At 73.4% G+C, this 54393-nt stretch carries 57 protein-coding genes (2 of these 57 only partly in view); 27 read left to right on the forward strand and 30 right to left on the reverse strand.

From position 1 onward, the window contains the following. Positions 1 to 1018: the 3' portion of an MFS transporter gene (locus tag ACFQRI_RS15990; RefSeq protein ID WP_380669247.1), read on the forward strand. Its footprint begins 227 nt before the window's first position; 1018 of the gene's 1245 nt are visible here — the last part of the coding sequence; the start codon falls outside the window, past its left edge; its stop codon occupies positions 1016 to 1018. Between the two features lie 39 nt (positions 1019 to 1057). Here the strand turns inward: ACFQRI_RS15990 and ACFQRI_RS15995 are convergent, their stop codons facing one another. Genes ACFQRI_RS15995 through ACFQRI_RS16005 form a run of 3 tightly spaced genes read right to left on the reverse strand, consistent with a single transcriptional unit; the run spans position 1058 to position 4082 of the window. Then, on the reverse strand, positions 1058 to 1858 hold the full coding sequence (locus ACFQRI_RS15995; protein ID WP_380669249.1) for a DeoR/GlpR family DNA-binding transcription regulator: 801 nt from the start codon (positions 1856 to 1858) through the stop codon (positions 1058 to 1060). Positions 1859 to 1872: 14 nt separating this feature from the next. Beyond that, on the reverse strand, positions 1873 to 2877 hold the full coding sequence (gene pdxA, locus ACFQRI_RS16000) for a 4-hydroxythreonine-4-phosphate dehydrogenase PdxA (protein ID WP_380669251.1): 1005 nt from the start codon (positions 2875 to 2877) through the stop codon (positions 1873 to 1875). Next, complete coding sequence (locus tag ACFQRI_RS16005; RefSeq protein ID WP_380669253.1) at positions 2874 to 4082, reverse strand: four-carbon acid sugar kinase family protein; 1209 nt, start codon at positions 4080 to 4082, stop codon at positions 2874 to 2876. Before ACFQRI_RS16005 ends, pdxA begins: the two co-directional genes overlap by 4 nt. 188 nt (positions 4083 to 4270) lie before the next feature. On the opposite strand from ACFQRI_RS16005, the gene ACFQRI_RS16010 reads away from it, so the two are divergent. Genes ACFQRI_RS16010 through ACFQRI_RS16025 form a run of 4 tightly spaced genes read left to right on the forward strand, consistent with a single transcriptional unit; the run spans position 4271 to position 8647 of the window. Beyond that, a complete protein-coding gene (locus ACFQRI_RS16010; RefSeq protein ID WP_380669254.1) occupies positions 4271 to 5254 on the forward strand; it encodes an aldo/keto reductase in 984 nt (327 codons plus the stop codon). Positions 5255 to 5280: 26 nt separating this feature from the next. Further along, positions 5281 to 6042 (forward strand): HpcH/HpaI aldolase family protein, encoded by a 762-nt coding sequence (locus ACFQRI_RS16015; RefSeq protein WP_380669256.1) that lies wholly within the window; start codon positions 5281 to 5283, stop codon positions 6040 to 6042. Further along, positions 6039 to 7214, forward strand: a complete 1176-nt coding sequence (locus ACFQRI_RS16020) for a sialidase family protein (RefSeq protein ID WP_380669258.1) — start codon at positions 6039 to 6041, stop codon at positions 7212 to 7214. Before ACFQRI_RS16015 ends, ACFQRI_RS16020 begins: the two co-directional genes overlap by 4 nt. 44 nt (positions 7215 to 7258) lie before the next feature. Then, a complete protein-coding gene (locus ACFQRI_RS16025) occupies positions 7259 to 8647 on the forward strand; it encodes an Nramp family divalent metal transporter (protein ID WP_380669260.1) in 1389 nt (462 codons plus the stop codon). Between the two features lie 23 nt (positions 8648 to 8670). Here ACFQRI_RS16025 and ACFQRI_RS16030 read toward each other — a convergent pair whose 3' ends face one another. Both ACFQRI_RS16030 and ACFQRI_RS16035 read right to left on the reverse strand, forming a co-directional pair. Beyond that, positions 8671 to 9324: a hypothetical protein gene (locus ACFQRI_RS16030; protein WP_380669262.1), complete on the reverse strand. Its 654-nt coding sequence runs from the start codon at positions 9322 to 9324 to the stop codon at positions 8671 to 8673. Between the two features lie 155 nt (positions 9325 to 9479). Then, the gene (locus tag ACFQRI_RS16035; protein WP_380669264.1) at positions 9480 to 10469 is read right to left on the reverse strand and encodes a mechanosensitive ion channel family protein; all 990 of its coding nucleotides are present in this window, start codon (positions 10467 to 10469) and stop codon (positions 9480 to 9482) included. Positions 10470 to 10846: 377 nt separating this feature from the next. Between ACFQRI_RS16035 and ACFQRI_RS16040 the strand changes: the two genes are divergently transcribed. From ACFQRI_RS16040 to ACFQRI_RS16055, 4 genes are all read left to right on the forward strand, one after another. Continuing rightward, positions 10847 to 11224, forward strand: a complete 378-nt coding sequence (locus ACFQRI_RS16040) for a PH domain-containing protein (RefSeq protein WP_380669266.1) — start codon at positions 10847 to 10849, stop codon at positions 11222 to 11224. Positions 11225 to 11405: 181 nt separating this feature from the next. Further along, positions 11406 to 12044, forward strand: a complete 639-nt coding sequence (locus tag ACFQRI_RS16045) for a hypothetical protein (protein ID WP_380669268.1) — start codon at positions 11406 to 11408, stop codon at positions 12042 to 12044. A gap of 144 nt (positions 12045 to 12188) precedes the next feature. Next, entirely contained in the window at positions 12189 to 12623 is a 435-nt protein-coding gene (locus ACFQRI_RS16050; protein WP_380669270.1) for a hypothetical protein, read from the forward strand. Between the two features lie 49 nt (positions 12624 to 12672). Then, the gene (locus ACFQRI_RS16055; RefSeq protein ID WP_380669272.1) at positions 12673 to 13338 is read left to right on the forward strand and encodes a trimeric intracellular cation channel family protein; all 666 of its coding nucleotides are present in this window, start codon (positions 12673 to 12675) and stop codon (positions 13336 to 13338) included. Positions 13339 to 13368: 30 nt separating this feature from the next. On the opposite strand, the gene ACFQRI_RS16060 is transcribed toward ACFQRI_RS16055, so the two are convergent. Next, positions 13369 to 14100: a CDP-alcohol phosphatidyltransferase family protein gene (locus ACFQRI_RS16060; protein WP_380669274.1), complete on the reverse strand. Its 732-nt coding sequence runs from the start codon at positions 14098 to 14100 to the stop codon at positions 13369 to 13371. Between the two features lie 54 nt (positions 14101 to 14154). Here ACFQRI_RS16060 and ACFQRI_RS16065 point away from each other — a divergent pair, with 54 nt between their 5' ends. The 6 genes from ACFQRI_RS16065 to ACFQRI_RS16090 are packed head-to-tail and all read left to right on the forward strand — an operon-like array spanning position 14155 to position 19049. Then, positions 14155 to 15105, forward strand: coding sequence for a zinc-dependent alcohol dehydrogenase (locus ACFQRI_RS16065; RefSeq protein ID WP_380669395.1), 951 nt, complete (start codon positions 14155 to 14157; stop codon positions 15103 to 15105). Positions 15106 to 15115: 10 nt separating this feature from the next. Continuing rightward, complete coding sequence (locus ACFQRI_RS16070) at positions 15116 to 15514, forward strand: 6-pyruvoyl trahydropterin synthase family protein (RefSeq protein ID WP_380669276.1); 399 nt, start codon at positions 15116 to 15118, stop codon at positions 15512 to 15514. Further along, on the forward strand, positions 15514 to 16611 hold the full coding sequence (locus tag ACFQRI_RS16075) for a glycosyltransferase family 4 protein (protein WP_380669278.1): 1098 nt from the start codon (positions 15514 to 15516) through the stop codon (positions 16609 to 16611). The genes ACFQRI_RS16070 and ACFQRI_RS16075 overlap by 1 nt, the downstream gene beginning before the upstream one ends. Beyond that, a complete protein-coding gene (locus tag ACFQRI_RS16080; protein WP_380669280.1) occupies positions 16608 to 17405 on the forward strand; it encodes a methyltransferase domain-containing protein in 798 nt (265 codons plus the stop codon). The genes ACFQRI_RS16075 and ACFQRI_RS16080 overlap by 4 nt, the downstream gene beginning before the upstream one ends. Beyond that, positions 17402 to 18340 (forward strand): lysylphosphatidylglycerol synthase transmembrane domain-containing protein, encoded by a 939-nt coding sequence (locus tag ACFQRI_RS16085; RefSeq protein ID WP_380669282.1) that lies wholly within the window; start codon positions 17402 to 17404, stop codon positions 18338 to 18340. Before ACFQRI_RS16080 ends, ACFQRI_RS16085 begins: the two co-directional genes overlap by 4 nt. After that, positions 18312 to 19049, forward strand: coding sequence for a RibD family protein (locus tag ACFQRI_RS16090; RefSeq protein WP_380669284.1), 738 nt, complete (start codon positions 18312 to 18314; stop codon positions 19047 to 19049). Before ACFQRI_RS16085 ends, ACFQRI_RS16090 begins: the two co-directional genes overlap by 29 nt. Before the next feature lie 20 nt (positions 19050 to 19069). On the opposite strand, the gene ACFQRI_RS16095 is transcribed toward ACFQRI_RS16090, so the two are convergent. The 10 genes from ACFQRI_RS16095 to ACFQRI_RS16140 all read right to left on the reverse strand — a co-directional run bounded on the left by ACFQRI_RS16095 (position 19070) and on the right by ACFQRI_RS16140 (position 29013). Then, a complete protein-coding gene (locus ACFQRI_RS16095) occupies positions 19070 to 21466 on the reverse strand; it encodes a phosphoketolase family protein (RefSeq protein ID WP_380669286.1) in 2397 nt (798 codons plus the stop codon). Positions 21467 to 21473: 7 nt separating this feature from the next. Beyond that, positions 21474 to 22358, reverse strand: coding sequence for a universal stress protein (locus ACFQRI_RS16100; protein ID WP_380669288.1), 885 nt, complete (start codon positions 22356 to 22358; stop codon positions 21474 to 21476). A gap of 98 nt (positions 22359 to 22456) precedes the next feature. Beyond that, positions 22457 to 23539 (reverse strand): acetate/propionate family kinase, encoded by a 1083-nt coding sequence (locus tag ACFQRI_RS16105; RefSeq protein ID WP_380669289.1) that lies wholly within the window; start codon positions 23537 to 23539, stop codon positions 22457 to 22459. A gap of 87 nt (positions 23540 to 23626) precedes the next feature. After that, positions 23627 to 23791 (reverse strand): hypothetical protein, encoded by a 165-nt coding sequence (locus ACFQRI_RS16110; protein WP_380669291.1) that lies wholly within the window; start codon positions 23789 to 23791, stop codon positions 23627 to 23629. 133 nt (positions 23792 to 23924) lie between these two features. Then, positions 23925 to 24938: an ABC transporter substrate-binding protein gene (locus tag ACFQRI_RS16115; RefSeq protein ID WP_380669293.1), complete on the reverse strand. Its 1014-nt coding sequence runs from the start codon at positions 24936 to 24938 to the stop codon at positions 23925 to 23927. After that, the gene (locus ACFQRI_RS16120; RefSeq protein ID WP_380669295.1) at positions 24928 to 25623 is read right to left on the reverse strand and encodes an ABC transporter ATP-binding protein; all 696 of its coding nucleotides are present in this window, start codon (positions 25621 to 25623) and stop codon (positions 24928 to 24930) included. Before ACFQRI_RS16120 ends, ACFQRI_RS16115 begins: the two co-directional genes overlap by 11 nt. Beyond that, positions 25599 to 26441, reverse strand: coding sequence for an ABC transporter permease (locus ACFQRI_RS16125; protein ID WP_380669297.1), 843 nt, complete (start codon positions 26439 to 26441; stop codon positions 25599 to 25601). Before ACFQRI_RS16125 ends, ACFQRI_RS16120 begins: the two co-directional genes overlap by 25 nt. 355 nt (positions 26442 to 26796) lie before the next feature. Continuing rightward, the gene (locus ACFQRI_RS16130) at positions 26797 to 26931 is read right to left on the reverse strand and encodes a hypothetical protein (RefSeq protein ID WP_380669299.1); all 135 of its coding nucleotides are present in this window, start codon (positions 26929 to 26931) and stop codon (positions 26797 to 26799) included. Positions 26932 to 27198: 267 nt separating this feature from the next. After that, entirely contained in the window at positions 27199 to 28176 is a 978-nt protein-coding gene (locus ACFQRI_RS16135; RefSeq protein WP_380669301.1) for a TIGR03557 family F420-dependent LLM class oxidoreductase, read from the reverse strand. A 78-nt stretch (positions 28177 to 28254) separates the two neighbouring features. Beyond that, the gene (locus tag ACFQRI_RS16140; RefSeq protein ID WP_380669303.1) at positions 28255 to 29013 is read right to left on the reverse strand and encodes a GAF and ANTAR domain-containing protein; all 759 of its coding nucleotides are present in this window, start codon (positions 29011 to 29013) and stop codon (positions 28255 to 28257) included. Positions 29014 to 29329: 316 nt separating this feature from the next. On the opposite strand from ACFQRI_RS16140, the gene ACFQRI_RS16145 reads away from it, so the two are divergent. Beyond that, complete coding sequence (locus tag ACFQRI_RS16145) at positions 29330 to 29779, forward strand: STAS domain-containing protein (RefSeq protein ID WP_380669305.1); 450 nt, start codon at positions 29330 to 29332, stop codon at positions 29777 to 29779. Between the two features lie 44 nt (positions 29780 to 29823). Then, positions 29824 to 30102: a hypothetical protein gene (locus ACFQRI_RS16150; RefSeq protein ID WP_380669307.1), complete on the forward strand. Its 279-nt coding sequence runs from the start codon at positions 29824 to 29826 to the stop codon at positions 30100 to 30102. Positions 30103 to 30292: 190 nt separating this feature from the next. Here the strand turns inward: ACFQRI_RS16150 and ACFQRI_RS16155 are convergent, their stop codons facing one another. Further along, positions 30293 to 30895 (reverse strand): hypothetical protein, encoded by a 603-nt coding sequence (locus tag ACFQRI_RS16155; protein ID WP_380669309.1) that lies wholly within the window; start codon positions 30893 to 30895, stop codon positions 30293 to 30295. A gap of 316 nt (positions 30896 to 31211) precedes the next feature. Here ACFQRI_RS16155 and ACFQRI_RS16160 point away from each other — a divergent pair, with 316 nt between their 5' ends. Together ACFQRI_RS16160 and ACFQRI_RS16165 are read left to right on the forward strand one after the other, a co-directional pair. Continuing rightward, positions 31212 to 31550, forward strand: coding sequence for a hypothetical protein (locus tag ACFQRI_RS16160; protein WP_380669311.1), 339 nt, complete (start codon positions 31212 to 31214; stop codon positions 31548 to 31550). 84 nt (positions 31551 to 31634) lie between these two features. Beyond that, positions 31635 to 32894 (forward strand): nucleotide sugar dehydrogenase, encoded by a 1260-nt coding sequence (locus ACFQRI_RS16165; RefSeq protein WP_380669313.1) that lies wholly within the window; start codon positions 31635 to 31637, stop codon positions 32892 to 32894. On the opposite strand, the gene ACFQRI_RS16170 is transcribed toward ACFQRI_RS16165, so the two are convergent. From ACFQRI_RS16170 to ACFQRI_RS16195, 6 genes are read right to left on the reverse strand one after another with little or no spacing between them, the layout of a single operon-like run. Continuing rightward, a complete protein-coding gene (locus ACFQRI_RS16170; RefSeq protein ID WP_380669315.1) occupies positions 32832 to 33302 on the reverse strand; it encodes a DUF6917 domain-containing protein in 471 nt (156 codons plus the stop codon). The two genes, ACFQRI_RS16165 and ACFQRI_RS16170, sit on opposite strands and share 63 nt — an antisense overlap. Beyond that, a complete protein-coding gene (locus ACFQRI_RS16175) occupies positions 33299 to 34213 on the reverse strand; it encodes a Gfo/Idh/MocA family protein (protein WP_380669317.1) in 915 nt (304 codons plus the stop codon). The genes ACFQRI_RS16170 and ACFQRI_RS16175 overlap by 4 nt, the downstream gene beginning before the upstream one ends. After that, a complete protein-coding gene (locus ACFQRI_RS16180; protein ID WP_380669319.1) occupies positions 34213 to 35301 on the reverse strand; it encodes an Ldh family oxidoreductase in 1089 nt (362 codons plus the stop codon). Before ACFQRI_RS16180 ends, ACFQRI_RS16175 begins: the two co-directional genes overlap by 1 nt. Beyond that, positions 35285 to 36574, reverse strand: a complete 1290-nt coding sequence (locus tag ACFQRI_RS16185; protein ID WP_380669321.1) for a M20/M25/M40 family metallo-hydrolase — start codon at positions 36572 to 36574, stop codon at positions 35285 to 35287. Before ACFQRI_RS16185 ends, ACFQRI_RS16180 begins: the two co-directional genes overlap by 17 nt. Continuing rightward, positions 36574 to 37422, reverse strand: coding sequence for a sugar phosphate isomerase/epimerase family protein (locus ACFQRI_RS16190; RefSeq protein WP_380669323.1), 849 nt, complete (start codon positions 37420 to 37422; stop codon positions 36574 to 36576). Before ACFQRI_RS16190 ends, ACFQRI_RS16185 begins: the two co-directional genes overlap by 1 nt. Then, complete coding sequence (locus tag ACFQRI_RS16195; protein ID WP_380669325.1) at positions 37412 to 38374, reverse strand: Gfo/Idh/MocA family oxidoreductase; 963 nt, start codon at positions 38372 to 38374, stop codon at positions 37412 to 37414. Before ACFQRI_RS16195 ends, ACFQRI_RS16190 begins: the two co-directional genes overlap by 11 nt. Positions 38375 to 38610: 236 nt before the next feature. Between ACFQRI_RS16195 and ACFQRI_RS16200 the strand changes: the two genes are divergently transcribed. The 8 genes from ACFQRI_RS16200 to ACFQRI_RS16235 are packed head-to-tail and all read left to right on the forward strand — an operon-like array spanning position 38611 to position 48669. Beyond that, positions 38611 to 39780, forward strand: coding sequence for a DegT/DnrJ/EryC1/StrS family aminotransferase (locus ACFQRI_RS16200; RefSeq protein ID WP_380669327.1), 1170 nt, complete (start codon positions 38611 to 38613; stop codon positions 39778 to 39780). Further along, positions 39780 to 40901 carry a DegT/DnrJ/EryC1/StrS family aminotransferase gene (locus tag ACFQRI_RS16205; RefSeq protein WP_380669329.1) on the forward strand — a complete coding sequence of 374 codons (1122 nt, stop codon included), beginning with the start codon at positions 39780 to 39782 and terminating at the stop codon, positions 40899 to 40901. The genes ACFQRI_RS16200 and ACFQRI_RS16205 overlap by 1 nt, the downstream gene beginning before the upstream one ends. After that, entirely contained in the window at positions 40891 to 41814 is a 924-nt protein-coding gene (locus tag ACFQRI_RS16210; RefSeq protein ID WP_380669331.1) for a UbiA family prenyltransferase, read from the forward strand. Before ACFQRI_RS16205 ends, ACFQRI_RS16210 begins: the two co-directional genes overlap by 11 nt. Continuing rightward, positions 41811 to 43109, forward strand: coding sequence for a protoporphyrinogen/coproporphyrinogen oxidase (locus ACFQRI_RS16215; protein WP_380669333.1), 1299 nt, complete (start codon positions 41811 to 41813; stop codon positions 43107 to 43109). Before ACFQRI_RS16210 ends, ACFQRI_RS16215 begins: the two co-directional genes overlap by 4 nt. A gap of 13 nt (positions 43110 to 43122) precedes the next feature. Further along, positions 43123 to 44709, forward strand: coding sequence for an AMP-binding protein (locus ACFQRI_RS16220; RefSeq protein ID WP_380669335.1), 1587 nt, complete (start codon positions 43123 to 43125; stop codon positions 44707 to 44709). After that, positions 44706 to 45488 (forward strand): class I SAM-dependent methyltransferase, encoded by a 783-nt coding sequence (locus ACFQRI_RS16225; RefSeq protein ID WP_380669337.1) that lies wholly within the window; start codon positions 44706 to 44708, stop codon positions 45486 to 45488. Before ACFQRI_RS16220 ends, ACFQRI_RS16225 begins: the two co-directional genes overlap by 4 nt. After that, the gene (locus ACFQRI_RS16230; protein ID WP_380669339.1) at positions 45485 to 47080 is read left to right on the forward strand and encodes a CoA transferase; all 1596 of its coding nucleotides are present in this window, start codon (positions 45485 to 45487) and stop codon (positions 47078 to 47080) included. Before ACFQRI_RS16225 ends, ACFQRI_RS16230 begins: the two co-directional genes overlap by 4 nt. Next, entirely contained in the window at positions 47077 to 48669 is a 1593-nt protein-coding gene (locus tag ACFQRI_RS16235) for a class I adenylate-forming enzyme family protein (RefSeq protein WP_380669341.1), read from the forward strand. Before ACFQRI_RS16230 ends, ACFQRI_RS16235 begins: the two co-directional genes overlap by 4 nt. Before the next feature lie 97 nt (positions 48670 to 48766). Here ACFQRI_RS16235 and ACFQRI_RS16240 read toward each other — a convergent pair whose 3' ends face one another. The 7 genes from ACFQRI_RS16240 to ACFQRI_RS16270 all read right to left on the reverse strand — a co-directional run. Further along, positions 48767 to 49303: an EF-hand domain-containing protein gene (locus ACFQRI_RS16240; RefSeq protein WP_380669343.1), complete on the reverse strand. Its 537-nt coding sequence runs from the start codon at positions 49301 to 49303 to the stop codon at positions 48767 to 48769. Between the two features lie 89 nt (positions 49304 to 49392). After that, positions 49393 to 49971, reverse strand: a complete 579-nt coding sequence (locus ACFQRI_RS16245) for a hypothetical protein (RefSeq protein WP_380669344.1) — start codon at positions 49969 to 49971, stop codon at positions 49393 to 49395. 116 nt (positions 49972 to 50087) lie between these two features. Beyond that, a complete protein-coding gene (locus tag ACFQRI_RS16250; RefSeq protein ID WP_380669347.1) occupies positions 50088 to 50942 on the reverse strand; it encodes a methylenetetrahydrofolate reductase in 855 nt (284 codons plus the stop codon). Between the two features lie 81 nt (positions 50943 to 51023). Next, on the reverse strand, positions 51024 to 51653 hold the full coding sequence (locus tag ACFQRI_RS16255) for an MBL fold metallo-hydrolase (protein ID WP_380669349.1): 630 nt from the start codon (positions 51651 to 51653) through the stop codon (positions 51024 to 51026). After that, positions 51653 to 52708 carry an S-(hydroxymethyl)mycothiol dehydrogenase gene (locus tag ACFQRI_RS16260; RefSeq protein WP_380669397.1) on the reverse strand — a complete coding sequence of 352 codons (1056 nt, stop codon included), beginning with the start codon at positions 52706 to 52708 and terminating at the stop codon, positions 51653 to 51655. Before ACFQRI_RS16260 ends, ACFQRI_RS16255 begins: the two co-directional genes overlap by 1 nt. Positions 52709 to 52807: 99 nt before the next feature. After that, positions 52808 to 53395 (reverse strand): sarcosine oxidase subunit gamma, encoded by a 588-nt coding sequence (locus ACFQRI_RS16265; protein ID WP_380669351.1) that lies wholly within the window; start codon positions 53393 to 53395, stop codon positions 52808 to 52810. Continuing rightward, on the reverse strand, positions 53388 to 54393 hold the 3' portion of the coding sequence (locus ACFQRI_RS16270) for a sarcosine oxidase subunit alpha family protein (protein WP_380669353.1). The gene runs 1835 nt beyond the window's last position; 1006 of the gene's 2841 nt are visible here — the last part of the coding sequence; its start codon lies beyond the right edge, outside the window; it ends in the stop codon at positions 53388 to 53390. Before ACFQRI_RS16270 ends, ACFQRI_RS16265 begins: the two co-directional genes overlap by 8 nt.

Here is a 54393-nt window from a genome sequence, read left to right on the forward strand (position 1 = left end):
GCTCGCGGTGTTCGCGATGTCGTTCGGGATGCTGCTGATCGCGTTCGTGCTCACCGGCATCGCGGTCGGCGCCGGTGTGACGGCCTCGTGGACCTACATCGCCGAGGAGGCCCCGCCCGGCCGCCGAGCCGCGCACGTCGGCACCGCCCAGCTGGCCTGGTCGATCGGGCCGATGGTCGGGTACCTGCTGGCGGTCGTGGTCGCGCCGATGGGGCTGACCGGCAGCAGGCTGATCTTCGCGCACCTCTTCGTGGTCGCCGCCATCGCGTGGTGGATGCGGCGCGGGTTGCCGGAGTCGCAGATCTGGCGCGATCGCGAATCCGCTCAGTCCGGGCGGATCTCGTTCCTCCGGAGCCTGCGCGAGCTGTTCACCATGCGCGCCAACCTGACCGCGCTGGCCCTGCTCTTCGCCGTGTACGCGCTGTGGAACGCCGTCGCCGGCCAGGCCGGGATCTTCCAGCCGCGCGTGTACGAGGCGGCGGGCTTCACCTCGGAGACCGAGCAGTACCTGGTTCAGGTCCTGCTGTGGGGTTGCACCAGCGCGGCCACCTACCTCGGCTTCATGCTGCTGGCCGACCGGGTCAGCCGCAGGTGGCTGTACTTCTCGGGTGCCGCGCTGGGCATCGTGGCCTGGGCGGCCCTGATCTACGGGCCGGCGAGCACGGCCACGCTGCTGTTCTTCGCCGTCGGCTGGGGCGTGTCCTCGGGCATCGGCGCGCAGGCCTTCTACGGCCTGTGGACCAGCGAGCTGTTCGCCACGCGCTACCGCGCCAGCGCGCAGGGCGTGCTGTTCCTGGCCGCGCGCGTGGTCGTGGGGCTGCTCAGCGTCGTGTTCCCGGTGCTGCTGACCCAGCTCGGCCTGCAGGGGCTGGGCGTGCTGATCCTCGGCCTGCTGGCCGCCTCGCTGCTGGCCGGGACCTTGTTCGCCCCGCGCACGCAGGGCAAGAGCCTGCAGCTGATCGAGCAGGAGCGCTACGGCGCGGCCGCGCCCGCGGAGCGCGCCGCGACCGGCTCCTGAGCCCGCGCGGGCCGGGTGAGCTCTCCGGAACCGAGGAGCTCACCCGGCCCGCGAAGCAGGTGCCCGGTGCGCGCGGTCGACGACGACGAGATCGATGCCGCGGGCGTGGAACGGCGCCGTGGCAGCGGTTTCCGCACCGGGGTCGGTGACCAGCGTCCACTCCGGACCGATCGGCGCGTGCGCCCGGAACGGACGGTGCCCGAGCTTGGCCGCGTGCACCAGGAGGTAGACCCGGTCGGCGCGCTGCGCCATGAGCTCCTTGAGCCGGGTCTGCTCCAGATCGGCCTCGCAGATGCCGTGCTCGGCGGTGACCCCGTCGGCGCCGAGGAACGCCCGGTCGAAGCTCATCCGGTCCAGCGCCGCCTCGGCGAGCGGACCGACGAAGCCCTGGCTGAGCTGGCGCAGCGAACCGCCGAGGCATTCGACCCGCAGATCCGCGGCGTGGGCGAGCTCCTGCAGCACCGTGATCGCGGTGGTCACGATCGTCAGATCCCGCCGGTGCGCGAGCTCGCGGGCCAGCGCGGTGGTGGTGCTGCCCGAGTCCAGCAGGATCGTCTCGCCGGGCCGCACCTGATCGGCGGCCCACCTGGCGATGGCCTCCTTGGCCCCGGCGGCCTCCCCGTTGCGCTGGCGCACCGAGGCCTCTAGCTGGCCGTCCAGCGCCATCGCGCCGCCGTAGGTGCGCGCGAGCTGGCCGGCCGACTGCAGCTGCGCGAGGTCGCGGCGGATGGTCGAGGCGGTCACCCCGAAGGCCGCCGAGAGCTCCTCGACGCTGGTCAGGCCGGAGGTGCTGGCCAGCTCCAGGATGGCGGCACGCCGCTCGCGGGCTCCCCGGGGCATCGCGTTCCTCTCGTTCACCTCGCGGCGCACAGGTTGGCCGCCTGGCGGATGGCCTCGATCATGCTATCGGCGCTGGCCTTGCCTGTTCCCGCGATGTCGAAGGCGGTGCCGTGGTCGACCGAGGTGCGGATGACGGGCAGGCCCACGGTGATGTTCACGCCGGTCTCGATGCCCAGCACCTTCACCGGACCGTGCCCCTGGTCGTGGTACATCGCCACGATCAGGTCGTACTCGCCGCGGGTGGCCAGGAAGAACGCGGTGTCGGCGGGCAGCGGCCCCTGGGCGTCGACGCCCTCGGCGCGCAGCCGCTCCAGCGCGGGGACGACCTTCCGCTCCTCCTCGCCGTGGCCGAACAGGCCGTTCTCCCCGGCGTGCGGGTTGATCCCGCACACGCCGATGCGCGGTTCGCGCACCCCGGAATCGCGCAGGGTCCGGTCGCCGCGGCGCACGGTGCGCTCGACGATTCCGGGTTCGATGGCGGCCACCGCGTCGATCAGTCCGATGTGGGTGGTCACGTGGATGACCTTCATCGCCGGGGTGGCCAGCATCATCGACACCTCCTCGGTGCCGGTCAGGTGGGCCAGGAGCTCGGTGTGCCCGGGGAAGACGTGCCCGGCGGCGTGCAGCGCTTCCTTGTTCAGCGGTGCGGTGCAGATGCCCTGCACCGCACCGCTCATCGCCAGCTCGCTGGCCACCCGGATGTAGTGGTACGCGGCGTCTCCCGCCACCGGGCTGACCGCTCCCCAGGGCAGATCGGCGGGCAGCAGGCCGAGGTCGACGACGTTGATCCGCCCCGGGGCGAAGACCGCGTCGTCGACCGAGTCGACCGCGACCACCTCGGCGTCGGCCCCGAGGACGCTCGCGGCGCGGCGCAACCGGGCCGCGTCGCCGATGACCACGGGGCGGCAGCGGGTGGCGGTGGTCTCGTCGAGCAGCGCCCCGACCGTGACCTCGGGGCCGATGCCCGCTCCGTCGCCCATGGTCACGGCGATCGCGGGGGTGGTGGAGTCACTGTTCACTTCGTCAACCTTTCGATTCCTGCGGGGCGGAGGTGTTCGACGATCCGGACGAGGCCGTCGCGCTCGCCGAAGCTGCCGGGGCGGGTCACCACGGAGGTGCCCGCGGGAGTGCTGCTGCGCACCGCGCCGTGGTGGACCTGATCGATCGGCGTCAGCGTCCGCACGTCGAGCGCGTCCAGCACCAGCCGCGCGGTCTCGCCTCCGGTGAGCACCAGATCGACCGGCCGGGGGCAGCGCTCGACCACGCGGGCTGCGGTGCTCGCCAGGCCGCGCACCAGGTCTCGCGCCTGGTCGGGGTCGACCGGTTCGGCCGCGTCGATGCTCAGCGCGGTCGGACCGCGCTCGAGCGCGACGAGCGCGCGGGACAGGGCTGATTCGCTGGTTCCCCGCCCGATCAGATCGGCGGTGCGGCAGGCGACGGTGCGCGTTCCGCGCGCTTCGGCCAGGCGCAGCTGCTCGGCGGCCTCGGGGGAGGCGGTGCCGACGACCAGCAGCAGCGGGTTCCCGCTCGCGGGTGGGGGCACCTCTACCGCCGGACGCCGCGCGGCGCGACCGATCGCGGCCGCCAGGCCGCCGGAACCGGCCAGCCGGGCCCGCTCGGGCACCGCGGCGACCACGGCGTCCAGGTCGGCGTCGGATTCCCCGTCGCAGATCGGAACCCGGCCCGCTGCGAGGCATTCGGCCAGCGCCGCGCCGAGGTCGTGCGAGCGCACCACGTCGATCGGGATGCTGCGGCAGGGCAGCGGTGCGAGCGCTTCGGCGACGTCCTGCGGCGGGCGATCGGCCTCCGCGCGCCAGGCCGTCGAGCGGTGCAGCGGGACGCCGCGCAGGTGCGCGACACCGCCGCGCACCGTCCGGTGCAGCGCGGGCAGCGCGGGTGCGACCACCAGCGGCCGGTCGGCCGCGGCGCCCAGCACGGCCGAGACGTTGCCGCGCAGCTGGGAGTCGATCTTGATGAAGACCGGGCGGGTGGCCCGGTCCAGCGCAGCGCGGGTGGTACGGCCGGCCTCGGTCGCCGCGAGCGCTCGGTTGTCGAGGTCGATCACGGTCACCTCCTGCGCGTTGTGCGCAATTGGAGGGGTATCGAGGCGGGCGAGTTCGACCGCGGTGGGCCACCCGAGCGGGCGCAGGCACGCGGCGGCCTCGACGGCCCCGGACAGGTCGTCGGCCAGGGCGAGGAGCCCTGATGAAGCTGTGTCCAGCACGTGGTGCTCCTCGTGGCTAGCTCGTCCCGATGCGCGCCGCCGATCTGCGACCAGCCTCGCGGTGCGGGGGCCACGCTAGCGCGTCTGCGCGTTTCGCGCCACAGGCATTGCGCGAAACGCGCAATCCTGCGAAGGTGATCCGCACAACGAGGCCGGGTGGCCACCGCCGTTCCCCGAGGAGTTCCCGCATGACCGTTTCGCGCTTGGAGGCGCCCGGCGTCGAGGTCCCCATGTCGTCCCTCGTGCTCGGGACGATGACGTTCGGCGACACCGTCGATGCCGCCGGAGCGGCGAGGATGCTCGACGCAGCGCTCGACGCGGGCATCACCGCGGTGGACACCGCCAACGGGTACGCCGGGGGCGAGACCGAGCGCATCCTCGGCGAGCTGCTGCCCGCCCGCCGCGACCGCGTGTCGCTCGCGACCAAGGCGGGCATGCCGCACCCGGACGCCGGGGAGCACTCGCCGCTGTCCCCGGAGGGCCTGCGCGCCAGCGTCGACGGGAGCCTGGCGCGCCTCGGCGTGGAGCGCATCGACCTGTTCTACCTGCACCAGCCCGACCGCGCCGCCCCGCTGGCCGACACGCTCGGCGAGATCGCGAGGCTGATCGAGGCGGGCAAGATCGGTGCGCTGGGCGTGTCCAACTTCGCGGCCTGGCAGATCGCCGAGCTCGACCACGTCGCCGACCAGGTCGGCGCGCCGCGCCCGGTGATCGCCCAGCAGCTGTACAACCTGCTCGCGCGCCGCGTCGAGGAGGAGTACGCCGAGTTCGCCGACACCGCGGGCCTGCTGACCGTGGTCTACAACCCGCTCGCGGGCGGGCTGCTCACCGGCAGGCACAGCTTCGAGCGCGACCCGTCCTCGGGTCGGTTCGCCGATTCCCGGCTCGCCGAGATGTACCGGAAGCGCTACTGGGACGAGCGGCTCTTCGAGGCGATCGAACGGCTCACCGCAGTGGCCGACGACGCAGGCATCTCGCTGGTCGAGCTGTCGCTTCGCTGGGTGCTCGGCAGGCCGGTCAGCTCGGCCGTGCTGCTGGGCGGGTCCAAGGTCGACCAGCTCGAGGCCAACATCGCCGCCCTGGGAGCCGGACCGCTCCCGCCGGAGGTGCAGGAAGCCTGCGACGCCGTCGGAGCGTTCCTGCGCGGCCCGATGCCCGCCTACAACCGCTGAATTCGCCACGACGAGAGGAAACTTCCGTGTCCGCAGCGGAATTCGCGCGCAAGCTGCGCGCCCGCGAGAGGGTGGTCGGGTACTGGGTGGTGCTCGACAACCCGATCGGCACCGAACGCATCGCCCGGCTCGGCTACGACTACGTCGCCGTGGACGCCCAGCACGGCCTGCTCGGCTACTCGGGGCTGCTCAACGCGATGATGGCCATCGACGCGGGCGGCCGGTCGGTCGGCCTGACCAGGGTCGAGGCGAACGATCCGGCCGCCATCGGCCACGCGCTCGACGCCGGCGCCGGTGGCGTCATCGTCCCGCTGGTCGACACCGCCGAGGACGCCCGCGCGGCGGTCAGCGCCACGCGCTACCCGCCGCGCGGACGCCGTTCCTACGGCCCGATGCGCTCGGGCCTGCGGATCGGACCGCGTCCGGCCGACGCCGACGACAGCACCGTGGTGCTCGCGATGATCGAAACCCCGCAGGGCCTGGCCAACGTGCGCGAGATCTGCGCGACCGAGGGCATCGACGGCGTCTACGTCGGCCCCTCCGACCTGTGCCTGGCCGTCGGCGGCGCCTTCCCCGGCGATCCGGCCGTGGCCGAGGAGTTCGAGCGCGCGGTCGACGAGGTTCACCGCGCCGCGGCCGAAGCGGGCATCGCGGCGGGCATCCACACGCCCGATGGCGCGACCGCTGCTCGCAGGCTGGAGCAGGGCTACACCTTCGCCAGCGTGGCCTGCGACCTGGTGCACCTGGAGCGCGCGGCGGGCGAGCACCTGGAGGCGGCGCAGTCGTGACCGAGCTGATCACGGACGGCGTGCTGCGCGCCGTCGCCGACGACCCGGTCCGCCACGAGACCTTCCTCAGCGCGGGCACCGCCCAGTCGCACGCCGCGAACCTGATGCCGCTTCCCGGCGGGGAGCTCGGCTGCGCCTGGTTCGCCGGGACGCAGGAGGGGCTCTCCGACATCAACGTCTGGTTCGCCCGGCTCGACGACGAGGGGCGCTGGAGCGAACCGGTGCAGGTCTCCGCCGATCCCGAGCGCTCCGAGCAGAACCCGGTGCTGTTCCCGACGCCCGGTGGCGAGCTGTGGCTGCTCTACACCGCGCAGCGCTCCGGCGACCAGGACACCGCCGAGGTCCGGCAGGTGGTCTCCTGCGACGGGGGCCGCAGCTGGAGCGCTCCGCGGACGCTCATCCCCGCTTCGGACACCGCGGGCGTGTTCGTCCGCCAGCCGGTCGTCGTGCTGGACTCGGGCCGCTGGCTGCTGCCGGTGTTCCACTGCGTGCGCCCGGAAACCGGTCGGTGGCGCGGGGACGAGGACACCAGCGCGGTGTTCGTCTCCGACGACCGGGGCTCCACCTGGACGCACCACGAGGTCCCGAACAGCACCGGCTGCGTGCACATGAACGTGGTGCCGCTGGCCGAGGGCGGGCTGCTGGCGCTGTTCCGGCGCCGGCAAGCCGACGCGATCTTCGCCAGCCGCTCGGTCGACGGCGTGACCTGGAGCGAACCGGAGCCCACCGAACTGCCGAACAACAACTCGTCGATCCAGGTGACCGCGCTGCACGACGGGCGCCTCGCGCTGGCGTGCAACGCCAGCAGCGCCGCCGACGCCACCGAGCGGCGGGCCTCGCTCTACGACGAGATCGACGGCGATTCGATCGCCGAACCGGGCGCGGCGGAGCCGGAGCAACCGGCAGGCACCGCGTTCTGGGGTGCCCCGCGCGCCCCGCTGACCGTGGCGCTGTCCGCCGACGGCGGCAGGACCTGGCCGGTGCGGCGCGACGTGGAGGTGGGCGACGGCTACTGCCTGACCAACAACTCCCGCGACGGGCTCAACCGGGAGCTCTCCTACCCGTCGATCACCCAGACCGCGGACGGCGATCTGCACATCGCCTTCACCTACTTCCGCCGGGCCGTCAAGCACGTGCGCGTGCCGCCGGCCTGGGTGGCGGACGGTTCCTGAGGAACCGCCGCTCCGCTGACCTTCGGCACTGCAATGGAGCAGCCATGGCACGTGAAATCAACGCAAGCGTCAAGACCGGGGCGGTGAGCCCCGCGGCCGGTCCGCCCGACACCTGGTGGGGCTTCGTCAAGGGGATGGGCCCGGGCATCGTGGTGGTGATGTCCTGGCTGGGCACCGGAGACTTCATCAGCGCCTCGGTGTCCGGTTCCACCTTCGGCTACGCGCTGATCTGGACGCTGGTGATCGCGACGGTCTCGCGGTACTTCATCGTCTCGTCGATGTCGAAGTACCAGCTGTGCAACGCGGTGGGCGACGAGACGATCCTGGACGGCTACGGCCGGATCTGGAAGGGGTTCCCGATGTTCATCGGGATCACCACCTGCGTGCTCGGCTTCGTCTACGTCTCGTTCCTGACCCTGGCCGCGGCCACCTCGATCGACGCGCTGGTCGGCGGGGTGCTCCCGCTGGGCGCCTGGGGCATCCCGCTGTGGGCGGTGGTCACCGCGGCCATGGCCTTCGCGCTGGCGTCGCGCCGCGCGGGGCACTTCCGCGGGCTGGAGATCGTCGCGCAGATCACCATGGCCGTGCTGGTGCTGTGCTTCCTGCTGGCGCTGTTCGGCACCGGGCTGGACCTGCCGAAGCTGTTCGGCGGTCTGGCCTTCAGCCTGCCGCCCGGCGAGGCCGGTTACATCACGGCCGCGAGCACCGCGGTCGGGCTCATCGGGGCCGTCGGCGGTTCCGCGGCCAACCTGCTCTACCCGTACCTGATGCACGAGAAGGGCTGGCGCGGCACCGAGTACCGCAAGCTGCAGCGCCTGGACCTGCGGTTCGGCAGCTTCGTGATGTTCGGGTTGGTGCTGGCCGTGTGGGTGGTGGCCGCCGAGACGCTGCACGGCACCGGCGAGAGCGTGTCCTCGGCCGACGGCTTGGCCAGCATGATGGAGAAAGCGATCGGCCCGGCCGGTCCGCCGATCATGTGGCTGGCGGTGTTCTTCACGGTGTTCAACAACATCGTGACCCAGCCCCGCGTGTTCGTCCGGATGTTCGTGGAGTCGCTGCACAAGAAGCGCCCGGAGCGGGTGGAGCGGATCCGCGCCAAGCGGGACCTGTCCGGGGTCCCGGACAAGGAGACCTTCTCCTACGACCCGCTGTTCTGGACCGTCCTGACGGTGATCATGACGGTGCCGATCGTGTTCTCGCTTCCCGGGATGCCGGGAATGGTGATCATCACGCTGCTCGGCAACTCGGTCAACGTGCTGACCGTTCCGGCGATCATCGTGGGGCTGATCGCCATGACCTCGAGGCGCAGCCTGATGGCCGAGGGCTACGTCAACAGGTGGTGGGAGACCGCGGTGCTGGTGCTGATCGGCGCGGTCGGCCTCTGGGCAACCTACGAGCTCTGCGCCAGCATCGTCACCTCGCTCGCGGGCTGAGCCGGGGGACGCCCCGCGCGGGGTCAGTGGCCGTGGTGCTCGTGCTCGGCGTGGCCGTCGCCGGGCGGTGGCGGCGGCACCGATGCGGGGTCCGGGGGTGCGGCCGGCGCGTGGTGGCCGGGTTCGCGGTGACCGCTGTGGTCGGCGTGCTCCTCGTGACCGGCGTGCTCGCCGTGGCTGCCGTGATCGTGCCCGAAGGCTGCGACGACGCCGGGCGCGGTGACCGCTGCGACGGCCGCGAAGGTCGCGCCGACCGCGAGGTGGTGGGCGCCCCGGGAAATCGCAGCGGGCGCGCGGGGCAGCAGCAACCACACCACGGCGAGCACGGCCACCGCCTCCAGCGCGACCGTCAGCGCGTCCGGCACGCCGACGGACTCCGGTGCCCAGGCTTCCGGGCCCAGCGGCGGCCCCCACAGCCGGGTCGTGCCCCACAGGGCGATGGTCGCGGCGTTGGCCGCGAGGCCCAGGGCGAGCAGGGGCGGGCGGGGAGCCCATATCGCGGCGGTCGCCCAGATCGCCTGGAACAGCGCGATGCTGAGGAAGAAGACGCCGTAGCCGGTCCACGCCTGCCAGTGGTCGGGGGTGACCGCCAGGTGGATCAGGCCGGCGCCGAGCGAGGCGAAGGCGGCCAGGAACCGCACCGGTCCCAGATCGGTCCTGCTGTCGGTCTGGTGCATCCGCGCTCCAAGGAGCCTGTCGGGGAAATGCGCGAAACGGGTGGGGAATGCTAAACAGGCCCGTCCTGGGGTGTCGAACCGGAAGCGCGGCCTCTGCTCGGAAAAGCGCGATGCCCGCGCCGGCGAACCGGCGCGGGCATCGGTCGCTCGCGATGTCAGCCCTGCTTGGTGGCCCCGGCTCCGTCCAGGGGCAGCAGCGGGTTGGCGACCTTGATGCCCTCCTGGTCGAACCGCTGCTTGAGCTGCGCGCGGGCGGCGCGGCCGATGGCCCACTGCGCGCCCGGCTTCGTCTTGATGATCACGCGCATGGTCACCGCGCCGTTGCCGATGCCGACCACACCGTTGACCTCGGGCTTCTCCAGGATCTGGGACTGGAACTCCGGGTCCCCGGCGAACTCGCCCAGCGCGGCCTCCATGCTGTCCTTGGCCTTGGGCAGGTCGACCGAGTAGTCCAGCGGGATCTCGATGACCGCGTTGGCCCAGTCCTGGTTCATGTTGCACACGCGCATGATCTCGCCGTTGCGCACGTGCCAGAGGTTGCCGTCGAGGTCGCGGATCTTGGTCACGCGCATGGTCATCGCCTCGACCGTGCCGACCGCGTCGCCGACGTCGACGACGTCGCCGACGCCGAACTGGTCCTCGACCATCATGAACAGGCCGGACAGGAAGTCCTGCACGAGGCTCTGCGCGCCGAAGCCGATCGCCAGGCCGAGCACGCCGGCGCTGGCCAGGATCGGGCCGAGGTTGATCCCGAACTCGCTGAGGATCATCATGAACGCCACGCCGAAGATCAGGAACGACGCGATGCTGCGCAGCACCGCACCGATGGTCTTCGCGCGCTGTTCCTGGCGCTCCTGGCGGTGGGCTTCGCTGTCCCCGTTGGACTTCATGACCACTCGGCTGGCCTTGGTCTTGGCCGCGCCGATCTTCTGCTGCGAGGAGACGATCCGCTTGATCAGCTGAGTGATCAGCCGGCCGAGGACCGCCCGTGCCAGGAACGCGATCACCAGGATGATGGCGATGTTGATGAGTCCGGAAATGAAGTTGCTGGCGTTGGTGGTGAACCAGGTGACGATCGGATTGAATTGCGCGAGGGCATTCGGCGGGCCAGCAGTTGAAACAGTTCCGGGGAGCGCGTTCAGCACGGGTTCGACCTCTCATCGGGGCTAGCAGGCGCGACCTGCGGAGTCCGGCCTGCTCTGACGGCGGACATGCTCTCAACCGGCCAGGTCGAACCGCAATCAGGCGCACCGCGAATCGCCAATCACGTTGCGTGTCGGGGGAAGTCCGCTCGGTAGTCGCGCTGGTGAGCGGGTCGCGATTCTCGGGGAATTCGAGATCGTCGGCGCAGTGCGCCATGACACAAATCCCAATCGCAGTGATCCGCGACCCGAGTGCCGCCGGGCAGTTCGCGCGGAAACCCATACGCCCGGTGGTTTTCCTCGCCTCTGAGCCCGCGGCCACCGCGCGGTCTTCGCTAGTGTGGTCGAGGGAACGGAGATCGCGAACGGGGAGCGAACGCGTGGGGCTTTTCAACGGGATGATGGGGAACGCTTCGAGCACCGATCTCGGGGCGGCGACCAAGGAGTTCGGGCGGCTGCTGGCTCCCGGCGAGGAGATCCAGGCCGCCTATCAGCTGGTCCGGGATTCGTTCGTGTTCACCAACACGCGGTTGATCCTGGTGGACAAGCAGGGCATGACCGGGCGCAAGATCGAGTACCACTCGGTGCCGTACCGCGCCATCACGCACTTCGCGGTGGAGACCGCGGGCACCTTCGACCTCGACGCGGAGCTCAAGATCTGGATCTCCGGTGCGCCGGAGCCGATCGCCAAGCAGTTCGGCAAGGGCGTCGACGTCTACGAGGTGCAGGCGCTGCTGAGCGCGTACGTGGCGCGATGACGAGGGCTTGACCTCGTCTCCCTTCTTTCATCAGAAGTCCCCGAGCACAGTGCTCGGGGACTTCTGATGAAAAGAGGGAGACCGCGGGCAACCCCGGGTGGGGTGCGGGCGTCTTCCGGCCAGGTCCGCCTCGAAGGCGGGCTCCAGGGGGAATCTTCGTACGCATCCAGGGGGAATTCGCATGCATCGCAGGGGGAAGCTGTGCCTGGGCACCGTCGCGGCGGCCGGAGCCGGTGCGCTGGTCTTCGGGCAGGCGGCGGCCGCGCAACCGGCTGCCGACAAGCAGGTGGTCCACGCCGACGTGGACGGCGACGGCTCGACCGAACCGGTCACCGTGCGCAAGGTCGACGACGCCACGCAAGTGATCAGGTTCGTGCTGCCGCGCGGCCCGGTCGAGACCACCGCGCCCGCGAACTACTCGGTGCTGCAACCACCGCGGGTGACCGACGTGAACCGCGACGGCGCCGCCGAGATCGCCGTGATCACCACGGCCGGGGCCAACACCGATCACTTCCAGCTGTTCAAGCACGACCCGGCCATCGGCGTGGTCGCCGTGCAGAGCGGCGGGCAGCCGTTCACCTTCCACGAGGGCGGCGGGGCCACCGCCCGGCTCGGCTACCAGTGCGAGGACCCGGGCAAGGGGCCGATGCTGCGCACCGTCCGGGCACAGTACGACAGCTCCACCGGGAAGTTCGACGGGACGACCTCGTGGTGGGTCTTCAGCGGCAACAGCACCGGCGAGTGGACCAAGGCTCCCTTCCAGGACCTGCCCGGCGACGACCCGGCGCTGAACCTGGACCCGGGTACCTGCGCTCCGTGAACGTGGTGCCCGTTCGCCGGAGGAGCCCCCTGAGCGCGGCGCCCGGAGGGCTCTTCCGGAGGACGGGCGCGCCACGACCTCGGTGAGCGCGGCGAGATGCGGTAGCGTCGGCGAAGCCCGACCAGATCGATCGAGGAGCTCCCGATGTTCTCCCTGCGCCGCACCGATTTCCACGGAGTCCGGGAGGTCGCCGGTCGGTCCGTGAAGGTCTACGCGATCAGCGCCGACGGAGCGGCGACCTCCGCCGAGGTGCTCGACTCGGCCTGCGGCACGGCCGCTTCGGTGCTGCCCGGTGGCGGTGGCAGCGGATTCGTGGTCGTGCACCGCGGCGAGGAGGCCGTGTGGTTGCTCGTGCACTGGTGGGAGGACGACATCCTCTGCCAGCGCCTGTTCCGGGACGGTCCCGGCGGCGAGTTCGTCCCGGCCGAGCCGCAGCTGTTCGCCTGCGTGTGGGAGTTGCACGTCATCGACCACGAGCGGCGCAGCTGGGCGCTGCGGGTCCTCGGGGAGGACGACGTCGACGGCTACCTCGGCGACGGCATCTCGGTGGCGGGCGGTGCCCCGCTGGTAGCTCCGTGATCGGAGAAAAGACTCGGTGCTGCGCGGGGATGGCGGACACACTGGACCGATGTCGCAAACGCCGCTGCTGCTCGCCCTCGACCTGACCGGGACGTTCGCGTTCGCGCTCAACGGCGCGCTCACCGCGGTCCGCGCGGTGCGGCTGGACATCGTGGGCGTGGTGACGCTGGGCATGATGACCGCCCTCGGCGGCGGGATCATCCGCGACACCTTGATCGACTCGCTGCCGCCCGCGACCTTCACCGACCCGCTCTACCTGGGCGTGGCCGCAGCCGGAGCGCTGGTGGCGTTCTTCCTGAGCGTGCCGCTGGAGCGCTTCACCGGTCTGATCAACGTCTTCGACGCGATCGGGCTCGGCGTGTTCTGCGTGACCGGTGCCGGCAAGGCGTTGGCGCTGGGGCTCGGTGAGGTGCAGGCGGTGCTGCTCGGGGCGCTCACCGCGGTCGGCGGCGGCACGCTGCGCGACGTGGTCATCCGCCGCGTCCCCTCGGTGCTGACCAGCGATCTCTACGCGGTGCCGGCGCTGGTGGGGGCCGCGCTGACGGTGGCCGCGGTGCGGCTGGAGATCTACGGCCCGGTGACCGCGCTCGCGGCCGCGGCGGTGTGCTTCGCCATCCGCATGGTGGGGGTGCGCTACAACCTGGGCGTCCCGGCCGCTCCTGGACGCACCGACGAGGAGCGGCGCCGCGACGACGGCAGGCACACGGACGGGTGACGCGCAGGCGGGTGGAACGACGCCTCGACCTCAGTCCGGATCGCTTCGGTGCTGCCACAGCCAGGTGATGCTGAGCGCGAACGACCACGCCAGGGCGATCAGCGCGAGCGCGGTGAGCACCTCCGGCCAGGGCGGTGGGAGCACGGTGGCGGCGACGACCACGAGGACCACGCCCTGGGCCGCGGCCACCGCCTTCGCCGAGCGGCGGGACGGGAGCTGCCCGCGCAGCCAGGGCAGCAGCCACCCGGCCGCGGCGAAGGCGTAGCGCATGGCGCCGATCGCGAGCACCCACCAGCCGACGATCGCCGTCGCGTGCGCGCTGAGCACCAGCAGCAGGAACGCGTCGACCTCCATGTCGAAGCGGGCGCCGAAGGCCGAGACCGTCCCGGTCGACCGCGCGATGCGTCCGTCGAGGGCGTCGAGCACCAGCGCGATCGTGGCGATCGCGACCAGCGCTCTGGCCGAAGTGGCGCCGGTGGCGAGACCATCGGAGGCGAGGGCCGCGCAACCGCCGCCCAGCGCGGCCCGGATGGCGGTGACCAGGTCGGCGGGGCCCAGGACCGGCAGGCCGCAGCGCCGCGCCCCGCGGGCCACGATCAGCAGGAGGACCACCAGGTGGAGCGCCCCGACGACGAGCCCGACCCGGCCCAGCCCGGCTCCGGCCAGGACCGCCAGCAGCGCTACCTGGCCGACGCCGACCGCGGCGAGCTGCCTGCCGGTGCTCCAGGAGGGCGCGACGTGCGCGGACCGGCAACCGACCATGACCATCACGCTGCCAGATCCGGCGGCGGCGCACCGCCTGACCGGGCCTTCTGGCTGGCCGAGCCAGGGCGCGGCGAGCTCCGCGAGGTCGACCTCCCGCCGAGGGGACCGGGAGAGGTGCTGGTCCGCACCTTGCACAGCGGGGTGAGCCGGGGGACCGAGGGCCTGGTCTTCCGCGGCGGGGTGCCGCCCGACCAGCACGAGCGCATGCGCGCTCCGTTCCAGGAGGGCTCCTTCGACGGGCCGCTGAAGTACGGCTACCTCAACGTCGGCCTCGTGGAGGAAGGACCGGATCGCCTGGTGGGGCGCGTGGTGTTCTGCCTCTACCCGCACCAGACCCGCTACGTCGTCCCCGCCGAGTCGGTGACCCCCGTCCCGGAGGGCGTGCCGCCCGGCCGAGCCGTGCTGGCCGGCACGGTCGAGACGGCGGTCAACGCCCTGTGGGACGCGGCGCCGCTGCTCGGCGACCGGATCAGCGTGGTCGGCGCCGGGCAGGTCGGCTGCGGCGTGGCGGTCCTGGCGGCGCGCATCCCCGGAACCCGAGTCGAGCTGGTCGACGTGGACCCGGCGCGGGCGGCGATCGCCGAGCGGATCGGCGCGGACTTCGCCTCGCCCGCGGAGGCCAGCGGCGAGCGCGATCTCGTGGTGCACACCAGCGGCACCGGTGCCGGGCTGAGCCGGTCGCTGGAGCTGCTGGCCGACGAGGCGACCGTGCTGGAGCTGAGCTGGTACGGCGACCGGACCGTCGAGGTGGGCCTGGGCGGCGACTTCCACTCCCGCCGGTTGTCGGTGCGCAGCAGCCAGGTCGGCGCGGTCGCACCAGCGCGTCGCGGTCGGCGCAGCCACGCCGACCGGCTCGCGCTGGCCCTCGACCTGCTCGCCGACCCGGTGTTCGACGCGCTGATCGGCCGCGAGGTCCGGTTCGAGGAACTGCCCCAGGAGATGTCCCGGATCGCCTCCGGAGCCCTGGCGGTTCGGGTCGACTACGGGGAGGATCCCCGGTGAGGAGCGAGCATTGTTCAGCATCACCGTCCGCGACCACTTCATGGTCGCGCACAGCTTCCGCGGCGAGGTGTTCGGTCCCGGGCAGCGCCTGCACGGAGCGACCTACGTCGTGGACGCCACCTTCCGCCGCCCGGAACTCGACGCCGACGGGATCGTCGTCGACATCGGTCGGGCCGGGGCAGCGCTCAAGGAGGTGCTGGCCGAGCTGGACTACCGCAACCTCGACGAGGAACCGGCCTTCGCCGGGGTCAACACCTCGACCGAGTTCCTGGCCAAGGTGGTCGCCGACCGGCTCGCCGAGGCGGTGCGGGCCGGCGAGCTCGGAACGGGCGCGCGGGGGCTGACCGGGATCGCGGTGTCGCTGAGCGAATCGCACGTGGCCTCGGCCTGCTACGAGCGGGAGTTGTGATGGCCAGGGCGTTGGACTTCCTGGTCCCGGACGACGTCGACGATCCGATGCGCCCGAGCGGCGGCAACGCCTACGACCGCAGGCTCCGCGACGGGTTGCGGGCCGCGGGATGCCCGGTGAGGCAGGTCGGGGTGGCCGGCGAGCGGGCCGCGGCCGAGCTCGCCCGGGCGCTGGCCGAGATCCCCGACGGTGGGGCGGTGCTGGTCGACGGCTTGCTCGCGGACGCGGCGCCGCAGGAGCTGCTGCCGCACACCGCGCGCCTCGACGTCGTGCCGCTGGTGCACGTCCCACCGGGGGAGGAGCGGGGCACGGCCGTCCACCCCGACGTGCGCGCCCTGCTCGCCGCGGCCCGCGCGGTGGTGGTCACCAGCCGGTGGACCGGTGAGCGGCTGCGCGAGCACGGCGTCGACGCGGCGTCGCTGGTGCTGGCCCGGCCCGGGGTCGATCGAGCGCCGCTGGCGGCCGGTACCGACGGCGCGACGAGCCTGCTCGCGGTCGGTTCGCTCACCCCGGCCAAGGGCCAGGACGTGCTCGCCGACTCGCTCGCGCGGCTGGCCGAACTGCCCTGGACCTGCCGGATGGTGGGACCGCGATCGCGCGACCCGGGGTTCGCCGGCGAGCTGCGCCGGGCGATCACCGCATCCGGGCTGGCCGGTCGGATCGGCCTGCGCGGGCCGCAGGGGACCGCGGACCTGGAGGCCACCTACGCGAGGGCCGATCTGGTGGTCGTGCCCTCGCGGACCGAGGCCTACGGCATGGTCGCGACCGAGGCGCTGGCCCGCGGAATCCCCGTCCTGGCAACGCGGACCGGCGGCACCGGCGAGGCCTTGGGCGAAGCCGCGATGCCCGAGCTGCTCGCCGAGCCGGGCGACCCCGCCGCCCTCGCCGACGCGCTGCGGCGGTGGTTGGAGGACCCCGGCTTGCGCGCGGAGGCCCGCCGCCGGGCGGGAGCGCGGCGCGCGACCCTGCCGACCTGGACGACCGCGGTCGCGGCCGTCGGCGCGGTGCTGCGGCGACTGCTGGAGCCCGAAACCGGCGAAGCGCGCGGCGCGCCGTCCGCCGCGAATCCGCGCCGCGCTCGGGAGGAACCGCGATGACGCGCGTGGATTCGGCGGTGTGCTCGCCGGAGTGGCTCGCCCTGCGGGAGGAGGCCGATGCCGCGGCCCGCTCCACCGAACTGGTCGCGCACCTCGCGGGCCTGTCCGGAACGGCGCGCGATCTCGGCTCCGGCACCGGGGCGATGACCCGCTGGCTGGCGCCGCGACTGCCCGGCATCACCGAGTGGGTGCTGCAGGACAGCGACCCGCGGCTGCTGGCGCGGGCCGCGCAGGACTGCGCCGCTCCGGTCACCGCGCTGCACGCGGACCTCGCCGAGCTGCGCGCCCGCGATCTCGCCGCGACGGCGCTGGTGACCTCCTCGGCGCTGCTCGACCTGCTCACCGCCGAGGAGCTCGACGCGATCGTCGCGGCGTGCCTCCAGGCCGGGTGCGCGGCGCTGCTGACGCTCAACGTCACCGGGGAGGTCGTCTTCGAACCCGCCGAACCGCTCGACCGGGAGTTCGCCGCCGCCTTCAACGACCACCAGCGCCGGACCGTCGCGGGTCGCCGGTTGCTCGGACCCGACGCCGGCGGGCGCGCTGCCCGGGCGCTCGCCCGCGGCGGCGCGGCGCTGACCTGGCCCAGCCCGTGGCGGTTGGGTTCGGCGCGGCCGGAGCTGACCGCGTCCTGGCTGGACGGTTGGCTGGGCGCGGCCTGCGCGCAGCGCCCCGAGCTCGCCGCCCACGCCGAGGCCTACCAGCACCGGCGCCTGGACGAGTGCGCGGCCGGCCGGCTCGTGGTGACCGTGGGGCACCTCGACGTGCTCCACCTGCCCGCCGGAGGGCGCAGATGAGGGGCCGGGCCTGGGTCGGCGGCGCGCTCGCGGCGGCCGTGCTGGTGCTGCTCGCCGAGCGGCTCGGCACCCGCGCGGTGCTGTCCGGCCTGCGCTCGCTGGATCCCGGCGCGATCATCGCCGCCCTGGCGCTGGGCGCGGTCGCCGCGCTGGCCACCGCGACGCGCTGGCGACTGGTCGCCCGGGCGCTCGGCGCCCCGGTCCCGATGCCCGCGGCGCTGGCCGACGTCTACCGCGCGCAGCTGGTGAACTCGGTGCTGCCCGCCGGGCTGGTGGGCGACGCGCACCGCGCGATCGCCCACGGGTTGCCCGGCTCCGGCGGCCGGGCCGGGTTCCGAGCCGTGGTCGTGGAACGCGTGGGCGGGCAGGCCGTCGTGGTGCTGGCCGCGCTGCTGCTGATCGCCGGTTCGGCGGGTGCGGTGGGAATCGGGTTCGCCCTGGTCGTCGCAGCGCTGGCCGCCGGCGCGCTGTCCAGGGGACGAGCGGGGGCCGGTCGGCGCGCCCGCCCGGGCGCGCGCGGCTGGTGCGCGGACGCGCGCACCGCGCTGCTCTCCCGCGCCTGCGGTCCGGGAGTCGTGCTGCTATCGCTGCTCGCCCTGACCTGCCACTTGGGGATGTTCGTCCTCGCCGCCAGGGTGGCCGGGGCCGAAGCACCGCTGGGACAACTGCTCCCGCTGCTGACCGCCGGGCTGCTCGCCATGTCGATCCCGCTGAACATCGGCGGGTGGGGCCCCCGCGAGGGCGTGACCGCCGCTGCGTTCGGCGCCGCCGGGCTGGACCCGGCAGCCGGGTTCGCCGCCGCCGTGCTCTTCGGCGTGCTCGGCCTCGTCAGCTGCTTGCCCGGTGCGCTGGCCCTGGGCCGGTCCTGGGACGGCAACCGGACCCGTTCCCGTCGGAGAGGACGACATGACGACCACCAACCCGCCCGCGGATGACGCCGTCGCAGCTGCTGCCGAACTGGTCGGCGCGATCCGGGCGCACCCGGGGCGCCCGCACGTGGTCCTGAAGTACGCGCAGACCCTCGACGGCCGGATCGCGGCCACCGGCGGGGACGCGAAGTGGATCAGCTGCGAGCGGGAGCGGGTCATCTCGCACGCCGTCCGGGCCCGGTGCGACGCGGTGCTGGTGGGCTCGGGCACGGTCGCCAGCGACGACCCGAAGCTCAACGTGCGCCTGGTCGAGGGGCGGTCGCCGCTGCGCGTGGTCCTCGACAGCGCGCTGCGCACGTCCTGCGACGCCCAGGTGCTCGGCGGCGGGCCGCCCACCGTGCTGGTGACCACGGCGCGGGCCGCGACCCGGGACCGGCAGCGGGTCCGGCGGGCGGGCGCCGAGGTGTGGGAGGTCCCCGCCGGGCCCGATGGCGTCGACCTGCCGGCCGCGCTGGCGGCGCTGCGCGACGCCGGGGTGGGGGCGCTGATGGTCGAGGGCGGCGCGCGGGTGCTCACCTCGATGCTGCGCGCCGGCCTGGTCGACCGGGTCGTCACCGGCATCGCCCCGCGCATCCTCGGCGCGGGCGTCGAAGCGATCGGCGATCTGCACAACCGCCGCGTGGCCGACGGGATCCCGCTGCGCCGCGCCTGCGTCCAGGTCGTCGAGGACGACGTGCTGGTCGCCTACGACGTTGGCGCGGGCGGCCCGGCCTGAAACCGCGGACCCGGGCGATCTCAGGCCGAGCTCCCGGCGCCCCAGTACCACTCGCGGATCTCCGGGAGGTCTTGCCCGGTCTCGCGGACGTGGTCGTGGTGGGCGGTGAGGCGTTCGAGCAGGTGCTCGCGGAGGTGCCCGAGGCGGTCTGCGCAGCGCGGCACCTGTTCGAGCGCGGCCAGCGCCAGGTGGTAGCGGTCGACGTCGTTGCGCACGCACATGTCGAACGGCGTCGTGGTGGTGCCGTGCTCGTGGAAGCCGTGCACGTGCCACCCGTCGTGGCCGGGGCGCCGGTAGGTCATCCGGTGGATCAGCCACGGGTAGCCGTGGTAGGCGAACACCACCGGCACTCCCGGCGGGAACACCGCCGCGAACGCGCTGTCGCTGATCGCGTGCGGGTGGTGCCCCTCGGAGAACAGCCGCGCCAGGTCGACCACGTTGACCACCCGCACGCGCAGGTCGGGCTCCAGCCCGAGCAGGATCTCCACCGCCGCCAGCACCTCCTGGGTGGGCACGTCGCCGGCGCAGCCGAGCACGACGTCGGTGCTGCCCTCGAGATCGCTGCTCGCCCAGCTCCACACGCCCAGACCGCGTTCGCAGTGCGCCCTGGCCCGCTCGATCGAGAGGTACTGCAGGGCGGGCTGCTTGCCCGCCACGATGACGTTGATCAGCTGCGCGGTGCGCAGGCAGTGATCGGCCACCGACCGCAGGCAGTTCGCGTCCGGCGGGAAGTAGGTGCGCACCACTTCCGGGCGCTTGTTGAGCACGTGGTCGACGAAACCCGGGTCCTGGTGCGAGGAACCGTTGTGCTCCTGGCGCCACACGTGCGAGGTGAGCAGGTAGTTCAAGCTGGGAACCGGACGTCGCCACGGGATCTGCGAAGCGGTGTGCAGCCACTTCGCGTGCTGGGCGACCATCGAGTCCACGATGTGCGCGAAGGCCTCGTAGCTCGACATCAGCCCGTGCCTGCCGGTGAGCAGGTAGCCCTCCAGCCAGCCCTGGCAGAGGTGCTCGGAGAGGACCTCGAAGACCCGCCCGTCCGGCGCGAGGTCGGTGTCGGTGTCCTGCACCGGCAGCTGCCACCGGCGGCCGGTGGCCCCGAAGACGGCGTCCAGCCGGTTGGAGCTGTGCTCGTCCGGCGCGAACAGCAGGAAGTTGCGCTGCGGGGAGTTGAGCTCCACGGTCTCGCGCAAGTACTCGCCGAGCGCCTTGGTCGCCTCGCCGAAGCCCCGACCGGGTTCGGCGACCTCGACCGCGTGCGCGCGCACGTCGGGCAGCCGGAGCCCCCGCTGGGCGGCGCCGTGCGCGGCGGGGGAAGCGCTCATCCGGTGCTCGCCGCGCGGTGACCAGGACCGCACGCCCTCCACCGGTGCTCCGCTGTCCAGGAACAGCTCCTCCGGGCGGTAGGAGCGCAGCCAGTCCTCCAGCAGCCCCAGGTGCTCCGGGTTCTCCCGCACCGAGGTCAGCGGGACCTGGTGCGAGCGCCAGTGGCCCTCGATCGGCAGCCCGTCGGCCTCGGGCGGACCGGTCCAGCCCTTCGGGGTGCGCAGCACGATCAGCGGCCACCGCGCCTGCCCGGATCCCGGCGCGGTCTTGCGCACCTCGGTGATCAGGTCCACGACCTCGTCCAGCGCCCGCGCGTAGTCCTGGTGCACCTGCTCCGGGTCGTCGCCGGCGACCTCGATCGGCTGCCAGCCGTGCGAGCGCAGCAGGGTGAGCAGCTCGGGGCGGGGAAGCCGGGAGAGCACGGTGGGGCTGGCGATCTTGTAACCGTTGAGGTGCAGGATCGGCAGCACCACGCCGTCGGTCCTCGGGTTGAGGAACGCCGGGGCGTGCCAGCTCGCGGCCAGCGGCCCGGTTTCGGCCTCGCCGTCGCCGATCACGCACGCCACCAGCAGGTCCGGGTCGTCCAGCGCCGCCCCGGTCGCGTGCGCCAGCGAGTAGCCGAGCTCGCCGCCCTCGTGGACGGATCCCGGCACCTCGGGCGAGGCGTGGCTGGAAACCCCACCGGGGAAGGAGAACTGGCGCAGCAGCGCGCGCAGGCCGTCGACGTCCTGCGCCACGTCCGGGTAGAGCTCGGAGTAGGTCCCCTCCAGCCAGGCGGCGGCGTTGAGCGCCGCGGCGCCGTGCCCGGGACCGGTCACCAGCATCACCCGCAGCCCGCGCTGCACGATCAGCCGGTTGAGGTGCGCGTAGGTCAGCGTGATGCCCGGAACGGTGCCCCAGTGCCCCAGCAGCCGGGACTTGACGTGCTCGGGCCGCAGGGGTTCGCGCAGCAGCGGGTTGTCCAGCAGGTAGATCTGCCCGGCGGCGAGGTAGTTCGCCGCCCGCCACCACGCGTCCACGCGGCGCGCCTCGATCGGCTCGGGCGAGCGGAGGTCGTGCTGGCGGGGGAAGGGTTCGGTCTCGGCGGTCATCGGCGGCTCACTTCGCGGGGACGACCGCGACCGGGCAGGGCGCGCGGTTGACGATGCCGTGGCTGACCGAGCCGAGCAGCGCGCGGCGCACCGCTCCCCGGCCGTGGCTGCCCACCACCAGCAAGCTCGCGCCGCGGGCCTCGCCGAGCAGCGTGCCGACCGGCTCGGCCGCGGTGACGACCCGGCGCACCTCGACGGTCGGGAACTCCTCCTGCCAGCCGGCGAGCGCCTCGGCGAGCACGACCTCGGACTTGTCGCGGATCTCGCCCCACTGCAGCTCCCACTCGTCGAGCACGTCGAAGGGGTTGAACGGCACGTCGCTCCAGGAGTGCACGGCCACCAGCTCGCCGCCGCGCTGCGCGGCGGCCTCGAAGGCGTAGCCCACGGCTCGGCGGCTCACCCCGGAACCGTCCACGCCCACCACCACGGGGCCGTCGGGGGGCGAGTCCTCGCCGCGGACCACCACGACCGGCGCCCCCGAGCGGCGGCTCAGCAGCTCCACCGCGGTGGCGCCCAGCGGGTGGGAGTCCCGGCCCACCTTCGGGCCGCCCAGCACCAGCAGCTCGGACTCGGCGGCGATCTCGCCCAGCGAGCGCGCCGGATCGCCCATCGGGAGCCGGACCTCGACGACGAGGTCGGGATCGGCCTGCTGGAAGCGCGCCCGCAGCGCCTCCATCTCGCGCTGCAGCGCGCGTTGCAGCGGTTCGGTGACCTGCTCCTCGCCCGGCACCCGGATCGGCACGAAGTCCTCGAACGGCCAGGACAGCACGTGCAGCAGCAACAGCGGCCGGCGTCTGCGCGCGGCTTCGCCAGCGGCCCACTGCGCCGCCCGGCGCGAGGAATCCGAGAGGTCGAATCCGGCGACGACGGGATCGCGGAGCCCTTCAGCCATGTTCCTCACCTCGTCGGCCTGCTCGGGTGCGTCCGGTCCACGGGGTACCCGAGATGCGGCGATCCATTCAGCGGGCCGGTAGCCCGAAGGCGTGGCGGTCAGGGCCGCAGGGCGTCGCGCGCGTCGCGCGCCAGCTCGAGGTCCTCGCGGGACTCCACCACCAGCACCGCAGCGCCGGTGCCCGGTTCGCTGACCAAGCGGTCGCCGCTGCCGAAGAGGAGCTCGCGGTCGACGGTGAGGTCGAGCGGGGCGAGCCCGTCGAGGATCTCGCCGAGCAGCCCGGGCTGGTTCTCGGCGACCCCGCCGGTGAACGCGATCGCGTCGAGTCGGTCGAGGCTCATCGCGCAAGAACCGATCTCGCGGCGGAGCCGGTGGGTGAACACGTCGATCGCCAGCGCGGCGTCCCGATCGCCGCGGGCGCGCGCGGCGAGCACCTCGCGCACGTCGCCGCTGGTGCCGCTGAGCCCGGCCAGCCCGGAGCGGTGCTGCAGCGCGTCGGCGAGCGCGGCCAGGTCGACCTCGCCGGAGTCGAGCAGGTGCAGCAGCAGGCCGGGATCCACCGACCCCGAGCGGGTCGACATGACCGCGCCCTCCAGCGGGGTGAAGCCCATCGAGGTGTCCGCGCTGGTGCCCCGCCGGACGGCGGTGACCGACACGCCCGAACCGATGTGGCAGCACAGCATTCGCACCTCCCCGGGGTGCACGCCCAGCACGTCCGAGGTGTGCCGCAGCGCGTACCGGCAGGACAGCCCGTGGAAGCCGTGCCGGGTGAACCGCTCGGACCAGGTGCGGGGCAGCGCGTAGCGGGCCGCGGCCTTCGGCAGCCCCCGGTGGAAGGCGGTGTCGAACGAGGCCACCACCGGCACGTCCGGCAGCACCGAGCGCGCGGCGCTGGCCACGCCGAGCGACAGCGGCTGGTGCAGCGGAGCCAGCGGGGTCAGCCGCGCCAACCGCGCCAGCAGGTCGTCGTCGACCAGCTCCGGCCGAGCTCGCGAGCCACCGTGCACGAAGCGCACGGCCACGGCGTCGGGATGTCCCCAGCGCCGCACCGCGTCGTCCACCGCGCGCTCGTCGGAGGACTCGTCGGCGCCGGGCCAGGACGCCGAGTCGTGCGCCACGCCGCGCTCCACGAGCGTGCCCTTCATCCGCGACGACCCCGGATTGAGCGCGAGCACCCGCATCGGATCACCGACCCCCGCTAGACGCGAAACCGACACCGCGCATTCTCCGGGCCGGGGCCGGGCTCGGCAGCGCCGCGCACCCGCCGATCAGGGGTACCAGGTCGGCTCGGGCAGTTCGCCGAGCAGCGCGTTGCGCCCGACCTCGAGGCGCTTGCAGGCCACCGGGTCGTGCTGGCTGTGCGCGCGCAGGTCGCGCCAGCAGATGTCCGGCCCGACGTCGATGACCCGTTGCTCGGCCGCGGCGACGAGCACCGCCAGCTCGCCGCCGCGCTGCTCGATCAGCGACTCCCGGTGATGACCGGAACGGCGGACATGACTTGCTCCTCAGCTCTCCGGGATCGGGTGCGGGCGGTGGCCCGTCGTCGGCGCGGGACGGCGGGGAGGTTCATCGGGCGCTCACCACCTGGTGGTCGTACCGCCGGTCCACGAAGTCGGCGAAGCGGAACGGCGTCGTCGGCAGCACGCGCGCCGCGACGAAGGCGTCGGCCAGCTGCTGCTCGGAGGCGATCAACCGGTCGTCCAGCGGGATCGGCAGCTGGTGGCGCCTGCGCGCCGCGCGCAGCGTGATCTCCTGCGGCAGACCGGTTTCCGCGCTCCAGGCCCGCGAGCGCTGCTCGGGGTGGGCCGCGTTGAAGCGCTGGGCGCGGGCCAGCCGCGTGACGAAGTCGGCGATGGCGGCGTTCTGCCCCGCGTCCTCCAGGGAGTCGTGGGCCGCGACCTCGAAGGAGCAGCCGTTCGCGGTGCCGCGGCCGTCGACGAGCACGCGGGCACCCCGCTCCAGCTCGGCCTGCGCGGTGTAGGGGTCCCACACCGCCCACGCGTCGAGCCTGCGCTGGGTGAACGCCGAGTACGCCTCGGCGGGTTGCATGAACGAGAGGTCGACGTCGTCGAGCGGGATGCCGGCCGCGGCGAGGACGTTGAGCACGTTGCCGTGCGCCGAGCTGCCCTTGGCCACTCCGATCCGCTTGCCGCGCAGGTCGCCGACCGCGCGCAGCGGTGATCCGGGCAGGACCAGGATCGCGTCGGAGACCGGATCCTGCTGCGCCGCTGAGACGATCGAGAGATCGGCGCGCGCGGCCGCGGCGAACAGCGGTGGGGTGTTGCCCACGCCGCCGACGTCGACGGCGCCCGCGGCGACCGCCTCCAGCAGCGGTGGACCGGAGGTGAACGTGGACCACTCGACGCGGTACGGGGTCTCCAGCAGGTTCGCCGCGCTCAGCAGGGAGCGCTGGTTGCCCTTCTGGTCGCCGACCCTGAGCACCGCACCGGAGAGCCGATCAGGCGGGACCGGAGGCGGGACCGAGGCCCGTCGCGGTGCCGAGGTGGTGCGCCCGCAGGACGCGAGCAGGACGGTCGACAGGGCCGCACCGGTGGTCTGCAGGAATCGCCTACGCCGCACGGGTTTCCACCCCCAGGTCGTCGAGCACCCGATCGCGCAGCGCGGAGAGCTCGCGCTCGTCGCCGGGGCGCGGGTGTTCGGCGGAGATGCGGCCGTCGGCCAGCACCAGGGTCCGATCCGCCAGCGTCAAGGCCTCCTCGACGTCGTGGGTGACCAGCAGCACCGCGGGCCGGTGGTCGCGCCAGAGCCCTTGGACCAGCCGGTGCATCGACGCTCGGGTCAGCGCGTCCAGCGCGCCGAAGGGCTCGTCGAGCAGCAGCAGCTGAGGTTCGCGCACCAGCGCCCTGGCCAGCGAAACGCGTTGCGCTTCACCGCCGGAGAGAGTCAGCGGCCAGGACTTCTCGTGCGCGGCCAGGCCCACCTCGCCGAGCGCGCGGCGGGCCACCTCCGCGGGGTCGTCGGCGCGCAGGCCCAGCCGGACGTTCTCGCCGACCGAGCGCCACGGCAGCAGCCTCGGTTCCTGGAAGGCCACCGACACCGAGCTCGGGAGCCCCGCGCGCCCCTCGTGCTGCGCGTCCAGGCCGGCCAGGATCCGCAGCAGGGTGGACTTGCCGGAGCCGCTGCGGCCCACCAGGGCCACGAACTCACCCCGGTCGATCCCCAGGTCCAGGTGGTCCAGGACCGGGCGGCCGTCGAACCGCTTGACCAGATCGCGCACGATCACCGCACCGCGTCGAGCCGCCATCGCAGCGCCCTCCTCTCCAGCAGGCGCACGAGCGCGTCGGTGAGCAGGCCCAGCGCCGCGTAGACCAGCAGGCCGAACACGATGACGTCGGTGCGCAGGAACTCTCGCGCGTTGTTGATCAGGTAGCCGATCCCGGTATCGGTGTTGACCTGCTCGCCGATGATCAGCGACAGCCAGGCGACGCCCAGGCCCTGGCGCAGGCCGATGAGGACGTTCGGGAGCGCCGAGGGCAGCACGACGTGCCGGATCCGCTGGGCTCGGGTGAACCCCAGCACCGAGGCGGCTTCGAGCAGCTTCGGGTCGACGCCGCGGATGGCGCCGTGGACGTTGAGGTACATCGGGAAGACCACGCCGAGGGCGACCAGGGCGATCTTCGGCGCCTCGCCGATGCCGAACCAGAGGATGAGCAGCGGCACCAGGCCCAGGTGCGGCAGGGTGCGCAGCATCTGCAGCGGCGGGTCCAGCAGGTCGTTCCCCCAGCGCGCCAGCCCGGCGAGCAAGCCCGCAGCGAGCCCGAGGGTCACGCCGAGCAGCGCGCCGAGCGCCACCCGGCTCAGCGACACGGCCAGGTGCGGGCCGAGCTCGCCGCTGATCACCAGCTCCCACCCGGAGCGCAGGATCACGTCGGGAGCGGCGAGCTTCTCCGGCGGGACCAAACCGGTGCCGCTGACCAGCTGCCAGATCCCCAGCAGCGCGATCGGGCTGATCCAGCGGCGCAACTGCCTCGGGTGCGGCGGTTTTCGTCGTGGTGGTGGGTCGGGATCGGTCGCGCGCGGGACCTGGGCGGAAACCGCCTGGGGCGCGGTGGACGTGGACATCTTGCCTCCCCGTGGAGAAGGGCCGCGTGGGCCGAAGAGGGCAGGGCGGAGCGATCGCCGCGGTGGTCGGCGACGGGGGAGAAGCGGGGTGCGGTCTGCCGGCTGCGGTCGGCTCAGGAGTCGCGACAAGCGCAGGAGGCGACCCGCAGGAGGTCGATGTGCGCGCGCTGGACGAGCAGCCGACGGGAGAACATGACCTGATCGAAGCAGCCCCTCGACGCCCCGTCAACGAACTTCCACATTATGGGATGCTTTCCCATAGGTGTTGTTTGACCAGTTCAGGGGGTTCGGCGGGTTGAGGTCCCGCGCATGACGACGCCCCGGCCGATGGCCGGGGCGTCGTCATGCGCGGTGTTCACCCGGGTGGGATCCGAGGGCCGGTGTGCAGCAGCGGGTCGCGCTCGCCCGAGCCCTCGTGCTGGTTCGAATCCGGGAGTCGGCGGGCGAACGCGTCGCGCGCCCGCTTGGCCAGCGCCCGCAAGCGCTCCATCGCTCTCACCCCTCAGCTCTCGCGGTGATCGGCCAGGAGCTGTTCAGAAGTCGCTTCGCTCGGCGGTTTCCAGTGGGAGGACCCGAGCGACTGCCGGCGTCAGTCCCACGCCTGAAACGGCGGCTCCCCGAACAGCACCCATCGTTCCTCGCACTGCATCGGGACGTCGGATGAGGTGGTGGTCGAAACCTCCTCTCCCGAAACGCTCTTCGCTCGCACCCGCCGGGTCGTCCGGTACCGGGCGGTGTTAAACCCGCAGCGGGGAGCTCACCCGGCGATCGACTCGCGCAGCGCGGGCAGCAGCTCGGCGCGGGCGAAGTCGAAGAACCGGTCGGCGTCCTCGCCGATCCCGATCTGCACCAGCGCCACGTCGGTGAAACCGGCCTCGCGGTAGTTCGCCACCGACTCGACGATCTCGTCGACGCCCGGCCCGCACGGGATGGACGAGGTGATGTCCTCCAGCCGCACGTACCGCGTCGCGGAGTCGAAGGCCGCGGGCCCGGGCAGCTCGGCGTTGACCTTCCACCCGCCGGAGAACCAGCGGAACTCCTCCCAGGCGCGCTTCGCGGCCGCGTCGCGGTCCGGGCCCCAGCAGACCGGCTGCTGGCCGAACTTGCGCGCGCCCGGACCGACCGCCGCGTCCCAGCCCCGGCACAGCCCCGGATCGGGCTGCACGGCGATCATCGAGTCGGACAGCGGCGCGAACCGCTCGATCGACTGCGCGCCGGAGACGGCGGTGGCGATCGGGACGCGCTGCTCGGGCAGGTCCCAGAGCTTCGCCGAATCCACCCGGTAGTGCTCGCCCGAGAAGTTGACGTAACCGCCGTCGAACAGGGAACCGATGATCCGCAGCGCCTCGCCCAGCATCTCGTGGCGGACGTTGACCGGCGGCCAACCCTCGCCGATCACGTGCTCGTTGAGGTTCTCGCCCGCGCCGACGCCGAGCGCGAACCGGTCCTGGGACAGCAGCGCGGTGGTCGCGGCCTTCTGCGCCACGACCGCGGGGTGGTAGCGCATGATCGGCGCGGTCACGAAGCTCATCAGGTCCATCCGCTCGGTGACCTGCGCGACCGCCCCCAGCACGCTCCACGCGTACGGCGAGTGCCCCTGCGGGGCCAACCACGGGGAGAAGTGATCGCTCATCACCGCGAAGTCGAAGCCGGCCCGCTCGGCGGCCGCCGCGTGCGCCACCAGCTCCCGCGGTCCGGATTGCTCGGTCATCAGGGTGTATCCGAAGCGGACCATCTGGTGAGCCTCCCGTCGCTCGGCTCGGTGGATTCCACTCCGCGAGTAACCACCGTCGTAATCCGGGAAACCCTCCGGTCAGCGGTGCCGGTCGCGCTCGACGTCGCGCACCAACCAGCCGGCCACCTCGGTGAGCTTGAGGTTGGTCTGCTGGGAGCTCTCCACGAGCATGCCGAAGGCCCGGTAGTCGTCGATGCCGAAGCGCTCCATGAGCACGCCCTTGGCCTGACCGATGAGGTCGCGGGAGCTCAGGGCGGTGGACAGCTGCTCGGCGTTGTGCGCGTGGGCCAGGGCCAGCCCCGCGTGCGAGGCGAACAGCTCGCCGAGCAGGACCGCGTCGTCGTCGAACACGCCGGGTTCGCGCGAGTACAGGTCGAGCACGATCCGCCGCAGGTCGTGCCCGGTGTCCAGCCGGTAGCACAGCGCGCCGGCGATGCCCTCGCGCCGCGCGGCGGCGGCCAGGGACGGCCACCGCCGGGTCTCCTCGCGCAGGTCGTGCACGCGGACGGTGCTGCCGGTGGTCAGCGCGTGCAACCCGGGTCCCTCACCCGTGTCGTTCTGCAGCCGGTCGGCGATCGCGGACAGCTCGCCGGTGGCCACCCGCTGGACCAGGCGGCCGTCCTCGGTCAGCTCCGCGATCCCGGCGCTCTCGGTGCCGGGGATGGCGTCGGCGGCGCCGCGCGCCGTGGAGGTCAACGTGGCGTTGAGATCGCGCACGCCGCTGAGCCAGCCGACCGCCCCGGCGAGCCAGGCGATGAGGCGGTCGGCTTCCCCGGTGGTCAACATGCCCGATCGGGTCGGGTGCGGGCGCTCCTGGTCGTCGTGGTCAAGGGCCACCTCTCTCCGACGGGCGGCCGGGTGGGGACGTCGATCGCGAATCGGCCGCGAGGACACGAAGATACGCGCGTGGAGCCCGAGCGCGCTGCGGGCGAGGGAGCCGGCGCGGTTCCGGCACGTGGCCAACTCCGGCAACCATCGGTAGGCTGGCCAGCACTGTCGGTTGAGACCACAGCCGCTGCCGCTCCGCCACCGGTCCGCAGGGCGCGCCGGCCCCCTCGCCGGTCGCGCCGCCGCCGGTGGGCGCCGAGCGGATTTCCGATTCCCGGGTCGCGCGCCGTCCGGCGCGCGCTTGAGCAGGCGTGAGGTGGTACTCGTGGCGAACTCCGACCGCATCGGCGCGACCGGCCGGGACCGAGCCGTGCCCTTCCCCAGGAAGGACGCCGCGCGATCGATCGCCGCGCCCGGTTCGCTGCGGATCCGGGTCGCCCGTCCGGGTGGCGGGGTGCTGGTCGTCCAGGCCGTCGGCGATCTGGACGCGGCTGGCCAGCACTTCCTCGCCGAACCGGTCCGCCAGCGCCTCGTGGGCACGGCGTCGAGGGTCGTGCTCGACCTCTCGCAGATCAGCTTCATCAACACCGACGGGGTGGGCGTCCTGCTGGAGGCCTGCCAGCGCGCCGAATCGCGCGGCAAGGACTTAGTCCTGATCTCCTCGCCCGTCGTCGACCGGTTGCTGGGACTGCTCGGCCTGGCCGGGCGGTTCCGCTACGCCCGCGGCCCGGAGGAGGCCGCCGGAGGCGCGCACCCCGCTGGGGCGAGCCAGTGAGCGACCGGGTGTCGCCGCGCCCGCCGGAAGGGTAGACCGGTGGTATGGAGAAGCGCGAGCGCTCCGACTACGAGCGCGGGCTACCCGGTTATCACGACCCGCTGGCCGGGTTCGGCGGTGCGCCCTACGCGCGCAGCGCCCTGACCCTGCGGCTGGTGCTGGCCGGCTTCGGGTTCGCCTTCAGCCTCGTGGTCGGGATCCTGATCCTGGTGTGGATGCCGGAGGGCGCCTGGTTGGGCTGGGTCCTGCTCGGCGTGGCGGTGCTGGCCGCGGCGAACTTCGCCTGGGTGGCGCACCGCAAGCGCCGGGGCGAACCCGGCTGACCCGGAGCGCGCCCCGGGCGGTGACGAAGCCGCGCTCCGCGTCCCGCGAGCGCGGAGCCGAGCGGCGCGGCCGAGGTCGTCTCGTCCGGAGGACGCCTCGGCCCATCGACGCCCGCCCGGGAAGCGCTCCGGGCGGGCGTGCCGGCGGTGGGTGGAGCCGTGCCTCCACCCACCGCGCGAAGAGCTCGGGTCACTTGCTCATCTCGTAGCTGCCGCTGAAGTCCATCGACTTGACCCCGCCGGTGAGGCAGCCGCCCGCGAGGCTGGACGGGTCGATGTCGGCCTTGCCCGTGTGCTTGTTGCCCTTGAACTCGCCGTCGGTCCCCTCACCGGTGAACGCACCGGTGATCGGCTGGGACGGCTTGCTGAGGTCGCCCTCCATGTTGAGCTCGAAGTCCGCGGTGCTCGTCTTGGTGCTGCCATCGGCGTAGGTCCAGGTGATCTCGACGTCGCCGCCGACGCCTCGCGGCAGCGAGGTGCAGGACATCTTCCCGCTCAGGTCGCCGCTGAACTTGGCGCTGACGACCTCGTCCTGACGGGCGGCCTGACCCTTGCAGCCGCTCGCCTCGCCTTCGACCTTCATCTGGGTGCTCTCGCCGGCCGGGTTGAGCGACAGCGCGGGCGAGAACTCCGCGGTGCCGGACAGGTCGCAGGTGAGCACCGCCTCCGGCGCTGGTGCGGGGGACCGCTCCGGTGACGCGTTCGCGGTCAGCGCACCCGACAGCAGCGGGGCTGCGACCATCGCCGCGGCAGCGCCGAGCACAGTGGACTTCTTCCCGAAGTTGGAAAGCATGCGGAATCGACTCCTCGGTTCAGTGGGAATGAAGGGCAATCCGTCCCGCCCCTCGATTAAGGATGGGAGCACGGGGTTCTCGGCGCGGCACTTCGAGTAGCACGATCGTGCGCTTCGCAGGCACGACGCGGCGTTTTCGGCTCCTCGGGATCCTTCTTCCGCCGTGCGCGGCGTTTTTCCCGTTGCTAATGTTCACCGGAGTTGCGCCTCGCTCCGTGTTCCGTTGAATCCCAACGAATTTCGGAACTCCCGTGTTCCTCGGAGGGTCGTCCTCCGCGGCGGAGCGAGGCGTTTCATAGCGGAAGGGGAATATGTCATGTGGAACATGCGCGCTGCGGCGGTGTTGGCCGCATCCGGTTTGCTGGTGGCGGGAATCGCCGGTTCGGCCGGTGCGCAAGCGCCCGCCCCGAAGCAGGGCGACGAGCAGGTCCTGGTCTTCATCCTGGACCAGGTCGTTCCGGTCGAGAAGTTCGAGAACCCGGACGGCTGCTACGAGCTTCCCGCGGGAACGCACGTCGTCATCAACGACACCAGCCGCGACATCACGCTCCACGCCAGCCCGGACTGCGGGCAGAGCTCCCCGGAGCCCGGGGTGACCCTCAAGGCGGGCCACGGAGCGCACGAACTCCCGGCGTTCGGCAGCTTCTCGGCGTGAGAACCGGCTGGAACCGGGTTCGCGCGGCGGTGCCGCCGCCCGGGGCCGTCCGAATGACCGTTCTGCTCGTTGCGGAGGACGTGGATGTCGGTTGATCTCGTCGTCGTCGGTCTCGGTTACGTCGGACTGCCCCTGCTGGCCAGGGCCGTCGAATCCGGGGTGACCGCAGCCGGTTTCGACATCTCGGCGGAGGTGGTGTCCGGGCTGAACGCGGGCCGCTCGCACGTGACCGACGTGCCGGACTCCGCGGTCGCCGAGATGACCTCCGCGGGTTTCCGCGCCACCGCGGACCCGGCCGTCATCGCCGAGGCCGAGACCGTCGTGCTGTGCGTGCCGACCGGTCTGTCGGCGGACGGCGCGCCGGACCTGGGTGCTGTCCGGTGCGCCGCCCGCACCGTGGGCGAGCGCCTTCGCAGGCACATGCTCGTGGTGCTGGAATCCACCTCCTACCCGGGCACGACCGAGGAGGTCGTGCTCCCGATCCTGGAGAGCGCCAGCGGGCTGACCGCCGGCGAGGACTTCCACCTGGTGTACTCGCCGGAGCGCATCGACCCGGGCAACGAGCGGTTCGGCGTGCGCGACACCCCCAAGATCGTCAGCGGGATCACGCCACTGTGCGCGAAGTTCGGCGTGGCCTTCTACGGGCGGTTCATCGACTCCCTCGTGCTCTCCCGCGGCACGCGGGAGGCCGAGATGGCCAAGCTGCTGGAGAACACCTACCGGTACGTCAACATCGCGCTCGTCAACGAGGTCGCCATGTTCTGCCACCGCGCGGGCATCGACGTGTGGGACGTGCTGCACTGCGCGGGCACCAAGCCGTTCGGCTTCGCCCCGTTCCACCCCGGGCCCGGAGTGGGCGGGCACTGCATCCCGGTCGACCCGATCTACCTGGAGACCATGGCCGAGCGCACCGGCTTCTCGTTCCGCACGCTCGCGGCCTCGCGGGAGGTGAACGCGCGGATGCCGGGCCACGTCGTCGAACGCGCCGAAGGGCTGCTGCGGGAGCGAGGTGCGCCGGTGGCCGGAGCGCGGGTGCTGCTGCTCGGGGTGAGCTACAAGCCCGACGTCGCCGACACCCGGGAAACCCCGGCCCGCCCGGTGGCGCGCGGACTGCTCGCCGCGGGCGCGCAGGTGGTCTACCACGATCCCGGGGTGGTCGGGTTCGAGGTCGACGGCCGGGAGCTGCCCGCGGTGAGCTCGCCGGAGGAAGCGCTGCGGTCGGCCGACCTCGCCGTGCTGCTGCAGGACCACGCGTGCTACGATCCGGTGCGACTGGTCGGCTCACGGTGCCTGCTGCTGGACACCCGCGGCGAGCTGTCCGGGGAGAACGTCCGCCACCTCTAGCCCCGGGCCCTGCTCGAACGAGCACACCTCTTCCGGGCGGATACCCAGATCCGCGCCGCTGAGCGGGATCTCGGCGCGCACGAGCACGTTGTAGTGGTTGGGGAAGTGGCAGGCGTCGAAGCCCAGCACCTCGCCGATCCTGCGGTCGCCGATGCGCAGCACGTCGCCCCGATCGATCACGCCGCCGCGCTCGAACTCGGCGAATCCCAGGAACGCCACCCTGTCGACGCGGGCGCCCGGCTGCGTCGCGCACTGATCGGTGGACACCAGCTCGTGCACCTCGCCGCGGCGGACGCAGCGGCTGGCGTGCGGCTCCAGCGCCATGCCGCGCTCGCTGCGGTGGTGCACCAGCACCTTGACCAGGCGCGCCGTCAGCGGGCGCTTCGGGCCGTCCTCCTCGGGGTTCACGCGAGCTCCTTCCGTGCCGGTCGGCGGTAGGTTTCGTGGACCAGTTCCAGCGCCGCGAGCCCGCCGTCGTGCGGGCGATTCCCGGCGTCGATCGCGGCGGCGAACTCGTCGAGGACGCCGCGGTACTCGTGCCAGAGCGAGGACTTGAACCCGGGATGACCGGCGAGCATGTCGGCGACCAGGCGCGTGCCGTCGGCCAGCAGCACCTCCAGGTCCTTGACCTCGCCCGGGTACGACCAGTCGAGCTCGACGACGGCGGGCGCGCCGCCCCCCGAGGACAGCTCGACGACCGCTCGCCGGTCGAGGCCCCGCCGGTCGGTGACCACCGTCGCGTGCTCGAGCTCGACCTCGCCCAGGAAGAGCCGGACCAGGTCGAAGGCGTTCGGCCCGTTGTCGGCCACGCAACCGCCGCCGCAGCGCTGCGGATCGAGGTACCAGGTGTCGCCGCCGATGTGCTCCTCGATGCGCTCCAGGTAGCGCACCCGCAGGGCGGCCGGGCCGCCGCGAGCGGCCACCTCGGCGCGCAGCCGCAGGACGTTGTCGTTGTAGCGGCGGTGGAAGGAGGTCAGCAGCGGCGGCCCGCCGCGCGAGAGCTCCACCAGCTCGCGGGCGTCGGCGGTCGAGAGGGCCAGCGGCTTCTCCACGCACACCGCGATGCCGCGGCGCAGGGCCTCGCGGCAGACCTCGGCGTGCGCGTCGTTGGGCGCGGTGACGACCACCGCGTCCAGCTCGACGCCGTCGAACAGCTCGCGGTGGTCCCGGAAGCACCGCACCTCGGGCGCGAACCCGGTCAGCGCGGAGGACCGCACGTCGCACGCGGCGCTGAGCCGCCAGCCCGGCCGGGACCGCAGCGCGCCGAGGTAGTACGCCGAGATCGCCCCGAGCCCGACGACCGCCACCCGCCGCGCCATCAGCCGGCCACCGGCTCGGCGTCGCGCAGTTCGAGCAGCTGCCGGTGCAGCTCCGGCCGCAGCGGAACGCCGTCGCGGCGCCGCCGCAGCGAGCGCTCGGCCTCCCACCAGCCGGGGTAGCGCACCTGAGCATCGGCGTCGATGGACGGGCAGTCGAGCAGGGTGCCGAACATGGCGCGGGCCGCCGCGGCGAAGTCCGGGCGCAGCCGGTCGGCGGCGATGGCGAGCACGAAGCACCCGATGTCGTCGTCGTGCCCGTGCGGCCCGCCGTCGCCGCGCAGCGCCTCCGGGGCCGGGCCGAGACCGGAGCCGGACAGCAGCGCGGCCAGCAGCTCCACCGCCAGGCCGAGCCCGAATCCCTTGTGCGCGCCCGTTTCCACGTCACCGCCGAGCCACCGGAGGTGGGCGGTTCCGCCGTCGAACGCGGCCGGATCGGTGACCGGACGTCCGGCGTCGTCGGCCAGCCACCCCGCGGGGATCTCGGTCCGGTCGGCCGCGGCCAGGCGCACCTTGCCGGTGGGCACCGCGGTCGTGCTCATGTCCAGCACGAAGGGGTGGTCCGGCAGCGCGGGGGCGGCGATCGCCAGCGGGTTGGTGCCGAGCATGGTCAGCGCGCCCAACGGAGGCCGGGCGATGCGCTGGCCACCGCAGTTGCCCGCCACGACGCCGATCATCCCGCGCTCGGCGGCTCGGGCCGCGTGGAACCCCACGCACCCGAAGTGGGTCGCTCCCCGCACCGCGAGCAGGCCGATCCCGTGCTCCTCGGCGCGCTCGACCGCGCGGTCGACGGCCTCGGCCGCGGCCCACAGCCCGAGCGCCCGGCCCGCGTCGACGCTCGCGCACGCGCCGAGGTCGGTGCCGGTGGTGAGCTCGGCTCGCGGATCGACCCGACCGGACTCGAACAGCGGCAGGTACAGGCGAGGCAGGTTGAACACGCCGTGCGAGGTGAACCCGCACAGGTCCCCGTGGCACAGCGCCGAGGCGGCGGTGGCGGCGCGGTCGGCGGGCACGCCGCGCTCGGTGAACGCGCCGCTGACCAGCGCGTGCAGCTCCTCGTGCGGGATGGTGACGTCAGACTGCCGGTGCATCGCGCTGCTTCCTCCCGGGAGTGGTGCCTTGCCGTGCGAAGTCGATGAGCAGCGCGGAGACGACCGAGGCGAACTCGGCCAGCTCGGCGCGGTCGGCGTGCTCGCCCTCGGCGTGCGCGTTGTTGGCGTCCAGGTGGCCGGGCCCGAGAACGGCGGTGTAGCAGTCGGTGCGCCCGTGCAGCCAGATCGCGTCGCAGGTGAAACCGGGCTCGGCGGGCGGCCAGCGGGCGGCTCCCGCGCGGGCGAGCAGCTCCTCGGCCCAGGGGTCCGCGTCGTCCAGGCAGGGCAGCCCGCGCTTGAGCCACTCCAGCCGGGTGATCGCCTCCGCATCGCGCGCGGTTCGATCGAACTCCCGGGTACCGGCGAACAGCTCCCGGAAGCGGGTGAGCCCGCTGGCGAGCTCCGCGCGCAGCGCCGTCTCGGCCTCCCGGCCTTCGCGGGTGCTCGCGTAGGAGAGGTTGAGCAGCAGCTCGCCGCTGCCGTAGACGCGGTTGTGCTGCTCGCCGGTGCGCAGCCCGGCCACGCACAACCTGCCCGGGCGGTCGCGCGCGTCCAGCCGCGCGGCCAAGTGCTGGGCGAGGAACCCGAGCAGCACCGAGGCGTTGTGCCCGGCGTCCGGGCGGTCGTCGATGCTGCCGCGTCCGGCGACGCGCAGCCGCGCGGTCATCGACGCGGTGGCTCGCGGCAGGAAGCGGAGCCCGGTGGGCTCGCAGAAGATGTTGAGCCTGCCGACGAAGCCCCGCTCGACGAGCGGGCGGGTGCCGAAGGTGCCCATCGCCCCGCCCTCCTCGCCGGAGACCACCTGCACCAGCACCGACACCTCGCGGCCGAGCTCGGGCGCGGCGCCGATCGCTTCGCGGATACCCGAGAGCAGTGCCACCGCGGGGCCTTTGGCGTCGATCGCGCCGCGGCCGGTGAACCGGCCACCGCGCAGGCCGACGGGTTCGAGCCCGGCGACGGTGTCCAGGTGCACGTTGAACATGACCGTCGACGAGCGCGGCAGCTCCGGACCGAGGCGCAGCACCATGCTCGGTTGGTCCGCGAGGGAGCCCGGCCCGGCAGCGCGCACGGCCTCGGGCACGTCGTCGCGCTCGATCACCCGGGCGGGCGGAGCGGAGTGGTGCACCACCTGGAAGCCGAGCGGTTCGGCGGCCCGCGCGTAGGTCCGCTGCGCCTGCCAGAGCCGCGGCCGGTCGGGCCCCTCCAGGGGGTTGACCGTGGGCGTGGCCAGCAGGTCCAGCAGCAGCGCCGCGTCGTCGTCGGTGAACGGCATCAGCGCACCCCGGCGCCGGGAGCGGCGAGCTCGGCCAGCAGCCCTTCCAGCCGGCGCCCGGCTCGCGCGAACGCGTCCGGATCGGTCCCCTGCAGGCCCTCGTGCGGCCGGGTGACCAGGTGCGGTTCGAGCGAGAGCGGGCCCCGGTAACCGCCGTCGAACAGCAGGCGCAGGCATTCGCGCACCCGCGCGTCCCCGTCGCCGGGGAGCACGTACTCGGCGCGGCCCGGACCGCCCACGGCGTCCTTGACGTGCACGTGCTCGACGTGCGGCAGGATCCGGCCGAGCACGGTGAGCGCGTCGTAGCCGTGCTCGATGCCGTTGCCGGTGTCGAACAGCAACCGCAGGCACGGCCCGGCGGCGTCGAGCAGGCGCAGCATGCGGTCGGGATCCGAACCCGCCCAGCCCTCGCAGTTCTCGTGCAGCAGCAGCGCTCCGCGGCGCGCGGCCCGGTCGCCGAGCAGGGCGAAGCGCTCCAGCACCCGGGCGCGCCACTCGGGCTCGGGCAGCCCGCCGCTGGGACAGGACATCACCCGGATGGCGCGGGTGCCGAGAGCGGCGCCGCGCTCGGCGAGCACGTCGAGCTCGTGCAGATCGGCGTCCGGGGGATCGGTGATCGGGCGGGACCGGTTGCCGATCCGGGAGTCCAGGCACACCACCCGGACACCGGCGTCGGCGACCGCGTCGCGCACCCGCGCGAAGCTCGCGTCGTCGAGGTCCGCCAGCGCGCGCCCGTCCACGGTGCGCAGCTCGACGGCCCGCCACCCGAGCTCGCCGATCGCGCCGAGCTGGGCGGGCAGCGACATCGCGGCCTCGTCGCCGATCCCGGCGAGCTGGTCAGCGCGCATGGGCGAGCGTCCTCTCCTTGGCGGTCGCGAGCAGCCGGACGATCTCGCGGTGCAGCTCGAACGTGCCGTGCTCGGCGTTCGGTCGGTGGAAGTGGCGGTAGGCGCGCAGCACGAACCTGGTGAGCGCGTCGTCGCTGAAGACCTCCCGGGAACCGGCGGTTTCGAGCTGCGCGTGATCGTCGTCGGCCCCGACCGGGTAGTGGCCCACGACGGACCCGCCGTCGAGGCCGATCTCGATCCTGCGGCGCCGGTGGGGCGCGGTCAGGTCCGAGCGGATCTCGCTGCGCGCGCCGCAGTCGTGCTCCAGCGACAGCCTGGCCCCGCCCATGCCGGCCAGGGCGGTGCCGGGGAGGTGCATGTCGGAGCACTCGGCCCCCACCACCCGCGCCGGCCCGGCCAGCCGCAGCACGACGGCGAGCGAGTGCGGGATCTCCACGTCGAAGGCGGTGGGGTGATCGGCGGACGCGGCCGAGCGGGTGAACCGGGGCTTGTCCTGATCGAACGAGATCGAGCGCGGGATTCCTCGGCCCACCCGCTCGGCGAGCCGATCGGTGAGCCGGGAGTCGAGCCAGTGGCTGACCACCACCAGGTTCAGCCCGTGCCGCGCGCGCAGCTCATCCACCTCGGCCAACTCGTCGAGCCCGGTGGCCAGCGGTTTCTCCACGACGATGGAGCGGAAACCGCGCTCGGCCAGTTCGGCGAGCAGCGCGGCGCGGCCCTCCGGCGGGGTGCACAGGTGCGCCACCGCGCGCCGCGGGTCCAGCGTCGCGGTGGCCGCGTCGATCGAGGTGCAGCTGGTGATCTCCGGGCGGTGCCTGCTCGGGTCCGGATCGCAGCCGATCACCGGGCCGGGCGCGAACAGCTCGCCGGCGCGAGCGCGGGCCCGCGCCAGCACCCGCAGGTGCAGATCGGCACCGGCGTGACCGAGCCCGATCACGAATGGCCGCAGCATGGGCACAACCGTCCTCAGTGGATTGAATGGTGCGCGGGGAATGGAACGGCGACGTTCCGGCGACGATCCGTCGACACCGATCATTCCGGGTGCGGAACCCGTTCTGCTGCTTGGAGAAGTGCTTCTCACTGGAAGGTGTGAAGATGGTGCTCCCGGATGTCGATCGGTCCCCGCCGTGGCTACTTTCAGATCGGTCGGTCGCCGAATTCCGAACGTTGTCAGGGAGTTGGTTCAGCTTGTCGCGCGGGGCGGAATCCACCGGGGGAGGGGTCGCGGCCGAGCCGGTGCCGTTCTTCTCCCAAGCTCGGACCTTCGAACGGCTCTGGCCGGAGATCAGCGCTCGCATCACCGAGGTCTTCGACAACGGGAAGTTCTCCCACGGCAAGCAGGTCGGCGAGCTGGAGGGCGCCCTCGCCGCCCGCACCGGGGCCAGGCACGTGGTCGGCGTCAACAGCGGAACCGACGCCCTGGTGCTGCTGCTGCGCGCGCTCGGGATCCGCCCCGGCGACGAGGTCGTGGTGCCCGCCTACTCGTTCATCGCCACCGCCTCGGCGGTGGTGCTGGCCGGCGGCCGCCCGGTGTTCGCCGACATCGATCCGGTGGGTCACGCGATGGACCCGGCCGAGGTCGCCCGGGTGGCGGGGCCTCGCGCGCGGTTCGTCATGCCCGCGCACCTGTTCTGCCGGATGGCCGACATGGCGGCGCTCGGCGAGGTCGCGGCCGAGCGCGGGCTGACCGTGGTGGAGGACAGCGCCGAGGGCGTCGGGATGCGCCAGCGCGGCGTGCACGCGGGCCTGCACGGGGCGGGCGGCGTGCTGTCGTTCTTCCCCGCCAAGACCCTCGGCGCCATCGGGGACGCCGGGGCGGTGCTCACCGACGACGACCGGGTCGCCGGGGCGGTGGCCGCGCTGCGCCACCACGGCAGGGCCGGGGCCACGCTGGACAACTTCCCCGGCATCGCCACCGAAACCGGGTTGGTCGGCACGAACAGCAAGATGGACGACATCCAGGCCGCCGTGCTGCTGGCGAAGCTGGACCACCTCGACGACGACATCGCGCGGCGCGCGGAGCTGGCCCAGCGCTACCGGCGGGGGCTGGACGGGCTGGTGCGGGTGCCGTCTGCCGACAGCTCGGGCGTGTACTACGCCTACCTGATCGAGACCGAGCACCGCGACGAACTCGTCGAGTTCCTCGCGGGACGCGGCATCGGGACGGAGACCTACTACCCGCTCCCGCTGCACCTGCAGCCGTGCTTCGCCGGGCACGGGCACCGGTGGGGCGACTTCCCGAACGCGGAGGCCGCCAGCACCCGCGCGGTGGCCCTGCCGCTGTACCCCGACCTGGAGCTCGCGCAGGTCGACCGGGTGTGCGCGGCGGTGCGCGAGTTCCTCACCGGGAGGCGCTGATGGAAATCCCGTTCTTCCCGCCCGATCTGTTCGACACCGACCGCAAGGTCATGCTGGACCTGATCCGCGAGATCGGCACCGCCGCCGACCAGAAGTTCATCCTCGGCGAGCACACCGCGGCGTTCGAGCGAACGCTGCGGGACGCGGTGGGTGCGGCCGACGTCGTCGCGTGCGGTAGCGGCACCAGCGCGCTCGGCCTGGTGCTGCGGGCGATGGACATCGGCCCGGGCCAGGAGGTCGTGGTGCCCGCCTTCGGGTGCGCCCCGCTGGCCTCGGCGGTGCTGGAGGTCGGTGCTCGGCCGGTGTTCGCCGACGTCGACCGGCGCACCATGGTGGTCGATCCGGACGACGTCGCCGCCCGGATCACCGATCGCACCGCGGCGATCATGCCCGCGCACCTGTTCTCGATCATGGCCGACGTGCCGCGGCTGGTCGAGCTCGCCGACGCGCACGGCTTGCGGCTGCTGGAGGACTCCGCGGTGGCCCAGGGCGCGGTGCTGCGCGGCACCCCGGCGGGCTTGTGGGGCGAGGCAGGCGTCTACTCCTTCGTCCAGGTGAAGTCCTTCGGCATGCCGGGGGAGGGCGGTGCGGTGGTGACGCGCGACGCCGAGCTCGGTCGACGGGCGCGCCTCCTGCGCAACCACGGGCAGGGCGGAACGCGGTTCGTGCACGAGGTGGTGGGCGTGAACAGCCGCTTCGACGAGATCCAGGCGGCGTTCCAGACCTACCGCTTCGCGGGTTTCGCCGAGCGCCTGGAGCGGCGCGCGAGCATCGCCGAGCACTACACCGCGCGCTTCACCGGGCTGCCCGGCGTGGTGCCGCCCCCGCCGGGGCGGGACGGGCGCTGCTACTACGTCTACTGCGTGCAGGCCGAGCGGCGCGACCGGCTGCGCGACTTCCTCGGCGAGCGCGGGATCGGCACGCACGTGTACTACCCGCAGCCGCTGCCCCGGCAGGCGGCCTTCGCGCCGCACGCCCGGGCCGGGGACAGGTGGCCGAACGCCGAGCACGCCGCGGAGCGGATCCTGGCGCTGCCGGTCCACCCCCACCTCACCGACGCCGAGGTCGAGCGCGTCGCCGATGCCGTCTGCGAGTTCGCGGAGGTCGCGCATGTCCGCTGAGACCACCGCGGTCGGGTCGGAGAGCCGGTTCCGCAGCTTCCTGCGGCTCGGCAAGTTCGACGTCTACGACTACTACCTGGGCATCCTGATCGTGGTCGCCGCGGTCCAGGAAGTGTCGGCGACGCTGGTGCTGTTCCTGCTCGGCGAGATCGCGGTGATCGTGGCCGGGGTGGCGCTCGACGACATCACCGGTTTCCGCGACGGCAGCGATCTGGTCAACTACGGGCCGGACGACCGGCTGCGCAAGAAGCTCCGCAAACCGCTGGTGGCCGGAACCCTCACCGAGGCCGAGGCGCTGCGCTTCGCCTGGATCGCCGCCACCGCCGGCGCGGTGCTGTGGGCGATGGCGGTGCTGACCGCGCCGCACCGGCCGGTGTGGGCGGTGCTGCTGCTGGCGCTCGTGTACGCCGCCGCGCTGCAGTACTCCTGCGGGCTCAAGCTGAGCTACCGCGGCTTCCAGGAGGCGTTCCTGGTCGTGCTCGGCATGACCCTCGTGCTGGCCCCCTACGGACTGATCACCGGGGAGTTCTCCGGGTTCGTCCTGGTGCAGGCCGTGCTGTTCGGCACGGGGCCGCTGATGTTCGGCGTGTACTCCAACACCAACGACGTCGAGGGCGACCGAGCCGTGGGGCGGCCGACGGTCGCCGCGCGGACCTCGGCGCGCGGCAACGCGGCGTTCATCGGTGCGCTGTCGGCAGGCGAGTTCGCGCTGGCCGCGCTGGCGTCGCTGACCGGGATCGCGCCCTGGTGGTTCGCGCTGCTGGTGCTTCCCGCGGCCGCGCTGCGCGCGCGGCAGTTCCACCTCGGCTTCGCGGCCGGGGAGATCATGCGCGCCCGCAGGCTCGGGTTCACCGTGCACCGGCTCCACGTGGTGCTGCTCGTGCTGGCCAACCTCCTGGTGGTGTCCGGATGACCAACGACGTGGACGTGGCGGTCGTTGGAGCGGGGATCGCCGGTCTCACCGCGGCGCGCGAGCTCAGCCGCGCCGGGCTGGAGGTGCGGGTCTACGAGGCGTCCGAGCGGGTCGCCGGCCGGATGGCCAGCGTGCGCGCCGGAGGCAGCACGATCGACACCGGGGCCGAGCAGCTGTCGCCGCGCGGCTACCAGGCGACCTGGGAGCTGCTGGGCGAGCTCGGTTTTCGCGCCGACGACGTGCCGCCGATCGGGCACCCGATCGCGATTCGGCGGAACGGCCAGGTGCACAACGGGTTCGGGTCGCTGCGCGGCCTGCTCACCGGAGCCGGGATGTCGGTCCGGGCGAGGCGGGACGCCCTCCGGCTGCGCGTCCCGGTCGACGCCGAGCGCCCCGAGCGGTCCTCGCTGGGGCTGACCACGGTCGCCGAGCTCGCCCGCCGCCACCACCCGGAGGTGCGGGACTACCTGCTGCAGCCCGCCGCGTCGTTCTGCCTCTGGGACGTCGAGCGCTCCTGCGCCGCGGTGCTGCTCGGGATGCAGCGAGCCGTGGGGGACGCGGCGAACTGGCGCACCTACCGGGACGGGATGGACGCGCCGTGCCGCCGGATGGCCGAGCAGCTGGACGTGGTGCTCGGCCACCCGGTCCGGGAGGTCGTCGCCGACCGGGACCGGGCCCGGCTGCGCACCGACGCGGGCGAGGTGACCGCGCGGCAGGTGCTGCTGTGCGTGCCCGCGCCGATCGCCGCCGAGCTGCACGCCAACCCGCCGCGCGAGGAGGCGGAGTTCCTGGCCGCGAGCACGTTCACCTCGGCGCTCAAGGCGGCCTTCCCGCTCCAGGAGCCGGTCCAGCTGCCGGGACGGCCGTACCTGCTGGTCACCCCGCGAGCTGAGGAGGACGTGCTCGCGGGTCTGGTCCTCGACCACGTCAAGCACCCCGGCCGGGTGCCCGCGGGCCGGGGACTGGTGACCGCGCTGCCCAACCACGAGCGCACCCGGGAACTGCTCGGCGCGCCGGACGCCGAGGTGATCTCGCAGCTGGCCGGGGCCGTCCGGCGGTACCTGCCCGGCGTGGAGACCGGCGGTGCCGTGGTGCACCGCCACCCGAACGCCCTGCCCGAAGCAACACCCGCCGCGCTGGCGGCCCTGCCGCGCTTCCGCGCCCGGCCGACCGGACCGGTGGACTACGCGGGGGATTGGACGACGCCGCGCCCCTACAGCGAAGGAGCGGTGCGGGCGGCCGCGCTGGCGGCCTCCCGCGCGCTCAGCAGGCTCGGCTCGCCGCTCCCGGTCTGACGAGGAGGTCAGGATGCGACCGCACGACATGGGCGTGCTCTTCGACGAAGCCGCCGAACGGGGCCACCCGACCACCGCGCGACCGGACCGGCCGTTCGACATCGCGCCGGATCGGGCCGGTCCGCACGACGTGCCCGCGCTGGCCGAGCTGGTGCGCGCAGCCGCAGGGTGGTGGGCCGCCGCCGGTGCGCGGCGCGGCGACCGGGTGGCGGTCCTCAAGGACAACCACTGGGACATCGACCTGCTGGCCTGCGCGGCGATCCGCATCGGGGCGATCCCGGCCAAGCTGTCGGCGCACCTGCCCGCCGGGAGCGCCGCGGCACTGCTCGCGCGGCTCGAACCGGAGGTCTTGCTGACGACTGCCGGGGTGCTGCACCGGGCACGGGCCGAAGGGGTGGATCTCGCCTCGCTCGCCCGCACCGCGATCACCATCGACGGCCCGGCGCCTGGTGCGGTGGACCTCGACGAGCTGCGCGGGCACCGGACGCCGGGGCACCGGCGGCGCCGCGACGACGATCCGCTGCTGATCACCCACAGCTCCGGCACGACCGGCGAGCCCAAGCTGGTCGTGCACTCCACGCGAACGATCATCGGAGCTCTGGCCAGGTTCGAGGCGCTGCCGGTCCCGATCGTCGGCATCCGGCGCGACGACGTGCTGGCGACCGCGAGCGCCTACGCGCACGGGCGCACGTTCTGCTGGACGGCGGTGGCGCTCAGCGCGGCGCCCGAGGAGATCGTGCTGCTCACCGAGCCCGACCCGGATCGGGCCGACCCGCTGCTGCGCGCGCACCGGCCCACGGTCGTCGAGGGGCTGCCCGCCGCGTTCGTGCGACTCGCACCGCTGACCGAGCGGCTGGCCAACCCGTTCCGCCGCACCCGCCTGTTCATCAGCACGTACGACGCGGTGCACCCGCCGACGGTGCGCGCCTACCTGGCCGCCAGCCGCCGCCGGTTCCCGCTGTGGTTGGACGGCTGGGGGCAGACCGAGACCGGTCCGCTGACCTTCCGGCTGCACCACCGCCGCTCGGCCGCGCGCGGGCGGTCGGGAGCGCACCGGGTCGGGCGCGCGATCCCGGTGAAGACGCGGCTGCGCGCGGTCGACCCGGACGCGCTCCGGCCCGTGCGGCGCGGGCGACCGGGTCTCGTGCTCGCCCGGACGCGCGCGTTGTGCCTGGACTACCTGGGCGAGTCCGAGCGGTTCGCGAGCAAGCGGCACGGGGTCTGGTGGAACACCGGCGACATCGGGATCCGCCGGTGGGACGGCAGCGTCGAGCTGGTGGACCGCGAGGTCGACCGCGCCCCGGCGGGCAGCTGCGTGGCCACCGAGGACGTGCTGGAGGAGCGGCTGCCGCAAGCCCTGGAGTGCGTCCTGCTGGCCCGTGCCGAGCGGCCGCCGCTGCCGGTGGTGATCACCCCGGACGGCGCGCTGCCCGAGCTCGCCTGGCGCCGCGCCAGCCGAGACCTGCCCGCGATGTCCGACCCGGTCGTGCTGCGCTGGGACGAGGTCCCGCGCACCGGAACGGGCAAGGTCCGCAGGCTCGAGCTGCTCGACGGCCTCACCGGGGAGACCGACACCTGCGGATCGGGGCGGTGGACATGACCGGGGCGTACGTCTTCAGCAACGACAATCCGGCCAGCGCCGAGCAGCACCGCTGCCTCGCGGCCGCCTACGACCCGGTGACCACCGCCCGGTTGGCCGCCGCCGGCGTCGCCGACGGGTGGCGCTGCCTCGAGGTCGGCACCGGGCGCGGTTCCGTGGCGCGGTGGCTGGCCGAGCGCGTCGGCCCCACCGGCGAGGTGCTGGCCACCGACATCCGGCCCGGCGAGATCGACGGGCCCGCGAACCTGGTGGTCGTCGAGCACGACATCACCACCGATCCGCTGCCCGCGGCGCGGTTCGACCTGATCCTGGTCCGGCTGGTCCTGCAGCACCTGCCGCAGCGCGAGCGGGTGCTCGGCCAGCTGGTGGCGGCGCTCCGGCCCGGTGGCCTGCTGCAGGTCGACGAGCTGGACGCGGGCTACGAACCGGTCCTGACCGCGGCGGACCCGGGGTTGTGCGAGAAGTTCTTCGCGGCGAAGAGGGCGCACATGCGCTCGCACGGCGGCGATCCCGAGTGGGGGCGCGAGGCCGCCGAAGCGATGCGCGCCGCCGGGCTGGTCGACGTCGATCCGCACGTGCACGTCGCGACCCGTCGCCCGGGCTCGCCGGAGCTGGGGCTGCAGCTGCACCACATCGGGCACCTGCGGGAGGGCCTGCTCGCGGCGGGCATGACCGAGCAGGAGCTGCGCAGGGTGGGCGAGGTGATGCGGGCGCCGGACTTCCGGGCGTGCTCGGGCGTCCTGTACTCGGTGCAGGGCAGGAAGGAGATGCGCTCGTGACGCCCGAGGTCGCCGACCGGGTGGCGGCCGGGCTGCTGCGCGGGCTCGGCGAGGCCCCGGTCGTGCACTGCGAGATCGACTGGTCCGGCCCGGTCGAGCTCCCGCTGCCGGACGAAACCGCGGTGCAGGCCGCGTGCGGGATCGCGCACGTGCACGGGCGCGCCGCAGGCAGACCGCAGCGGCTCGGGATCGACTACGCCTCGGCGCTGGCCGGAGTGCTGGCCGCGCAGGCCGCCCTGGCGGGCACGCTGGGCAGGTCGCGCGGCGCCGCCATCACCTCGGCGCGCACCTCGGTGGCCCAGGCGGCGCTGCTGGGCGTCGGGCAGTACCTGGCGGTCGCCACCACCGACGACGACTGGGTCGAGAGCTGGGAACCCGGTGGGCGACCGCCCTTCCGGACCCGCGACGAGGTCCGCTTCGAGCTCGAGACGCTCCACCCGGAGGGCTGGCAGCGGTTCTGGCGGCGGCTCGGCGCGGACGCCGCTGACGTGGCCGCCGGGTGGTGGCCCTTCCAGCAGCGCTTCGCCACCGCCGCGGCCCACCTGCCCGAAGGGCTGCACGCGCTGGCGCGCCGGTACCCCTACGCCGAGATCGCGCGCGCCGCGCGGGAAGCGGGCACGAGCGTGCTGCCGGTGCGCGCGCAGCCCTCCCAGCCGGTGGGGGTTCCCGCGTGCTCGTTGCGGGAACTGCCGGGACCGGGCTCGTCGCGCCGCTGGCAGCGCGGCGAGCCGCTGGACGGGATCACCGTCGTCGAATCCGCGCGGCGCATCCAGGGACCGATGGTCGGGCACGTGCTGCGCATGCTCGGCGCCGAGGTCGTCCGGGTGGAACCGCCGGGCGGTGACCCGATGCGCGGGATCCCGCCGATGTCCGGGGGCTGCTCGGCGCGGTTCCGCGCGCTCAACGACGGCAAGCGGGTCGAGGAGATCTACCTGAAGTCGGCGGCCGGGCGACGAGCGCTGCTCGAGCTGGTGGCGGAGGCGGACGTCTTCGTGCACAACTGGGCACCGGGCCGGGCCGAGCGCTGCGGCCTCGACGCCGACGACCTCGCGGCGAGCAGGCCCGGCCTTGTCTACGCCTGGTCGTCCGGCTGGGCGCCGCTGGACTGGCCGGAGCCGCCGCTGGGCACCGACTTCCTGGTCCAGGCGCACAGCGGCATCGCGGCCGCGGTGCAACCGCCCGGCGAACCGAGCGCGCCGTCGCTGATGACCCTCACCGACGTCCTCGGCGGGCTGGTGTGCGCCGCCGGTGTCCTCGCGGCGCTGGTGCGCAGGGAGCGCACCGGGCGCGGGTCCCGGGTGGACAGCTCGCTGTACTCGGCCGCCGGGGTGCTGCCCAGGCGCGCGCGGCCGCCGGCACCACTCGTGGCCACCGCGGACGGCCACCTGGCGCTGCCGGAGGGCAGCGCGCTCGATCCGGCTCGGTTGCGCCGGGCCACGACCGAGCACTGGGTGCGGCGCCTGGCCGCCGAAGGGGTCCGGGCCACGCCGGTGTGCGCGGACCTGCGCGAGCTCGCGGCCGATCCGCGGGTCAAGGCCGCGCTGCAGCGCTCGACGCACGTCTCGCCACTACCTCCCTGGGAGTTCGCATGACCTGGACGTCCGGCAACGGGATCGAGATCGACGACCACGTGCTCGCGCAGCTGCGCCGCGAGTGGGTCGAGGCCGGGTTGTGCCCGGGCCGGGCCGTGCACGAGCTGTTCGCCGAGCACGTCCGCGCGCATCCGCGGCGGGAGGCCGTGATCGACGCTGCGGGAGCGCTCGACTACGCGGCCCTGGAACGCGAGGTCCGTCGGGTGGCCGCGGCGCTGAGCGAGGAGGGCTTCGGCGAGCGCGACATCATCGGCATCCGGCTGCCCGACGACCGGCGGGCAGTAGTGGCGGAGCTGGCCGTGGCGGCCATCGGAGCGGTCGCCCTGCCGTACCCGGCGGGCACCGGGCACCGGGACACGATCAGCCTGCTGGGCCGATCGCGGGCCGCCGGCGGGATCTTCGCCGATCCGGCCGACGCCGAGACGGCGTCCGGCCTGCCGACGCTGCGGGCGGCCCTGCTGTTCGACGCGCTGGACTCCTCGGCCGACTGGCGGCCGCCGCGAGTGGACCCGGCGGCACCGGTGCGCATCCTGGTGACCTCCGGTTCCCGGGCCGAACCGAAGATGATCGCCTACTCGCACGACGCGATGACCGGTGGGCGCGCCAACTACGTGCGCGCTCTGCACGAGGGCGAGGAGCCGATGCGCGGGCTGATGCTGATGAAGCTGTCGTCCTCGTACGGCTCGCTGGCCACCCACGTCGCGATCGCCGCGCTCGGTTCGACGGTGGTCCTGCAGGACCGCTTCGACGCGGCCGAGACCCTGCGCGCGATCACCCGGCACCGGCCGACCCACCTGTTCGGCGTGCCGACCATGCTGCGCAGGCTCGCCGAGAGCCCCGAAGTCGCGGGGGAGGACCTCTCCAGCCTGCGCGCCGTGGTCTCCAGCGCCGCACCGCTCTCCGACGTCACGGCGCGGGCGTGCGCGGAGCGGTTCGCGACCCGGGTCATCACCGTCTACGGCTCGTCGGACGGGATCAACTGCCACACGGCGCGCACCGGCACCGGCGGCGGTTCCGGCACCGGCCGGCCGGACCCGTCGGTGGCCGAGATCCGCATCGTCGACGAGCGGGGGAACGACGTGGGTCCGGGCGAGAGCGGCGAGATCTGGGCGCGCGGCCCGATGACGCCGCTGTGCTACGTGGCCGATCCGGAGCTCGACGCCCGGTACCGCGCCCCCGGCGGGTGGGTGCGCAGCGGCGACCGGGGCGTGCTCGACGAACGCGGCAGGCTGCACGTGCTGGGCAGGATGGAGCAGGTGGTGTCCCGGGGCGGCTACCACATCAGCCCGGCGGAGGTGGAGCGCGAGGTCGCGGCGCACCCCGGGGTGGTCGACGTCGCGTGCGTGCCCGTCCCGGACGAGGACCTCGGCGAGCGGTTGTGCGCCTGCATCAGCCCGGCGGCCGGGATCTCGCAGCTGTCCCTGGACGAGCTGACCGCGTTCCTGGAGCGCGATCGGGGGCTGGAGCGCCGCAAGCTGCCGGAGTTCCTGCTGCAGCTGCCGGAGCTGCCGCTGGCCGCGACCGGCAAGGTCTGCAGGCGCACCGTCGCCGAGCTGGCCGAGCAACGGGTTCGCTCGGGAACTGCTTAGGAACTCGGCGCATCGCTCTCGACGCATGGCCGCGACGTCGCGGCGGTGCGGGCCTCCGCTGCGCACCCGGGAGCAGCGGATTCGCCGCGCTCCCGGGTCAGCCCGCGATGAGCTCGGCGTCGAGCCGGCCGTAGTGGTAGTCGCGGATCGCGGCCAGCAGCTCGTGCTCGGACAGCGCGCCGCGGCCGTCCGCGTCGACGCGCTCGAACGCCGTTGCCGCACCGCGCTCGTCCAGCCCGAGCACGGTCAGCCAGCGGATGAACTCCGAGCGCCCGATGCGGCCGTCGCCGTCGCCGTCGCAGACCTCGACGATCCCGGCGACCACCGGTCGCAGGGCTCGGTTGAACGCGGCTTCTCCGCGCTCGAAGATGAAGTCCTCCGCGACCTTGCGGAACTGCGCTTCGGTGATCGGTCCGGCGGGCGGGAGCTCGGCCTGGTGCGCGCAGAGCTCGAACAACCCGGCGAGTGCCTCCCGAAGCCGCGCGGTGGCGCGCGCTTCGGGAGCTCGGCCGAAGGTGGCCGCGATCTCGTCGGCCTCCCGCTCGAAGTCGGACCGGGTCAGCTCCCCGCTGCCGTCGGGGTCCCAGCGATCGAAGCGCTTCTTGATCCGCCCCTGCGCGACAACTCGCTCCACCCTGCACCGTCCACTGTTGACGTTCAACCCGAGCACGAGCCTAATCGACCGGGAGGTCTCGCGCCGGGGCCGAGAGGACAGCGCCGGCTTCAGCGGGACATCTCGTAGGTGCCGTTGAACTTCACCGAGCCGAGGCCGCCGGTAAGGCAGTCGCGGGCGATGCCCGCCGAATCGATGCGGCCGCGTCCGGTGTGCCGGTTGCCCTCGAACTCCCCGTCGGTGCTCTGCCCGGTGAAGGTGCCGGTGATCGGCTTGGACGGGTTGGCGAGGTCGCCGCGCATGTCGAGCGCGAACTTCGCGGTGCTCTTCCGGGTGCTGCCGTCGGCGTAGGTCCAGGTGATCTGCACGTCGCCGTCGACGTCGCGCGGCGGCGCGGTGCACGACATCCGCCCGTTCAAGGTTCCGCCGAACTTCGCGCTGGTGACGCCGATCCCGCTGCCGCTCCGGCAGGCCGTCGCCGCGCCGTCCACGCGGATCCGGGTGGACTCGCCCGAGGGGTTGAGGGAGAGCGCCGGGGAGAACCCGGCCTTGCCGGACAGGTCGCAGGACAGCAGCACTTCCGGGGCGGGCGCGGCGTGCGCGGCAGGCGCGGCGAACAGCAGGGGAGCGGCGAGCAGCGCCGCCACCGCGCCGAGAACGCCCGATTTCGTCCGGTTCTTGGGCACCATTCGGATCCGACCCCTTCGGCTTCGCGCGGGCTTCGGGGCGCTCGCCCCGACCTACGAGCAAGGATGGGAACACGACCGAACCGCGCGAGCAGGCCGAGTCGCACGATCGTGCGCGATCAGGACAACCGGGCGAGCCACCGCTGCCGCCAGCGCTCGGTGCTGGCGAGGTCGTTGAAGGTGAACAGGTGGAACCCGGCGAGCTCGTTGTCCGGGCGGCCGATCTGGTCGGCGATGCCGGAGACCAGCTTGTCCGGGCGGTAGCCGTTGGGCAGGAAGAACCGCCAGAGCATCGCGGACTGCTTGGCCAGGAAGCGGGCGGACTGCCCGAGCCCCAGACCGGCCGACACGCGGATCAGCTTCTGCCGGTTGATCGAGCCCGGCACGCCGACCCGGATCGGGGTGCGGACGCCCTCGGCGCGCAGCCGGCGGGCCCAGCCGATCGTGGTCTCCGGGTCGAAGCACAGCTGGGTGATGATCTCGTGGGCGAGGTCGGTCTTGCTGCGCAGCGCGCGGTCGATCACCGCGTCGGGCAGCTTGCCGTGGCCCTCGGGGTAGCCCGCGATGCCCACCGCGGGGAAGGAGCGACCGGTTTCGGCCAGCGCGACCAGCAGGCTCTCGGCGTCCGCGAACTCCCCGGCGGGTTCGGCGGCGTCCCCGCCGACGGCGAAGATCCGCTCCACCCCGGATTCCAGGAGCCGCGCGGCGATCTCGTCGAGCTCCGCGCGGTCGCGGACCAGCCGGGCGGGCAGGTGCGGGGCGGTCCGGTAGCCGTTCTTGGTCAGCCGGACGGCGAGCTCGACGGTCGCCTCGAGCCCCTTGGTCTTGGTGGCGGTGACCGTCAGCGGCACGTCCAGCGGGACGTGGGCGAGCACCGCGTCCTCGGTGCTGCGGAAGGGCAGCACCTCGTAGGAGGCGTTGCGCAGCGCCCCGGCGAGCGCGGCCCGCTGGCCCGCGGAAGGCTGAGACGGCATCGGGTGCTCCCCTCGGGTGGTCGGGTGAACCCGCCGGGAGCCGCGTCCTCCCGAGGGGTGACGCGGCTCCCGGCGGAGCGGCTAGTAACCGCGCTCGACCCACTCGTCGAACTGCGGGATGACTTCGCCGATGGTGGTGCCCGGGCCGTGGCCGGGGCGAACCTTGGTCGTCCTGGGCAGCTGGAGCAGCCGGTCGCGGATCGACGCGGTGATCGTGTCGAAGTCCGAGAACGAGCGCCCGGTCGCGCCCGGACCGCCGGCGAACAGGGTATCCCCGGTGAAGACGGTGCCGAGGTCGGGGCAGTAGAAGCACACCGAACCGGGGGTGTGCCCCGGCGTGTGCAGCACCTGCAGGTCCAACCGGCCCGCGGAGAACATCTGCCGGTCGACCAGCAGGGCGTCCGGCTGCCGCGCGGGGTGGGTCAGCTCCCACACCGGCAGGTCCGCCGGGTGCAGGTGGATCGGGGCCCCGACCGCGTCGGCCAGATCCGGAGCGACCCGCACGTGGTCGTCGTGGGCGTGCGTGGCCAGCACGGCCACCACCTCCCGGCCGGCGACCAGCTCGCGGACGGCGTCGACGTCGTGCGGCGCGTCGATGATCGCGCACCGGTCGTCGTCGCCGACCACCCAGAGGTTGTTCTCCACCTCGTGCACCTCGCCGTCCAGGGAGAACTTCCCCGAGGCGGTGGCGTGGTCCATCCGGATGCCCATCAGAACGTCACCACCGAACGCAGCACCTCGCCGCGGTGCATCTTCTCGAACGCGGCCTCGACCCCGTCCAGGGAGATCTCCTCGGTCACGAACTTCTCCAGCGGCAGGCGCCCCTGCAGGTGCATCTCGGTGAGCATCGGGAAGTCGCGCTCGGGCAGGCAGTCGCCGTACCAGCTGGACTTCATCGCGCCGCCGCGGGCGAACACGTCCAGCAGCGGCAGGTCCAGCCGCATCTTCGGGTCGGGCACGCCGACCAGCACGACCGTCCCGGCGAGGTCGCGGGCGTAGAACGCCTGCTCGTAGGTCTTGGGCACGCCCACCGCGTCGATGACCACGTCGGCGCCGTTGCCGTCGGTGAGCTCGCGGACGGCCTCGATCGTGTCGTTCTCGGCGGCGTTGACGGTGTGCGTTGCGCCGAACTCGCGCGCCCAGTCGAGCTTCTTGGGGTCGGTGTCGATCGCGATGATCCGCCGCGCCCCGGCCATCGCCGCCCCGGCCACGGCCCCGTCGCCCACGCCGCCGCAACCGATGATGGCCACCGAGTCGCCCGGCCCGGCCTGGCCGGTGTTCACCGCGGCGCCGATGCCGGCCATCACGCCGCAGCCCAGCAGCCCGGCCACCGCCGGTCGCGCTGCCGGGTCCACCTTGGTGCACTGCGCGGAGTGCACCAGGGTCTTCTCGGCGAACCCGCCGATGCCCAGCGCGGGCGAGAGCGGGGTGCCGTCGGCCAGGGTCATCGGCTGCTCGGCGTTGTGGGTGTCGAAGCAGTACTGCGGGCGGCCGCGCTTGCAGGCCCGGCAGCTGCCGCAGACCGCGCGCCAGTTGAGCACCACGAAGTCGCCGGGCTCGACGTCGTGCACGCCCTCGCCGACCGCCGACACGGTGCCTGCGACCTCGTGGCCGAGCAGGAACGGGTACTCGTCGCTGATCCCGCCTTCGCGGTAGTGCAGGTCGGTGTGGCAGACCCCGCAGGCCTGCACGTCCACCACGGCCTCACCGGGGCCGGGGTCCGGAACGTGGATCGTGGTGACCTCCACGGGCTTTCCCTCGCCCATGGCTACCACTCCGCGCACTTCGGTCAATTGCTGCTCCCATTCGTCGTCGGCAGGGTTCGTCGGAACCGCTGCTCGGGCCGCGTCGCTCCGACGCGGGGTTCAGCTCCGGTACTCGGCCGCCGCGTCGGCGAGCCAGTCGGCCAGGTAGCGCGCGAAGGAGGCGCGCACGAAGATCCAGTAGCTGGGCAGCTCGGCGTCCCGGCACAGCAGCACCACGCCGGCGCGGGCCAGCAGCGTCTGCGCGCACTGGTCCGAGGCGAAGGCGCGCCGGTGCAGGTCGAGAGCGCAGCCCTTGGCCAGCAGGTCGCGGGACTTCGGCCCGGAGACCTCGACGATCGTGCGGTGCCCCGAGACGTCGACGACCGAGCCGTGCTCCTCGCCGAGGGCGTCGTTCAGGGTGGACTGGAGCTGCTGCGCGCTGCCCTCGGGCCCGACCAGCAGCCACTCGTCCGGGCCCAGCCACAGGACCTGCAGGTGCTCGGTGCGCGCGACCTGGCCCGGCTGGTTGGGCAGCATCGCCCCGACGGCGGTGCCGATGCGCTCGGCCGCCGGGCTCTTCGGGTCGACGCGCAGCGCGACCTGCGCGGTGAAGGCCACTTCGGACAGCCGCAGCGCGCCGGGCACTGAGGACTCGGCCAGCACCTCGGCTCGGGCGGCCAGCGGGGATTCGCCGTAGAGCTCAGCCATCGCGACGGTTTCCTTCCTTGTCGTAGAAGACCGGCTCGGTGATCTCGACGGGCACGAGCCGGTCGCCGACGTGGCCGTAGATGGTCTGCCCGATGCGGTCCCGGCCGCTCTTCACCAGGGCGAGGGCGAAGGGCCGGTCGAGCGCGGCGCTGCGGTAGCTGGAGGTGATGTGCCCCAGCATGGGCACCGGCGGCTCGGGCAGCTCCGTGGACTCCACCAGCTGGGTGCCCTCCGGCACGACCGCCGAGTCGGCGGGCGGGAGGAGCCCGACGAGGTGCTTGCGGTCCTCGCGGGCGGTGTCGGCCCGGGTGAACGAGCGCATGCCGAGGAAGTCGTCCTTCTTCTTCGACACCGCCCAGCTCATCCCGAGGTCGTGCGGGGTGACCGTGCCGTCGGTGTCCTGGCCGACGATCGGGAAGCCCTTCTCGGCGCGCAGCACGTGCATGGTCTCGGTGCCGTAGGGCGTGATGCCGAAGCCGGAACCGGCCTCGTGCAGCGCTTCCCAGACCTCGCGGCCGTACCACCAGGGCACGTTGATCTCGAAGGCCAGCTCGCCGGAGAAGCTGATCCGGCACACCCGCGCGGCCCGGCCGGCCACCACGCCGTCGCGGTAGGACATGAACGGGAACGCGTCGTTGTCCAGGTCGATGTCCGAGGTCACCCGGGCCAGGACCTCGCGGGAGCGGGGTCCGGCCAGCGCGATGGTGGCCCAGTGCTCGGTCACCGAGGTCAGGTGCACCCGCAGGTGCGGCCACTCGGTCTGCAGCCAGTCCTCCAGCCACTCGAGGACGCCGGCCGCGCCGCCGGACGTGGTGGAGATCAGGTAGCGGTGCTCGCCGGTGCGCATCACGGTGCCGTCGTCGAAGACCATGCCGTCGGCGTGGCACATGACCCCGTAGCGGATCCGGCCGAGCTTGAGCGTGCTCATCTTGTTGGTGTAGACGAGGTCGAGGAACTCGGCCGCGTCCGGACCCTGCACGTCGATCTTGCCGAGCGTG

The organism is Saccharopolyspora griseoalba, from assembly GCF_042665275.1.
Classification (GTDB): domain Bacteria; phylum Actinomycetota; class Actinomycetes; order Mycobacteriales; family Pseudonocardiaceae; genus Saccharopolyspora; species Saccharopolyspora griseoalba.

Coding starts and splice junctions, on each gene's coding strand:
- ACFQRI_RS15995 (WP_380669249.1), bottom strand. CDS start 1,858: ATGCCCCGGGGAGCCCGCGAGCGGCGTGCCGCCATCCTGGAGCTGGCC.
- ACFQRI_RS16010 (WP_380669254.1), top strand. CDS start 4,271: ATGACCGTTTCGCGCTTGGAGGCGCCCGGCGTCGAGGTCCCCATGTCG.
- ACFQRI_RS16025 (WP_380669260.1), top strand. CDS start 7,259: ATGGCACGTGAAATCAACGCAAGCGTCAAGACCGGGGCGGTGAGCCCC.
- ACFQRI_RS16030 (WP_380669262.1), bottom strand. CDS start 9,324: ATGCACCAGACCGACAGCAGGACCGATCTGGGACCGGTGCGGTTCCTG.
- ACFQRI_RS16045 (WP_380669268.1), top strand. CDS start 11,406: ATGCATCGCAGGGGGAAGCTGTGCCTGGGCACCGTCGCGGCGGCCGGA.
- ACFQRI_RS16050 (WP_380669270.1), top strand. CDS start 12,189: ATGTTCTCCCTGCGCCGCACCGATTTCCACGGAGTCCGGGAGGTCGCC.
- ACFQRI_RS16055 (WP_380669272.1), top strand. CDS start 12,673: ATGTCGCAAACGCCGCTGCTGCTCGCCCTCGACCTGACCGGGACGTTC.
- ACFQRI_RS16060 (WP_380669274.1), bottom strand. CDS start 14,100: ATGGTCGGTTGCCGGTCCGCGCACGTCGCGCCCTCCTGGAGCACCGGC.
- ACFQRI_RS16075 (WP_380669278.1), top strand. CDS start 15,514: ATGGCCAGGGCGTTGGACTTCCTGGTCCCGGACGACGTCGACGATCCG.
- ACFQRI_RS16080 (WP_380669280.1), top strand. CDS start 16,608: ATGACGCGCGTGGATTCGGCGGTGTGCTCGCCGGAGTGGCTCGCCCTG.
- ACFQRI_RS16085 (WP_380669282.1), top strand. CDS start 17,402: ATGAGGGGCCGGGCCTGGGTCGGCGGCGCGCTCGCGGCGGCCGTGCTG.
- ACFQRI_RS16090 (WP_380669284.1), top strand. CDS start 18,312: ATGACGACCACCAACCCGCCCGCGGATGACGCCGTCGCAGCTGCTGCC.
- ACFQRI_RS16095 (WP_380669286.1), bottom strand. CDS start 21,466: ATGACCGCCGAGACCGAACCCTTCCCCCGCCAGCACGACCTCCGCTCG.
- ACFQRI_RS16100 (WP_380669288.1), bottom strand. CDS start 22,358: ATGGCTGAAGGGCTCCGCGATCCCGTCGTCGCCGGATTCGACCTCTCG.
- ACFQRI_RS16105 (WP_380669289.1), bottom strand. CDS start 23,539: ATGCGGGTGCTCGCGCTCAATCCGGGGTCGTCGCGGATGAAGGGCACG.
- ACFQRI_RS16120 (WP_380669295.1), bottom strand. CDS start 25,623: ATGGCGGCTCGACGCGGTGCGGTGATCGTGCGCGATCTGGTCAAGCGG.
- ACFQRI_RS16125 (WP_380669297.1), bottom strand. CDS start 26,441: ATGTCCACGTCCACCGCGCCCCAGGCGGTTTCCGCCCAGGTCCCGCGC.
- ACFQRI_RS16130 (WP_380669299.1), bottom strand. CDS start 26,931: ATGGAGCGCTTGCGGGCGCTGGCCAAGCGGGCGCGCGACGCGTTCGCC.
- ACFQRI_RS16135 (WP_380669301.1), bottom strand. CDS start 28,176: ATGGTCCGCTTCGGATACACCCTGATGACCGAGCAATCCGGACCGCGG.
- ACFQRI_RS16150 (WP_380669307.1), top strand. CDS start 29,824: ATGGAGAAGCGCGAGCGCTCCGACTACGAGCGCGGGCTACCCGGTTAT.
- ACFQRI_RS16155 (WP_380669309.1), bottom strand. CDS start 30,895: ATGCTTTCCAACTTCGGGAAGAAGTCCACTGTGCTCGGCGCTGCCGCG.
- ACFQRI_RS16160 (WP_380669311.1), top strand. CDS start 31,212: ATGTGGAACATGCGCGCTGCGGCGGTGTTGGCCGCATCCGGTTTGCTG.
- ACFQRI_RS16165 (WP_380669313.1), top strand. CDS start 31,635: ATGTCGGTTGATCTCGTCGTCGTCGGTCTCGGTTACGTCGGACTGCCC.
- ACFQRI_RS16175 (WP_380669317.1), bottom strand. CDS start 34,213: ATGGCGCGGCGGGTGGCGGTCGTCGGGCTCGGGGCGATCTCGGCGTAC.
- ACFQRI_RS16180 (WP_380669319.1), bottom strand. CDS start 35,301: ATGCACCGGCAGTCTGACGTCACCATCCCGCACGAGGAGCTGCACGCG.
- ACFQRI_RS16185 (WP_380669321.1), bottom strand. CDS start 36,574: ATGCCGTTCACCGACGACGACGCGGCGCTGCTGCTGGACCTGCTGGCC.
- ACFQRI_RS16190 (WP_380669323.1), bottom strand. CDS start 37,422: ATGCGCGCTGACCAGCTCGCCGGGATCGGCGACGAGGCCGCGATGTCG.
- ACFQRI_RS16195 (WP_380669325.1), bottom strand. CDS start 38,374: ATGCTGCGGCCATTCGTGATCGGGCTCGGTCACGCCGGTGCCGATCTG.
- ACFQRI_RS16205 (WP_380669329.1), top strand. CDS start 39,780: ATGGAAATCCCGTTCTTCCCGCCCGATCTGTTCGACACCGACCGCAAG.
- ACFQRI_RS16210 (WP_380669331.1), top strand. CDS start 40,891: ATGTCCGCTGAGACCACCGCGGTCGGGTCGGAGAGCCGGTTCCGCAGC.
- ACFQRI_RS16215 (WP_380669333.1), top strand. CDS start 41,811: ATGACCAACGACGTGGACGTGGCGGTCGTTGGAGCGGGGATCGCCGGT.
- ACFQRI_RS16220 (WP_380669335.1), top strand. CDS start 43,123: ATGCGACCGCACGACATGGGCGTGCTCTTCGACGAAGCCGCCGAACGG.
- ACFQRI_RS16225 (WP_380669337.1), top strand. CDS start 44,706: ATGACCGGGGCGTACGTCTTCAGCAACGACAATCCGGCCAGCGCCGAG.
- ACFQRI_RS16235 (WP_380669341.1), top strand. CDS start 47,077: ATGACCTGGACGTCCGGCAACGGGATCGAGATCGACGACCACGTGCTC.
- ACFQRI_RS16245 (WP_380669344.1), bottom strand. CDS start 49,971: ATGGTGCCCAAGAACCGGACGAAATCGGGCGTTCTCGGCGCGGTGGCG.
- ACFQRI_RS16250 (WP_380669347.1), bottom strand. CDS start 50,942: ATGCCGTCTCAGCCTTCCGCGGGCCAGCGGGCCGCGCTCGCCGGGGCG.
- ACFQRI_RS16255 (WP_380669349.1), bottom strand. CDS start 51,653: ATGGGCATCCGGATGGACCACGCCACCGCCTCGGGGAAGTTCTCCCTG.
- ACFQRI_RS16260 (WP_380669397.1), bottom strand. CDS start 52,708: ATGGGCGAGGGAAAGCCCGTGGAGGTCACCACGATCCACGTTCCGGAC.
- ACFQRI_RS16265 (WP_380669351.1), bottom strand. CDS start 53,395: ATGGCTGAGCTCTACGGCGAATCCCCGCTGGCCGCCCGAGCCGAGGTG.